This is a genomic window from Enterococcus phoeniculicola ATCC BAA-412 (assembly GCF_000407505.1).
Taxonomy (GTDB): domain Bacteria; phylum Bacillota; class Bacilli; order Lactobacillales; family Enterococcaceae; genus Enterococcus_K; species Enterococcus_K phoeniculicola.
On record NZ_ASWE01000001.1, the window covers coordinates 1,152,421 to 1,210,091 of the forward strand.

A 57,671-nucleotide genomic window follows, 5' to 3' on the forward strand; every position below is an offset into this window, starting at 1 on the left:
GTAAAGAAATTTTTCAAGTGGATAGATTGGTTGCCAAGCAATAAAGTGAAGAAAATAATTAGTCAGCCGCTCAAAACAACCTGGGTGGCAAAAAAGAAAGAAGGAATAGAAATGGAAATTGCTGAAATTCGTAATTTACTTGAGTCTATGGAACAAAAAATCACAAGCTTTAGGAGGTCTCTTTGACTTAGATCAGCTAGAAGAAGATATTGCAGAAGCTGAACATCAAATGGCTGAACCAGGTTTTTGGGATAATAGCGCGCAAGCCCAGAAAATAATTAATGAAAACAATGCAAACAAAGAAACCTTTGATCAATTTAATAAGCTCTCAGAAGAATGGGAAGAATTGTCGGTTATGGCAGAGATGCAACAAGAAGAGTTTGATCCTGATTTGCAAAAAGAGCTGGAACTTCGAATTAGCGAATTAGACGAGAAATTGTCAACTTATGAGTTAGCCATGCTTTTAGATGAACCTTATGACCGAAACAATGCTATTTTAGAGCTTCATCCAGGTGCTGGCGGAACAGAATCACAGGATTGGGGAAGCATGCTTCTTCGCATGTATACACGTTGGGCAGAACAGCACGGATATCAAGTTGAGACTCTTGATTATCAAGCAGGTGATGAAGCGGGAATAAAAAGTGTTACCTTGCTTATAAAAGGACACAATGCTTATGGCTATCTAAAATCAGAGAAGGGTGTACACAGACTCGTACGCATCTCTCCATTTGACTCCGCAAATCGTCGACATACTTCCTTTTGTTCTGTAGACGTGATGCCTGAATTAGATGACACGATTGAAATAGAGATAAATTCTGATGATTTAAAAATTGACACGTATCGTGCAAGTGGTGCTGGAGGACAGCATATTAATAAAACAGAATCAGCTGTACGTATCACACATATTCCCACAGGAACTGTGGTTGCAAGCCAAGCCCAACGTTCTCAGTTAAAAAATAGAGAACAGGCTATGGGAATGCTTAAAGCAAAACTTTATCAACTCGAAATTGAACGAAAAGAGCAAGAAGCAGCTGCTTTAAAAGGGGAGCAAATGGAAATCGGCTGGGGGTCACAAATTCGCTCCTATGTTTTCCATCCATATTCTATGGTCAAAGATCATCGAACGGACTATGAAACTGGGAATGTTCAAGCAGTAATGGATGGAGATTTAGATCATTTTATCGATGCCTATCTTAAAATGCGTTTAAATAAGAATGATATACGTTAGAATTTACTGAAATGAAATATAATTGTAAACTGTTGAAAGATAGTTGCAATGTTTACGTGTTATAATTACTTACGATTGAATTAAATAGATATGGAGAGATAGCCATGATTGAAATGAAGGATGTAATGAAAAAGTACCCGAATGGGACAACTGCCATCCGAAATATCTCGGTCAATATTGATCAAGGTGAATTTGTATACGTCGTGGGCCCTTCTGGTGCCGGAAAATCAACGTTTATCAAATTAATGTATCGTGAAGAAAAAGCAACAAAAGGAGTCTTAAATGTTGCTGGACACGATTTGCTAAACATAAAAAATCGCGAAGTCCCTTATCTGCGCCGCGATATCGGAATTGTCTTTCAGGATTATAAATTATTACCTAAAAAGACAGTTTACGAAAATGTTGCTTATGCTATGCAAGTGGTAGGAAGAAAACCTAGAGAAATTAAAAAACGTGTAATGGAAGTATTAGATCTTGTTGGTTTAAAACACAAAGTTCGCGTATTTCCAAGCGAATTATCTGGGGGAGAACAACAACGTGTTTCGATTGCACGATCAATCGTAAACACACCTAAAGTTCTCATTGCAGATGAGCCTACAGGAAATCTTGATCCTGATAATTCTTGGGAAATTATGAAATTATTGGATCGAATTAATGGCCAAGGAACCACCGTTGTCATGGCGACGCATAACAGTAACATCGTAAATACGATTCGTCACCGCGTGATTGCTATTGAAAATGGTCGAATTATTCGAGATCAAGCGGAAGGGGAATACGGATACGATGATTAGAACTTTTTTCCGCCATTTATTAGAGAGTATTAAAAGTTTAAAACGTAACGGTTGGATGACTGTGGCTTCCGTCAGTGCGGTAACCATCACATTGACATTAGTAGGAATCTTCTTAGCAGTTATCATGAATGCGACAAAGTTAGCAACTGATATTGAAAATAACGTAAATGTTTCTGTTTTTATTGACGTAGGAACAAAACAGGATGAAATTGATCAGCTTGAAGCAAAGCTTGTCAAATTGAAAAACGTTGAAAGTGTCAAATTTTCTAGTAAAGACGCTGAATTGAAAAAAATTCAAAGTGCTATGGGAGATGCATGGAACCTTTTTGAAGGAGACAGTAACCCGCTTTATGATACTTTTGTATTAAGCACGACAGATCCTTCTTATACGAAATCTGTTTCTGCAGAAGCTGCAAAGTTACCGACAGTTTTTAAAGCAGATTACGGTGGCGATTCATCAGATAAAATTATGAAAATTGCTAACGCTGTGAGAACCTGGGGATTAGGAGCTGCGGCATTACTTATCTTTGTTGCTATGTTCTTAATTTCTAACACTATTCGTATCACGATTCTTTCACGTAAACGTGAAATTCAAATTATGCGTTTAGTAGGAGCCAAAAACGGCTATATTCGTTGGCCATTCTTCTTGGAAGGTGGATGGATTGGACTAATCGGGGCAATCGTTCCCATCTTGATTTTAACATTTGGTTATCAAGCTGTTTATGGATTGACAAATCCGATGCTCCTGCGTTCTAATTATTCATTATTAAAACCAGAAGATTTTATCTGGCAAATTGATTTGCTTCTTGTTGGAATTGGTGTAATTATCGGTTCATTGGGGTCTGTAATTTCAATGCGTAGATTCCTCAAAGTTTAACAAAGTATTTAATAAAGAGTCAGGGACAGATGCGTTCCCTCTGTATCCGATTTTTATTAAAATTTTAAGAGGGTGGAGTATAACTTAATTAGTTATATCTCACCCTCTTTTTTTCTTTACTTCTAATTTCAACTTCGTTATGCTTGAAAAGGAGTATATTAAGGGGGTTGGGTTTGTGCAGTTTATTATGAGTAATGTTACTACCATTTTGATTATCGCAAATATCTTGCTTTCATTGGTCATTGTCTTTCGCGAACGAAGACAGACGGCTCAAACTTGGGCGTGGTTGATGGTATTGATGTTTATTCCCGTTTTAGGATTTATTCTTTATATTTTCTTTGGACGTGGAATTTCAAAAGATAAAATATTCGATTTGAAAATGCAAGCCAAGCTAGGAATGAATATTGAAATTGAGCAAGAAAGAGCAGCATTAATGCGTGGTCTATACCCGCATCCACCAACAGGAGAGGCGGATCCAAAGCAATTAATTTATATGCTAACTGTTTTTGAAAGCTCTTTATATACAACAAAAAATCGTCTAAAGCTTTATACAGATGGTCGCGAAAAGTTCAATGCACTTATAAAGGATATTCATCATGCACAAGATCATATTCATTTACAATATTACATTTATCGTAGTGATAGTTTAGGTATTGAAGTTCGAGATGCACTCATAGATGCCGCAAAGCGCGGGGTAAAAGTTCGCGTCCTTCTAGACGCATGGGGCTCTACTCAGGTATCACTAAGCTTTTTTGATGAGTTAAAAAAATTAGGTGGAGAGGTCGCATTCTTTTTCCCACTGTTTGTCCCATATCTAAACCCGCGAATTAACTATCGTAATCACAGAAAGATTGTGGTTATTGACGGAGAAATAGGCTATACCGGCGGATTCAACGTAGGAAATGAATACCTTGGTCTCGTTGAACGATTTGGCTATTGGCGAGATAATCATTTACGTATCCATGGAGAGGCGGTGTATGCCCTACAAAACAGATTTCTTATGGATTGGAATTCACAGCATACAAAAGAAGTCAGCTATGCCAAAAATTATTTTCCAACAATCGTTTCAGATGGTGACAAAGCGATGCAAATTGTTACTAGTGGTCCGGATTCAGAACATGAGCAAATTAAAATGACCTATTTAAAAATGATTTCAACAGCAAAAAAAGAAATTTTAATTCAAACACCGTATTATATTCCAGATGAATCAATTCATGAAGCATTAAAACTCGCATTATTGTCTGGTGTAAAGGTACACATTCAAATTCCTAATAAGCCTGATCACATGCTAGTTTATTGGGCGACGTATTCTTTTGCCGCGGAGCTACTTGATTATGGTGCTATTATCGAAACTTATGAAAATGGATTTATTCATGCAAAGACAATGATTATAGACGGAGGAATCGTTTCTGTTGGCTCAGCCAATATTGACGTTCGATCCTTCCGATTAGATTTTGAGGTAAATGCACTTATCTATGATGAACAACTCGCTGAAGAGATTCGCAAAGAATTTTACAATGATTCAAAGGTTTCTGCTTTACTAACTATAGAACGGTATGAGCATCGAGGTGTCATTATTAAATTTAAAGAAGGCATGGCACGTTTAATTTCGCCACTGCTCTAATAACTAGATAAAAAGAAATCCCAGTCTTCTTCGCAGAGGACTGGGTTATTTATTATAGAACGTAAATGTTTATTTATTTTTTTCTTTATGCAAAAAAATAAATAAAGCATTTCTGTAGATTATTATCTTATAAGAAAAAAAGAAAGTACATGGTCCTAGGACCATGTACTTTCAAAAGGGATGATCATTTCAGCAAACATATGGGGAATGTCGAAGAAATGATGAAACCGTCCAGAAACAATTCTATTCAGATACCTTTGGGGAATCTATGATTTTGGGGAAATCAATAGATAAGTAGCGACTAGAATGTTCTTTTATAGAGACGCATTTCAAGAATAGTATAGCACATACAAAACTTTCGAGATAGTATTTCCGTCAAAAAAAGCAACAAATTTTATATTTATTTGTTATTCATAATTGACTATTGATTTTCAATCTGTAAATATAATGGTAAACTATACTTGTTTTTATCTTTCTCAAAGGAGTTTATTCATGAAAAAAAATCGAATCATTTTTGCTTTGTTTGGATCACTGCTTTTATTATCAGGATGTGCCAAGTGGATTGACCGAGGAGAATCTGTCACTGCCGTGGGCTCTTCTGCCTTACAGCCCTTGGTAGAAACCGTCGCAGAGGACTTTCAAACAAATAATCCTGGAAAATTTATTAATGTACAGGGTGGAGGAAGTGGAACTGGACTTAGCCAAGTGCAGTCAGGAGCAGTTGAAATAGGAAACTCAGATTTATTTGCCGAAGAAAAAAATGGGATTGATGCAGATAAGCTCGTCGATCACAAAGTAGCAGTTGTTGGAATTGCCCCAATAGTAAATAAAAATATCGGCATCAAGAACATCTCTTTGGATGACTTGAGAAAAGTATTCTTAGGTGAGGTAACGAACTGGAAAGAGCTTGGAGGGGCAGATCAAGCAATCGTTATATTGAATCGTGCAGCAGGAAGCGGAACACGCAGCACCTTTGAAAAATGGGTGCTTGACGGAGAAACAGCGATTAAATCCCAAGAGCAAGATTCTAGTGGGATGGTCCGACAAATCGTTGCAGATACCCCGGGAGCCATCAGTTACACAGCTTTTTCATATATCAACGAGGATGTAGCCACTCTGACAGTTGATAATATTGCACCCACTGATGAGAATGTGACAACGAATGCTTGGAAGATTTGGGCATATGAGCATATGTACACCAAAGGAGAACCCGCTGACTTAACAAAAGAATTCTTAGACTATATTCTTTCAGAGGATATTCAAGAAAAAATAGTTGGAGAATTAGGTTATATCCCTGTTTCAAAAATGCAAGTAGAGCGTGATTGGCAAGGAAAGCTAGTTGAAAAATAAATCTTTACACAAAATTTACAAACTACACAAAACCTTTACATGAAGTTAAAACCAAATTGATGTTCTAACAGTAAACTAAGTAACGTATGCAACTATATCTCATAGTTGAACGTTTAGAGGGGGAACTAGCTTGGAAGATGTAAAAAAAGTGTTATTAACCAAATCAAAACGAGCTCGTATGGAGCAAAGAGGAAAACTCATAAGTTTTCTCTGTATTGCCTTAATTGTATTAGTCGTTATTTCAATCTTTTTCTTTGTTGCTAGTAAAGGATTAGCAACATTTTTCGTTGATAAAATCAATGTTTTTGATTTTTTATTCGGTTCAGACTGGAATCCTAGTCAGCTGGGTCCAGATGGAAAACCAATGGTTGGTGCTTTACCTATGATTGCAGGTTCATTTATTGTAACCTTCTTATCTGCTATTGTTGCAACACCTTTTGCCATTGGGGCAGCCGTCTTTATGACAGAAATATCGCCAAAAAATGGAACAAAGATTCTACAGCCAGTCATTGAACTGCTTGTGGGCATTCCATCAGTCGTTTATGGATTTATTGGTTTATCTGTTATCGTTCCTGCTGTTCGCTCATTTTTTGGCGGAACAGGCTTTGGTATTTTAGCAGGAACATTTGTCCTGTTTATTATGATTTTACCTACAGTCACAACCATGACAGTAGATGCATTAAAATCTGTACCTAGATATTATCGAGAAGCTTCTTTAGCTTTAGGAGCTACTCGCTGGCAAACAATTTATAAAGTTGTTTTGCGTGCAGCTGTTCCGGGAATTTTAACTGCGGTAGTCTTTGGTATGGCACGAGCATTTGGTGAAGCACTTGCCATTCAGATGGTTATCGGGAATGCAGCACTCATGCCTTCTAGTTTAACAACGCCTGCATCTACCCTGACTTCTATATTAACAATGGGGATTGGAAATACGATTATGGGAACCGTTGAAAACAACGTTCTATGGTCACTTGCACTTATCTTATTGTTAATGTCACTCTTCTTCAACATTGTGATTCGAATGATTGGTAAGAAAGGGGCGCTTAAATAATGGATGCAAAACGGTCAGACAAAATTGCTACTGGTGTACTCTATGCGGTATCAGGTATTATCGTATTAATTTTAGCCGCCTTGTTGCTGTATATATTAGTTCGCGGAGTTCCGCACATTTCCTGGTCTTTCTTGACAGAGCCCTCTAAAGCTTACCAAGTAGGCGGAGGAATTGGGATACAATTATTTAATTCCTTGTATCTGCTCTTAATTACGATGATTATCAGCTTCCCTATTTCTTTAGGCGCAGGAATTTATCTTTCTGAATATGCACCAAAAAATTGGGTGACAGATATTATTCGTACGTCAATTGAAATCCTAAGTTCGCTACCTTCTGTAGTTGTCGGACTGTTTGGTTTCTTAATCTTTGTTATTCAGTTTCAATATGGTTTTTCAATTATTTCGGGTGCACTTGCGTTGACACTCTTTAACTTGCCGCTTCTTACTAGAAACGTGGAAGAATCTTTACAAGCCGTTCATTATACACAACGTGAAGCAGGATTGGCTCTTGGATTATCTCGTTGGGAAACCGTGACAAAAGTAGTGGTTCCAGAAGCCTTACCTGGGATTTTGACAGGAGTCATCTTAAGTTCGGGTAGAATTTTCGGTGAAGCAGCTGCATTAATTTACACGGCAGGTCAAAGTGCTCCTGCATTAGATTTTACAAATTGGAATCCGTTAAGTGTATCTAGTCCAATCAGTATTTTCCGACAGGCTGAAACCCTAGCTGTTCATATTTGGAAAATCAATACAGAAGGAACAATGCCAGATGGTGCTGCGGTATCAGCGGGAGCTTCAGCCGTTTTAATTATCGCTGTTCTGCTTTTCAACTTTGGCGCACGTGCCATTGGGAAACGTCTGCACAAAAAGATGACCTCAGCTTAAGGAGACGATCGTATGAAAGAATATGACTTAAATGATACAAATATCATTTCAATACCTGACAAACAAAATATTGCGCTTTACACAAATGACTTACATGTGTGGTATGGCGATAATGAAGCGATAAAAGGTGTGGGAATGGAATTTGAAAAAAATAAAATTACTTCCCTTATCGGTCCTTCTGGCTGTGGAAAATCTACGTATCTTCGCTCACTAAACCGAATGAATGACGGAATTGCCAACACGAAGGTAACTGGGGAAATCATGTATAAAGACGTAAATATCAACTCAAAAGAAGTGGATGTTTACGAAATGAGAAAGCGTGTGGGCATGGTTTTTCAGCGTCCCAATCCATTTAGTAAATCTATTTATGAAAATATTACGTTTGCTCTGAAGCAACATGGAGAAAAAAATAAAAAGAAACTCGATGAATTAGTTGAGACCAGTTTAAAACAAGCCGCTCTTTGGGATCAGGTAAAAGATTCACTAGACAAAAGCGCACTTGCTTTATCCGGTGGACAACAGCAACGATTATGTATTGCTCGTGCAATTGCAATGAAGCCTGATATTTTACTTTTAGATGAGCCGGCAAGTGCTTTAGACCCAATCTCTACAGGGACCGTTGAAGAAACGCTCGTAAACTTAAAAGAAGATTATACAATCATTATCGTTACTCATAATATGCAACAGGCGGCTCGTATTAGTGATTACACTGCATTCTTCTATTTAGGGAAAGTCATAGAGTACGATGAGACCCGAAAAATCTTTACTCGTCCGAAAGTTCAAGCTACCGAAGATTATGTTTCTGGACATTTTGGATAAGCTTTTGCTTTGAGAACACAGGAATGCTAAAATGGAGGTTCACAGATGACAAACGAAATCATCGTATCAAAAGACTTACACCTGTATTATGGAAAGAAAGAAGCGCTTAAGGGAATTGATATGAGCATTGAAAAAGGGCAAATCACTGCAATGATTGGTCCTTCTGGTTGTGGAAAATCTACGTATCTTCGCTCATTAAATCGAATGAACGATCTGATTCCTGGTGTGACAATCACAGGAAGCGTAATGTACAAAGGAAAAGATATCTACAGTCCTAAAACAGATACTGTAGAGCTTCGAAAAGAAATCGGCATGGTGTTTCAGCAACCAAATCCATTCCCATTTTCGATTTATGAGAATGTCATTTATGGTCTGAAATTAAAAGGTGAAAAAGATAAACAAACGCTCGATCAAGTCGTGGAGGAAAGCCTAAAAGCTGCTTCTGTTTGGGATGATGTGAAGGATAAACTCCACAAAAGCGCACTTTCCCTATCTGGCGGACAGCAACAACGAGTGTGTATTGCACGTGTATTAGCTGTGAATCCAGAAATCATTTTACTTGATGAGCCTACGAGCGCCCTAGATCCAATTTCTACAGGAAAAATAGAAAGTATGCTGCTTGAGCTGCGAGAACGCTACACTATGATTATGGTGACGCATAATATGTCTCAAGCCTCTCGTATTTCTGACAAAACTGCCTTTTTCCTTGACGGCCATTTAATTGAATTCAATGATACAAAGAAAATCTTTTTACAACCAGAGAAAAAAGAAACAGAAGATTATATTTCTGGTAAATTCGGATAGGAGGGAAACGATGTTACGTACACAATTTGAAGAAGAACTTTTAAACCTTCATAATCAATTTTATGAGATGGGTATGATGGTCAGCAGTGCCGTTCATAAGTCTGTTCGTTCTTACATTAAACACGATAAGACATTAGCAAAAGAAGTGATTGATAACGATGTAGCAATCAATGATATGGAAGTACGTCTAGAAAAAAAGAGTTTTGAGATGATTGCCTTACAACAACCCGTAACAACAGATTTACGAATGATTATTACGGTCATGAAAGCAAGTTCTGACTTAGAAAGAATGGCTGACCATGCAGTTTCTATTGCAAAATCAACGATTCGTGTCAAAGGGGAAACCCGCATACCAGAAATTGAAAAAGAAATTTCTGATATGTCTGATTATGTAAAAAAAATGGTTGATAATGTTTTGGTTGCCTATGTAAAAACCGATGAAAAAGATGCTCGTACAATTGCAAATATGGATCAGCGAGTCAATGAATACTTTAATCAAATTTATAACAGCTCTATCAAAAATATGGAAAACCATCCTGAAACGGTTGTCAGTGGAACAGATTATCTCCACGTAGCAACCTACTTGGAACGTATTGCTGATTATGTAACAAATATCTGTGAGTGGATTGTTTACTTGGCAACTGGAAAAATTACTGAGTTAAACACAAACCATGATGAATAATCTATTTATATAGGTAAAGACTTGTTTTGGCAGATATTTTGTTTGCTAAAACAAGTCTTTTTTCTAAAAAAAGAAATCTTCAACCTGAGATAGAGAAAAAGTTACAACTAAAGTCCTATGACATTCTTCTCAAAAAAAGGCATAATAAGCATGTAAGGAAAACCTTGCAAAATAAATTTGCTCAAGGAGGCAATTTCCATGAAAGAAAGAGAACGTATTTTAGACTTAGTAAAAAAAGGTGTGCTCTCCACTGAGGAAGCATTGGATTTACTTGAAAGTATGGCAACTGCAAAAGACGAAAAACATATTGAACAGGCGGCGGACAAGGTGTCTTCCACAAATAAAGACCTGACAGACAAAGAAAAGCATTCTTCAGAAGAAGAAAATGATCAGGTTAGCGACCTGATTGATGCATTAGAAAATGGTCAAGAAGTAGAAGAGCCAACTCCAAATTTTAAAGATAAAGAAAATGAAGATAAAGAAAACCTTGAAAAAATTCTTGATGATTTAGCAACTGAAGCAAACAAAACATCCGTTGAGCTAGATGAAGTAAACGCAGAGATTCAAGGTGTTCGCACAGAAATTAAAGAAACACAAGAACAACTAATGCAATTGGATACCAAGGAAGAATTAGGAAACTTGACAGAGGAAGAGCTTTCTTCAAGAAGTGCACTACAAGAAGAACTTACTGGTTTAGAAGATTCTTTGGATGGGCTACTAGAAGAAAAATTAACTCTAGAAGCTGAACTTAAAAATATTCGCAAAAATCAATGGTCTGAAACAAAAGAATCTATTGGTTCAAAATTTGATATTCCAGATGATTGGAAAGATCAAGCAACTGACACGATTAATCAAGTTGGCGAAAAAATGGCAGAAGCAGGTTCACAATTAGGAAAATTCTTAAAACAGACTTTCCAAACCGTTTCTGAGTCAGTAAATGACAATATGGAATGGAAAGATGTCAGCTTGCGGGTTCCAGGGATTGCTACCACAAAATTTGACCATGAATTTTATTATGAAGCACCTCAAGCAAGCATTCTAGACGTAAAAGTTGCGAATGGGAATGTCCAATTCAAAACATGGGAGAAAGAAGATGTGAAAGTCGAAGCAAAAATCCGTCTTTATGGAAAAATGGATGCTGAGACACCATTTGCAGCATTTGAGCAACGAAGCCAAATTGAAGTAGATGATGACCGTATTTCATTCCAAATCCCAAATAAACGGATTCGTGCAGACCTTGTGTTCTACTTGCCAGCTCGCACCTATGACCATGTATCTATCAAGCTTTTAAACGGAAATATCACGATTGAAGTGCTTGATGCCAAAGATATTTACACAAAATCAACGAATGGAAATATTCTATTTAATCAAGTGAAAGCTACTATGCTTGAAATTGAAGGAGTGAACGGGAATATTGATGTTCGTTCAAGTGAAGTGCTTGACTCTATCATTGAAACAGTCAATGGGAATGTAACTATTGAAGATGCGCCACAAAACTTAGCAGTATCATTGGTAAATGGAGATGTTCGCGTAACAGCTAAAAATCTTGATTTACACAAAATTGAAGCTAGCTCAGTGAATGGAAATGTCAAAGTAGCTTTGCCGCTTGAACTAGGTGTAGATGGTTACGCAAAGACAAGTCTTGGTCGAATCAATAGTCGAATGACCGAATATGAAGTGGTTCGTGAAAAGAAAGAACGCACAAATCAAATGCTTCAATTCCGCCGTGTCTCTGATGAAGCAATGGCACAAGTAAGTTTATCTACGACAACTGGAAGTATCTACTTAAAAGATACTGATAAATAAGTTTCTGAACAGAGGTGGGTGCAGAAACGATTTCTGTACCCATCGTTATTGGAAAATAAGAAGAAAAAGTTCTATAATATAGACTCTAGTGAAAAATTTGAAGGGATAGAGGTGAATAACATTGAAAAAGAAATTAACAAAATCAAATAGGAATGTTGTCCTAACAGGTACATTAGCAGGTATTGCCGAATATCTTGGCATTGATCCAACAATTATCCGTGTTATCTATGTTGCATTGAGTATGTTCTTAATCGGGAGTCCCATAATTTTATATATTATCATGGCGTTAATCATCCCTTCAGGTCGTAAGCAAGCTCAAAGCTATGGACACGAAAATCCTTATTACCAAAGCAACAACTATCGAGATACAACAAATGCACCTCGAAAACAAGCAGATAAAATTGATGAGGACGACTGGAGTGATTTCTAATGACTTATTTCCAACGACTGGTTGTAAACACGTTGACATTTATCTCATTAGCAGTCTTATTTCCTAACATGATTCACGTAGAAGGAATTCCAACAGCGATTATTGCAAGCTTTGTACTTTCCCTACTGAACATGTTGGTAAAACCGGTTTTAACCATCTTATCTTTACCTTTTACATTGTTAACATTCGGATTATTTAGCTTTGTCGTCAATGCGATTATCTTAAAGCTAACCTCGTTTTTTGTCGGTGTGGAACAGTTTGGGTTTTCTTCCTTTGGAGCGGCCATTCTTGTTGCAGTCATCATGACTTTGGTAAATACCATCGTCAGTGAGCACACCATGTCAAAATATCAATGATGTATTAATAACCTGAGCTTGGATTTTTCCTAAATCCAGCTCAGGTTATTTCTTTCTAGTAACTTGTTCGTGATAATGATAAAATAAAACAGGAATACTATAAGAAATGAGGTACTGTGATGACAGAGATTGTCAAAGTTAGTCAGCTAGTTGATAAGCTATCCCTTGAAGTTGTAACGGGGAGTGCAGCTAGCTTAGATCGTGATATTGTAACCGGTGATATTTCTCGACCTGGTTTAGAGTTAACTGGTTATTTTAATTATTATTCTCATGACCGTTTGCAATTGTTTGGAAGTAAAGAAACTTCCTTTGCAGAACGGATGACTCCTGAAGAACGGTTAATGGTTATGAGACGGATGTGTAGTCCAGATACGCCTGCCTTCATTATTTCTAGAGGTTTGGCTGCTACTAAGGAAATGATTCAAGCAGCTGAGGAACATGATATTGCCGTTCTTCGATCACCAATCTCTACTTCACGTTTGTTAGGAGAGATTTCAAGCTATCTAGATGGGCGTCTAGCACCTCGCACAAGTGTTCATGGTGTTTTAGTCGATGTTTATGGTCTAGGCGTTCTTATCCAAGGAGACAGCGGTATAGGGAAAAGTGAAACCGCTTTGGAACTAATTAAACGAGGACACCGCTTAATTGCTGATGATCGTGTAGACGTATACCAGCAAGATGAGTTGACAGTAGTAGGAGAGCCTCCGAAAATTTTGCAGCATCTGATCGAAATTCGCGGAATTGGTATTATTGACGTGATGAATTTATTTGGCGCGAGTGCTGTACGTGGTTCTACTCAGGTTCAGCTAACTGTCTATTTAGAGTCTTGGGAAAAAGACAAAAAATATGACCGCTTAGGCTCTGATGATACCACTGTAGAAATTGCAGAAGTACAGGTGCCTCAAATAAAGATTCCAGTAAAAACAGGACGAAACGTAGCGATTATCATTGAAGTTGCTGCGATGAATTTCCGTGCCAAAACGATGGGCTATGATGCAACAAAAACATTTGAAGAACGACTAACGAAACTAATTGAAGAAAATTCAGGAAATTAAGGAGTTTTAGTATGCTAGCACAAATCGACCGTGTTGCGTTCGACCTCTTAGGGTTTCCAATCTATTGGTATGCATTATTAATTGTTTCAGGTATTGCAATTGCCATGTGGTTAAGTAGCCGAGAAGCCGTTCGTGTGGGATTAAAAAAAGACGATGTAACCGACTTTATGCTCTGGGGATTACCCATTGCCATTATTGGTGCACGTTTATACTTTGTTTTATTTGATTTACAACCTTATTTAGAGGACCCCATTCAGATTTTCAATATCCGTTCTGGCGGATTAGCAATCTATGGCGGACTAATTGCCGGTGGGTTAACTCTCTACTTTTTTACCAAATATCATTTTATCTCTCTATGGACATTTCTTGATATTGCTGCACCAAGTGTGATTCTTGCCCAAGCAATTGGACGATGGGGAAACTTTATGAATCATGAAGCCTTCGGTGGAAAAACAACAGAAGCTTTCCTAAACAGTTTGCATTTACCTCAATTTATTATTGAGAATATGTATATTGATGGCGCCTTTCGTCAACCAACGTTTCTCTATGAATCCACTTGGAATATTTTAGGATTCATTTTACTTATCCTGTTGAGAAAGAAGAGTCATTTATTAAAACAAGGGGAAGTCTTTCTTGGTTATATCATCTGGTATAGCTTCGGTAGATTCTTTATTGAAGGAATGAGAACGGACAGTCTGTATCTTTTTGCAAATATCCGTGTCTCTCAAGCATTGTCTGCTGTATTATTTATAGGTGCGCTATTGCTTGTTGTTTGGCGTCGGAAAAAAGATACGCAACTAAAAGATTACGATCGTACACTTGGAGACAATCAATATGTACTTTAAATGAAATGATTAGCCAGATATGGTAAACTAGCAAGGGAAACAACGAAAAGGGGGAGCAATATTGAAACAAACAATCGCTGTATTAGGCCCAGGCTCTTGGGGAACTGCTTTAGCGCAGGTTCTTGCTGAGAATGGTCACGATGTTCGCATTTGGGGGAATAATGAAGCTCAAATTAATGAAATTAACACGTACCATACAAATCGTCATTATTTGCCAGATATTAAAATTCATGCATCTATTCGCGGAGAAAATGAGTTAGCTACAGCTATCGACGGGGCAGATGCCATACTTTTTGTCGTTCCAACAAAAGCAATCCGTGTAGTTGCACAGGAATTTGTAGAAAAAGTGAAAAATAAGCCATTAATTATTCATGCAAGTAAAGGACTTGAACAAGGAACACACAAGCGGATTTCCGAGGTATTATGTGAAGAGATTCCTTCCGACAAAAGACAAGGTGTGGTTGTCCTTTCAGGACCTAGTCATGCAGAAGAGGTCGCCGTTCATGACATTACGACGATTACTGCTGCAAGTGAAGATATAAATGAAGCAACCTATGTTCAAAACTTATTTATGAATGAGTATTTTAGAATTTACACAAATACAGATATCATTGGAGTAGAAATGGGCGCTGCACTAAAAAATATTATTGCCATTGGTGCTGGTGCTATCCACGGATTAGGCTTTGGTGACGATGCTAAGGCAGCCATTATGACTCGTGGGCTTGCTGAAATCAGTCGTTTGGGTGTCGCTATGGGTGCAGATCCACTCACCTTTATCGGGCTGAGTGGAGTAGGTGATTTAATTGTTACATGTACAAGTGTTCATTCACGAAACTGGCGTGCAGGAAACCTGTTAGGAAAAGGGCATAATTTACAAGAAGTGCTTGATAACATGGGTATGATTGTTGAGGGCGTCTCTACGACGAAAGCAGCGATTGAGCTTGCCCATCAAGTAAAGGTAGAAATGCCTATTACTGAAACTATTTATAGTGTTCTTTATGAAGGAAAAGATATCCAAACCGCAGCTAAAGAGATTATGCTGCGAGATGGAAAAGTGGAAAACGAATTTTCACCAAATTAGAACAATTTAATAAACTAGGAGGCAACAACCATGAAAGTCAAAAAAGCCGTCATTCCAGCAGCAGGACTAGGAACTCGTTTCTTACCCGCCACTAAAGCAATGGCAAAAGAAATGTTACCTATTGTTGATAAACCAACTATTCAATTTATCGTAGAGGAAGCATTAAAATCAGGAATCGAAGATATTTTAATCGTAACTGGAAAAGCCAAACGCCCAATTGAAGACCACTTTGATTCAAATGTTGAATTAGAAACAAACCTACGAGAAAAAGGAAAAACAGAACTACTTAAACTAGTCGAAGAAACAACTGACGTGAATCTTCATTTTATCCGTCAATCTCATCCAAAAGGGCTAGGACATGCAGTCTTACAAGCGCGTGCATTCGTAGGCAACGAGCCCTTTGTCGTAATGCTAGGGGATGATTTAATGGAAGATACGATTCCATTAACCAAACAGCTTATCAATGACTATGAACGAACACATGCTTCTACACTTGCTGTTATGCGCGTCCCACATGAAGATACCTCAAAATATGGAATCATCAACCCTGGTGAAGAAGTAGAAAAAGGATTATTTAATGTGAAAAACTTTGTTGAGAAACCAAAACCAGAAGAAGCACCAAGTGATTTAGCGATTATCGGTCGTTATTTACTTACGCCGGAAATTTTTGACGTTCTTGAAAATCAAGAACCTGGTGCTGGAAATGAAATTCAACTAACAGATGCCATTGATACATTAAATAAAACCCAACGTGTGTTTGCCCAAGAATTTACAGGAAAACGTTACGATGTGGGTGATAAATTCGGCTTCATGAAGACTAGCATCGAATATGGATTAACTCATCCTGAAGTGAAAGAAAACCTAAAACAATATATTATTGACTTAGGCGCTGAGCTCGCAGGGGAACAAAAAAAAGTAGAAAAAACCGCAAAAAAAGAAGAAGAATAGCCAGTAGAGTACTCTCTTTCTAAGCGATTATTTGCTCAAATAGAAAAATGGATGAAATCAGTTGGGTAACCCACTGATTTCATCCGTTTTTTTGATAAGCAAAAAAAGCTTCCTATCAGAATAAATTTGAAATCTAACAGAGATATACGAGCGATTCTATTCCAATAAGCCGAAATTGCATTTCTGCATCGAAAAACAATCTTTGATGGTACCAATCGTCTGTGTGAGTTCCTTAGTGTTGCTATAAATCACGGAAGTTTTACTTCCTATAATGCACAGTACCATGCTGAACTCTTCTGTACCGATTTCCTTTTTTAGTCAAATGATTCTACTATTTCCAAGAGACTTGTTTTCTTGTACAATGGAGCTAGAAATTTCTTCAAGAAAAATGCGTTTTTATTTGTGCAAAAAATGGGGAAATGCTATGCTAGATATAAGTTTTAAATGGCGAAAGGAGTGTTGAAATGTCAGGTGGAGAAATCGCAGGTTTATTAGCTGCACTTGCACTTATTGTGCTGGTAGTCTTTTTAGTCCCTGTATTATTACAATTATCAAAAACATTGAAAAATGTAGATAATGTCGTTTCAGAAGTAAAAACAACCGTTAATGTGGTAACAAATGACGTAGATGTCTTATCTCGTCAAGTAGAGGGACTACTTGTAAAAAGTAACGAACTCTTAAATGATGTCAATGGGAAGGTTGCGACGATTGACCCATTGTTTACTGCGGTCGCAGATCTAAGCGAAAGTGTTTCTGATTTAAACAGTTCAAGCAAAAATCTATTATCAAAAGTGACCTCTGTTGGAAAAACAACCGCTAAAGCGGGTGTTGCCACCAAAGTAGGTGGAACAGCAATTAAATTTTTCCGACATAACAAATCTTCAGAAAAAAAATAAAGAGTGGAGGAAATAGAATATGGCAAAAAATGGTGGATTTTTATTAGGTGCAATCATTGGTGGGACAGCCGCAGCTGTCGCAGCTTTATTGTTAGCTCCAAAATCAGGAAAAGAATTACGTGGGGAATTGTCAGCACAGGCAGATGACTTTTTAGATAAAGCATCTGATTACACAGATTATGCAAAAGACAAGTCATCTGAGCTTGGCTCTATCGCACGAGAAAAAGCGGCAACACTTTCTCAACAAGCAGGAGATTTAGCTGGAACTATCAAAGAAAAAACAACGACTTCTTTTGATGATGCACAGGATATTTCTGATTCTATGATTCAAAAATTGAAACAACAATCTTCTGATTTAACAGATCGATTTAAAAAAACAGCAGCAGATTTAAAAGAGGATACAGAAGAACTATCTGACTTGGCAACAGAAACAACAGAGGATATCGTTATTGATGTAAAAGATACTGTAGGTGACGCCCAAGATACTGTAAAAGAAGCAGTCGAAGAAGCAAAACCTGTAGTAGAAGAAAGTAAAGAAACGGCTAAAGAAGCAATTGAAGACGGAAAAGAACAAGCAAAAGCAGCTGTTAAAGACATTACAAGCGATTCAAAAGAATAATTAAAAAGAGGGTAAGTATTCAGCTCAAACGCGTTTCACGCAGATGAGTGGCTTCTCCGCCGTCTATTAAGAGTTTAAGGGGGCGTGACATAAGTTAGTTAGTTACGTCCTCGATAAAAACAAAATGCACGCGAAAATAAAAATATTTTCGCGTGCATTTTGTTTTTTTAGTATAATTGGTTGGTTTAATTACTTATTTTTGCCAGCTTCATCATATTGATTGCCGTAATCAGTAAACCTGATTGCTTTCTTACATTATCTAACCCTCGAACTGTGAATCGAGTGAAGCCTAAACAAGCCTTCATAAATCCGAAGACTGTTTCTACATCAATCTTCCTGCGACTATAAACCTTTCCGGTTTCAGGGGTAGAAAGAAGCTCATTTTGTTTGGCTTTATGATATTCCCAAGCAGGGTTTACTGTAATTTTTCTAATATACCCCTTCGGTGTTAGAGCTTCAGGAATCACTTCTTGATTTAGATCGATTTTTTCTGCTTGATATTCTTTAAACTCTCGAATAAATCCATCTTTATCGGTTCTTTTGCGATAGGCATGAAAATTAAATCGCACACCTTTAGGATCGATATAGTAATCTTCCTGTTCATTGTAAGTCCAGTTCATTATTTTTTGCTCATCGGTTTTCCACTTTTTACTTTTCTCTTTTAAAAAGGTCCCGTAGGGAATAAGCGCGGTATGTTGAGGGAGTTCATCTTCTAGATATCGATAATTACTTTCAGAGCCATACCCTGCGTCTGCGACAATATATCGATGTGATTGGTTAATCACATTCATTTTTTCAAGTAATGGTTGTAAGGTTCTAGTGTCAGTTGGGTTTTGAAAAACATCATATCCTAAAACAAATTGATTACAAGTAGCGATTTGTAAATTGTAGGCTGGCTTTAATTGACCATTCATCATATGATCTTCTTTCACGCGCATGAAAGTAGCGTCATGATCGGTCTTTGAGTAACTATTTCTGGCACCATAAATAGAAAACTGATCTTGGTGTTCAATCAGCTTCTCTCGTTTTTCAGTTAATTTGCGTACTTGACTTTTTAGCGTTCGGCGCTGTTTTTTTGCGGGATTAGGTGAAATTCGTTTCGTTGACTGGACTTTTTTTTCAATTTCTTCCAATCTCAGTTCCATTCGTGTCAACAGCTCATCTACCATGTCTAGTGTAAGGGAAGTCCCTTCGGGAATCTCTTTTACTGCATAAGCTTCTTTTAATTCCGTCATCAATAAAAGGAGTTTTTCACGATTCATCTGATCAAAACGGATCGTGTTTTTCTTCCAGACAAAGCTGTATTTATTCGCATCGGCTAGAATTTTCGTGCCATCGATAAACAACGCATCATCAATCAGATTGCGCGCGCGAAGATACTCGGTCAGATGTGTTAATCCTTTATTCGTCAATTCCTGCACATCATTGGACACGCAGAAACGGGCAATCGTTCGATAAGAAGGTACACGTTCTTGAGTCAACCAACGGGCATATAAATTTTCTTCAGCCAATCGCTCAATCTTGCGACTGGTGAAGGTTTCTCTCGTATAGGCAAACAGAACTAGCTTCATCATGGCACCTAGATCATACTCTCTAGGGCGTCCAAAAAGATACGGCTCATTGATTTGAAGAGATTCCACTAATTCATTGATGAAAACAGCGACGTGATTTTCTTTGGGAGAAAATGAAGTTGATAAGTCCAAAGTGAGTTGATTCATGTTATAATAGGTATGCATATTTTTAGTCCTTTCAGGATTAAATGTTTGAAGCACAGGGTGCCACCTGTGCTTCTTTTATTTTAACTAAAAAAGCGCATGAAATGAACGGTTTTTCGTCATTTCATGCACTTTTCTGTTAGGGACTTATGTCACAGCCCCATTTTTTTCTTACAGTTATTCAGTTTCTTTAGTTAATTATCTGTAATTCTTTTGGTGTTTTCGTAAATGGTACGCAGCCGTCTTCTGTTACATAGACGCAGTCTTCAATTCGAACGCCTACTTTTTCTGGAATATAGATTCCAGGTTCTAAAGAGAAGCACATACCTTTTTCAATGACTAAATCATTGCCTTCAACAAGAGAAGGGTATTCATGAACAGTTGTACCAATGCCATGACCTAGACGATGATTGAAGTATTCGCCGTATCCATAACTCTCAATAACCTCACGAGCAATCTTATCTAGCTCACTTGCTTTTACACCGGGTTTAACAGCTTCTTGCGCTTTTAGTTGTGCTTCAAGCACGATAGCATAGATTTTTTCTTGAAATTCCGTTGGCTCATTGAAGGAAACTGTCCTTGTTGCATCACTACAATAACCGTTCCAAATAACCCCTAAATCAAACAAAACAAGTTCATTTTTAGAAACGGCTGTTTTTCCTGGAGTCCCATGAGGGCTAGCGGCATTTTCCCCGGCTAAGACTAATGTGTCAAAGGACATATTCATCACGCCTTGACGTTTCAGCTGATACTCAATTTCAGCAACAAGTTCTTGCTCAGTCACGCCTTCTTTAATCGTTTTAAACCCAATTTCAAATGCAACATCTGCCCAAGAACCAGCTTCCATCAGCTTATTTTTTTCTGCTTCTGTTTTGATTAATTGCAGACGTTGAATAATAGGCGTTAAATCTGTTGAAAAGTCTGTACCTGGAAATGCTGTTGCTAACGCATCAAACCGATCAATGGTTAGATTTGCTTTTTCAAGGCTAAGGGAAGCGGGCACACCATAGCGGCTAGTAATTTCATTAGCAATTATTCCCCAAGGATTTTGGCTATCTAGATAGCCGATTACATCATAGCTCCAAGAACTATTTTGTGCATCTTCTACTTCAAGTGCAGGTGTAAAAAGAAAGGGCTCTTTATCAACTGAAACAAATAGAGCAAGCACCCGTTCATGAGGCTCACTTTCATACCCTGCAAAATAAGCAATATGACCTGGGTCACTGATATAGGCTAAATCTGTATGATTTTCTTTCATCCAATTCTTTAATTCTGTCAATTTAGTGGTATTCATTCTTTGTCCTTCTCTCTAATAGATTTCACACCTCCTATTGTACCACTATTCGAATAATCAGACTATTTGAAATGAATACAAAATTTTCATGAAAACGGAAGTAAAACGGTTGCAATATATTTAGGAATCTGCTATTCTAGTTTAGAAATGTAAATAGCATTTTCAGAAAATGGAATATAAAAAATGAATAGGAGAATTTTCATGGAAAAACAAACAATTACAATCTATGATGTTGCTCGCGAAGCAAATGTTTCTATGGCAACTGTTTCCCGTGTTGTGAATGGCAACCCAAATGTAAAGCCTGCAACTCGTAAAAAAGTATTAGAAGTGATTGATCGTTTAGACTATCGTCCAAACGCAGTTGCTCGAGGATTAGCAAGTAAAAAAACAACAACAGTTGGTGTATTGATCCCTGACGTAAGCAATATGTTCTTCGCTTCATTAGCTCGAGGTATTGATGATGTTGCAACAATGTACAAATATAATATCATCTTAGCAAATTCTGATGGAAACGACCAAAAAGAAGTCAATGTACTGAACAACTTGTTAGCTAAACAAGTAGATGGAGTCATCTTCATGGGCCATCACATTACTGACGAAATCCGCGGAGAATTTTCACGTTCAAAAACTCCCGTTGTTTTAGCTGGCTCAATTGATCCAGATGAACAAGTAGGCAGCGTAAACATTGACTATGCAAGTGCAACAAAAGATGCAACAGATTTGTTAGCAAAAAATGGAAACAAAAAAATTGCTTTTGTCAGCGGTGCGTTAATTGATCCAATCAACGGTCAAAGTCGTATGAAAGGATACAAAGAAGCACTCTCTGAAAATGGTTTATCTTATAACGAAGGTCTTGTATTTGAATCAGCCTATAACTTTAAAGATGGTTTAGCTTTAACAGATCGTATTCGCAACAGTGGAGCAACAGCTGCTTACGTTACGGACGATGAATTAGCTATTGGTATTTTAGACGGTATGTTAGATGCAGGAGTTAAGGTTCCTGAAGAATTTGAAATCATCACAAGTAACAATTCATTGTTAACCGATGTTTCTCGTCCTCGTCTATCAAGCGTGACACAGCCTTTGTATGATATTGGTGCAGTGGCAATGCGTCTATTAACAAAAATGATGAACAAAGAAGAAGTAGAAGAAAAAACAATTATTCTACCTTATGGCATTGATAAAAAAGGATCTACAAAATAAAATAAAAAAATCAGCGGATTTCCGCTGATTTTTTTGTGTCTTACTTTTAAAAACAACACCATTAACAAAGATTTTTTTAATCGACATAGAAGTAATAGTATTCGTCATCTTCATAGGCAAAATTATCATACGAATACACATCCTCTAATTGTTCTCCGACTTTTTTCCCTCTTCTTTATCCTCTGAATCTTTCTCATTTGTTTTCTCTTTGTCTTTATCTTTATCTGAGCTAGTTGATTTTTCTTTCTCTTTTTTCTCCCGATCAGCTTTTTCCTTTTCTTCTGATTTTTTCTGCTCTGCTGCAATTTTATTCAGATAGTTTCTCCAGTAATCAGAATAATTTTCTTCTGTACCGCCAATACCAAATTGGTAAGTGCTATCTGCCGGACCATTTTTTGCCCAAAGAGAGGTGACTTCTTTTCCTGGAGACTGGAGCTTGTAATTTTGATAAGCGACCGTGGCAGGTAACTCTCCTGTGAAATCAGAAACTTTTATTTGTTTTACTTCATTTGATAATTGGAATCGGTCATTTGTACCAAAGACATCTCCATTTGTTTGATGGACCTTATTAATCACATATGCAAGATAATTTGCAGAACGATCACCACTGCCATCATTCATCGGAATATTGGCTTCTCCGTGTCCAGACCAGTTGCTAATCGTTACTTTTGGTGTAGAAACAACTAACCATGAATCAGCATAATTATCTGTACTACCTGTTTTTCCAACCCAATCAGCGTTTCCTAAATTCCAGTCAAGTCCACTAATAACAGATTTAAACGGAGAAGTAATTTGGGCATCAATTACGCTTCTCATAAGATCATTCATAATAGATGCTGTAGCAGGAGAGAAGACCTCAACAGGGTTTGCTTCATGCTGATAAACGACATTGCCATCATTATCCTTAATTGACTCGATCAGATAGCCTTCTTGATACACACCACCATTTGCTAATGCCTGGTATCCATTTGTTTGATTCAATGTGGTAACATCGGTTGTTCCAAGTGGTGCTGCTTCAACACCCCAGTCATGCGAGGCAGGGTAATTCATTTTCTTTAAATAATTATCATAGGCAAATTGATCCGAGCCTGTTTTTTCAATTAAATTCTGATAAATATGGTAAGCAGGAATATTGTTGGACCATTCCAGTGACTCACGAACCGTTTGGAACGTTCTAGATCCTGTATTTGTTGCATTAGCTAATGTTGCACCGCCATCACGATACTTCATCGGATAATCAGCTACACGTGTTTCAGAACCCATCAAGCCTTGATCAATAGCTGGTCCATAAACTAAGACCGGTTTAATTGATGAACCAGCTTGTCGAACCGTATCAAACGCATGATTATTTTGATCAGTGTTATAGTCTCGACTTCCAATAAAACCTAAAATTTTTCCTGTTTTATTTTCCATCAGGACGCTTCCTGTCTCGATTCGAGAACCTGAACCATCGTCTAGCATGTAGCCATAATCACGAACTGCATCCTGCATTGAGTTGTAAATATTTTTATCGATAGTTGATTGAACAGTATATCCGCCATTCTCCAACTCTTTTTTTGCGCGGTTTTTATAAGCTACAAAAGTTGACTCATCTGCAAACTCTTCATCACTAAGACCATCTGCTTTTGCATTTTTTTCCGCAATAACATTTTGAGCTTCATCTAGCACTGAATAATAAAGAAACCCTTGATCATCTGCTTCAACCGCCTGTTTTTTCAGAAAATCTTTTGACAAATCATAGGCTTTTGCTTCTTCATATTCTTTTTTTGTAATTGCTTTTTCACGATACATACTAAACAAGACAAAATCTTTTCTTTCAAGTCCCAAAGAATAATCTTCCTTTAGATCACCTGTATTGGTATATGGACTATACGTAATCGGACTTTGAGGAAGCCCCGCAATAAATGCTGCCTGCGCTAAATTTACATCTTTTGCATCGACACCAAAAATTCCTTTTGCCGCTTCTTGTACGCCAGCAATATTCTGTCCTTTATTGTTTCGACCAAAAGGGGAGACATTCAAATAAGTTGTTACAATCTCATCTTTTGAAAAATATTTTTCAATTTGCATAGATAAAATGATTTCATTTGCTTTTCGTTTAAATGTTGTTTCATCTGATAAAATTTGCTGTTTAACTAATTGTTGAGTCAATGTAGAGCCACCCGAAGACCCCATTCCCGTAGCTTCAGAGATGAGTGCACGAATGACGGCTTTTGGAACAAAGCCTTTATGCTCTTCAAAATATTCATCCTCTGTATTGATAATTGCTTCTTTTATCAAATCAGAAATATTTTCAGAGCTAACAGCCGTCCTCATTAAGTCTGAACGAATGGTTGCAATCTCACTATTATCAGCGTAAGCCAATTTGGATGTCTGAGTAATATCACCCAAATCACGTTTTAGTTCGTCTTTGGTAGGTATTGGTGTATCCTCAACCAGATATGCAAAATAGCCTGTGCCAATCCCTAGTGCAAGAGACCCTCCTAATATCAGTAAAACAACACCTACAATAAGTAAAGATTGAAGGACGCGTAAAAAAATATTAAATCCAAATAAAACCTTATTTTTACCTGTTTCTGAATTGTGTCTTCCATTATTTAATGGGGGCAATGATTTCACCTCAATTTTTGATTTATACCGTATAATTATAGCAAAGAAACAGTGATATGAATAGCTTAGTGGGAAAAAGTAGTCAGATTATCAAAAAAAACTTTATAAATAGGTAACCACTTCCCACGAACTTCTTTTCTTTATAGTCATTTTCAGTTAGAATTGATACGACGACTACATACATAAGGGCATTGGGGTGTCCGTTAAGTTCTTGTTCACCGCGTTAAAAATAAGCGTTTAGGACAAAACAGAAAGACGTTCTGTTTTTGTCTTTTTTTTTAGAAAGAAGGAAAAAATTATCAAAACAATTCTTTTAAATGCACTGGGTTTGTTTCTTATCATCCTCATTGGTTACGGATTAAAGCGGATAAATTTGCTTTCCAAGGCAGATGGTGGAACATTATCCACCATTATATTAAATGTTACGCTTCCGGCCGCAATTATTGTGAACCTTGCTGATTTACAAATACAGACGAATCTGCTTATTTTGCTGCTTGCTGGATTTTTATTAAATTGCTTAATGATTCTCATCGGAGCTGTAGCGTCCAAAAGAAAAAAAACTGTCGAACGAGAATTTTTCATGTATAGTGTATCAGGATATAACGTAGGAAACTTCACTTTGCCATTTCTACAAAGCTTTTTCCCTGTAGCAGTCCCACTGCTGGCTATGTTTGATATGGGAAATAGCATCATGCTTGCCGGTGGAAGCACCGTAGCCATTGACAAAATTGTCGGAGAAAAAGCACCAGTCACTATTTTAGGAATCGTAAAAAAGCTACTAAAATCCATTCCTTTTTCTGCTTATTTACTGATGCTCATTCTTCGTTCGGGAGAGGTTGTCTTGCCGACTTCTCTGATTGATATCCTAAAAGTAATGGCAGAGGCAAATACCTTTTTATCTATGTTTATGGTGGGGTTATATTTGGAGTTAAACTTACCTAGAAAAAGTTACTCTCTTGTGACAAAAACACTAGGAGTACGTTACGGATGTGGCTTGATTTTATTTGCGCTTTTTTACTTTTTACCCATCCCACATACGATGAAAATTGTTTTATGTCTGTTAAGCGTATCACCGATTCCAACTTTTTCAGTAATAAATAGTGTAAAAGCAGGCATGTCTGAAGAAATCGTCGGCTTTACTTCCTCCATCAGCTTTATTATCGGATTATTTTTCATGACCTTAGCCTTATTACTAATCGGGATTTAAAAATTTCAGACAGATTTCTTTAAAAAATGAAGAATATCTGTTACAAAGAAGAGAGTAAATGAAAAGGAGCAAAAAGTATGTTATTAGGATCTCACGTAAGTATGAGCGGAAAAAAAATGCTGCTAGGTTCAGCAGAAGAAGCAGCTAGCTATCAGGCAACTACGTTTATGATTTATACAGGAGCACCTCAAAATACACGTAGAAAACCAATTGAAGAAATGAATATTGAATCAGGACAACAATTTATGAAGGAACACAACCTATCAAACATTGTGGTCCATGCTCCATATATTATCAATTTAGGAAATACGATTAAACCAGAAAACTTTGGCTTTGCCACACAGTTTTTAAGAGAAGAAATTATTCGTGCGCAAGCACTAGGTGCAACTCAGATCACTTTGCATCCGGGCGCTCATGTTGGTGCAGGTGTTGATGCGGGGCTTAAGCAGATTATCAAAGGACTAAATGAAGTGTTGACAAAAGATCAAACTGCTCAAATTGCCTTGGAAACGATGGCTGGAAAAGGAACAGAATTAGGAAGATCTTTTGAAGAATTGGCTACAATTATTGAGGGAGTGACGTTAAACGAAAAACTTTCGGTCACATTTGATACTTGTCATACAAATGATGCTGGCTATAATGTGAAAGAAGACTTTGACGGTGTTTTAAATGAGTTTGATAAAATCATTGGATTAGATCGATTAAAAGTGCTTCATATCAATGATTCAAAAAATCCGCAAGGCTCTCATAAAGACCGACATGCAAATATTGGTTTTGGGACAATCGGCTTTGATGCCCTGAGTCAAATTGTTCATCATGATCAATTAACCACTCTGCCAAAAATATTGGAAACTCCGTATGTGGGTGCTGATAAAAAAACAGCAAAAGCTCCGTATGGATTTGAAATTGCGATGCTAAAATCAAAAATATTTGATCCGGAATTGCTAAATAAGATTGAAAATCAATAAAAAACGCCGTATTTCCAAAAAAGTTTGACTATTTTGGAAATACGGCTTTTCTTTTCCTTGTTTATCTAGTAAAATAATTTCTTGAGAGCAATTTGAGACGAAAGGAGAGATTTACATGTCAGTAGGAATAGTTGTACTTATCGCAGTTATCGCTTTGTTACTAGGCGCAGTCGGTGGATTTTTCATCGCGCGAAAATATATGCAAGACTATCTTAAGAAAAATCCTCCCGTTAATGAGGAAATGTTACGATCAATGATGGCGTCTATGGGGCAAAAACCCTCTGAAAAGAAAGTACGTCAGATGATGCAGCAAATGAAAAACCAAAGTAGTAAATAGGACATTCATTTTTTTGCAGGTACATCATATTATTGAAAAAAATTACGGGCTGAAATTTCTTTCGGCCTGTTTTTTTGTGTCTTATTTTAGGGATAATTGAAGGGTAAGAAGGGGTAGCTTCCTCTCAAAGCTGCTTAAAAATGAAGGAGGAGAAGTATGTCAATTTTTAGAAAATTAGGCTGGTTCTTTAAACAAGAAAAGAAGCATTATTTTTATGGAGTCACCGCACTTATTTTAGTTGCTTTCGTTCAGTTAGTTCCACCAAAAGTCATCGGTATTATTATTGATGAGATTGCAGACAAGCAAATTTCACTGCAAACCATTAGCTTTTGGATTGTGATTCTCATACTAGCTGCAATAGGTCAATATGTCTTTCGTTATATTTGGCGCATGCATATCTGGGGAAGTGCTGCACGATTGGAGAAAGATTTACGTCGCCAATTATTTGAGCACTTTACTCGTATGGATCATGTGTTCTATCAAAAATATAGAACGGGGGATTTAATGGCTCATGCAACGAATGATTTAAATGCCATTCAAAATGTTGCAGGAGCAGGGATTTTAACCTTTGCAGATTCCTTGATTACAGGGGGAGCGACAATTATTGCAATGATTTTGTTTGTAGATTGGCGTCTGACTTTGATTGCGCTCATTCCACTACCGCTATTAGCTGTGACCTCACGCATCTTAGGTTCTAAACTCCACGATGCATTTCGAGAAGCACAAGAAGCTTTTTCATCTATCAATGATAAAGCGCAAGAAAGCATCACAGGAATGAAAGTCATCAAAACCTTTGGACAAGAAAAAGAAGATTTAGCTGACTTTGCACAGAAGACGGACAATGCGATTGTAAAAAACCGTCGGGTCAATTATTTAGATGCACTTTTTGATCCATTTATCACACTGATTATTGGGATTTCTTATGTACTGACGATTATTGTCGGCGGAAATTTTATTATGAGTGGAAAAATTACAATTGGTCAGCTGGTTTCATTCATCAGCTATATAGGAATGCTTGTTTGGCCAATGTTTGCCATCGGTCGATTATTTAACGTATTAGAACGTGGGAATGCAAGTTATGACCGTGTAAATGAGCTACTTCATGAAAAAACACATATCGTTGAGCACTTTGATGCAATTCAAAAGCCAGCTAAAGGAACGCTGGAAATGAATCTTGAAGAGTTCACTTATCCAAAAGATGAATCACCCGCGCTACAAGGGATTCAGTTTTCTATTAATGAAGGCGATACGTTAGGAATTGTTGGAAAAACTGGTGCTGGAAAAACAACCATCTTAAAACTGCTTATGCGAGAGTACGATCAGTATACAGGGGTACTTACTTTTGGCGGACACGACATTAAAGACTACTCTTTGGACGCATTGATGAAGTCAATAGGCTATGTTCCGCAAGATCATTTTCTCTTTTCAATGACCATAAGAGACAATATTCGTTTTGCTAATCCAGACTTTACAGAAGAAGAAGTCAAAAAAGCAGCAGATATGGCATACATTGGAGAGGATATTGCCGGTTTTCCAGAAGGATACGATACCATGGTTGGCGAGCGCGGGGTCTCTTTATCCGGCGGACAAAAACAGCGTTTATCGATTGCACGTGCCTTGATTGTGAATCCTGAGCTGTTGATTTTAGACGATGCCTTATCTGCGGTTGATGCAAAAACAGAAGAGGCTATTCTTCAAAATTTGAAAGCAGCCAGAAGTCAAAAGACAACCATCATTTCAGCGCATCGATTAAGCAGTGTCATGCATGCAAAAGAAATCATCGTAATTGACGATGGTAGAATCGTAGAGCGGGGCACACACAGTTCGTTACTTAGCCAAGGTGGCTGGTATAAACGAATGTGGGATAAACAGCAATTAGAAGCAAAAATTGAAGGGAGTGAGGCATAATGGAAGAATATAAATCTGAATGGACAAAATCCATCCCTCTCAAAGAGCAAAAAACCATTATTCAGCGGCTATTAAAATTTGCCAAGCCATTTCAAACAACATTTATCGTGGCTATTTTATTTGCGCTGGTCCTATCGGTAATTAATGTTCTATTGCCTAGGATTATTCAAACCTTCATGGATAATTATTTAGCAAAACAGGCAGCTACCACACAAATTATTTTGTATTTTGCGGGACTTTACCTGTTTGGTGTCATTTTAAAAAGTATCATTTGGTTCTTTCAATGGTTTTTATACTCTATGGCTTCGCTAAAAACATATCAACATATTCGCGTGAAGCTATTTGAGAAGCTGCACACATTAGGGATGCGCTATTTCGATCAGACACCTGCAGGTTCAATCGTCTCTCGTGTGACCAACGATACTGAGACACTCTTTGAATTCTGGTACGTATTTTTGATGGTCTTAACAGGGATTTTTGCGGTTGTTTCATCTTTTATTGCAATGTTTCAAATCAATACAAAAATCGCTTTGTGGAACTTAATCTTTTTACCAGTTTTAGGTGTGGTCATATGGTACTATCAGAAATTCAGTTCTCGAATTTACCGAAGTATGCGTGAAAAATTAAGCCAGCTAAATACAAAACTAAATGAGTCAATTTCTGGTATGCAGATTATTCAGCAGTTTCGTCAGGAAAAACGTTTAGAAAGTGAATTTGAAACAATTAACGACGACTATTTAGAAACTCGTTATTCCATGATTAAAACAAATTCGATTTTATTAAGTCCGATTATTAGCTTCTTATACGCAATTGCCGTAGCCATGTCTTTAAGCTTATTTGGCTTTGATGCACTACATTCACCCATTGAAGTGGGGCTAATCTACGCATTCACAACATATGTACAGGGATTTTTCAACCCAATGTCTCAGATGATGGATTTCTTAAGTGTCTTCACAGATGGTATGGTTGCGGGAAGTCGTATTTTGAAAATTATGGACAATGAAGAATATACTCCTCAACAAAATCCTGATGCGGATGCAGAAATAATAGAAGGAAAAATTGAGTTCCGAAATGTCAGTTTCTCTTATGACGGGAAAAATAATGTATTAAATAATATTTCATTTATTGCACAACCTGGAGAGACCGTGGCACTTGTTGGTCACACTGGAAGTGGGAAAAGCTCCATCATCAATGTCCTCATGCGCTTTTATGAATTTTATGAAGGGCAGATATTGATTGACGACACAGATATTCGCGAATTTCCGATTGAAGAGCTTCGACGAAAAATGGGCTTAGTTTTACAAGATGCTTTTATGTTCTATGGGGATATTGCTGGAAATATTCGTATGTTAAACACCGAGATAACCGATCAGCAAATTAAAGAGGCTGCAAAATTTGTCCAGGCAGATACCTTTATACAAACCCTACCAAATGATTATCATGCAAAAGTAATCGAACGAGGGGCAAGCTATTCCAGTGGTCAACGGCAATTAATCTCATTTGCTCGAACCATTGTAACCAATCCAAAAATTTTAGTGTTGGATGAAGCAACAGCAAACATCGATACAGAAACAGAAGGGCTGATTCAAGAAGGTTTAGCGAATATGCGACAAGGGCGAACAACCATCGCCATTGCCCATCGACTATCGACCATTCGAGATGCGAATCTCATCTTAGTTTTGGATAAAGGACATATCGTTGAAAGAGGAACGCATGAAGTATTACTTAGTCACGACGGGCTTTATGCAGATATGTACAGATTACAAAATAGTGACGTATAGAGACTCTCAGGAAAAGGAGAAAAATCGAACTTGATTTTTCTCCTTTTTTCTTATCTAAGAGCTCACTCTTTTGTTTAGTAATAAAAAAGAAAGCGTTGACATACAAGGAGGTTTTGTTTATTATGGTCTTGTAAGCAATTTAACGGATGGTGATTGCCCCGAGCAAGCCAAACCTAATTAGTTCATTACAGGTAGCTTTCTGCCTTTGATGAAGTGATTAGGTTTTTCTTTTTTTTCAGATGTTACACACACTTTGGGAGGGAAAAAGATGGTAATTGAAAAAATATTAAACAACAATGTCGTTGTCACAAAAGATGAAAATCAATTAGAAGTTGTTGTTATGGGAAAGGGGCTTGCCTTCAATAAAAAACCTGGAGATTTTATTTCAAAAGATAAAGTTGATAAAGTTTTTTTGTTATCAGATCGAGGGATTTCACAAAAGTTTCAAGAGCTGGTTCATGATATTCCACTTGAATATCTGACTATTGCTGTTCAAATTATTGAATACGCTAAGCAAAAACTCAATAAAACATTGAATGAATCCATCTACTTATCACTCACTGACCACTTGTATACGGCAATTGAGCGCACAAAGAAAAATATTCAAATGCCAAACGTTCTGTTGTGGGATATCAAACGATTGTTTCCAGAAGAATTTTCTATTGGAAAAAGAACGGTTGAAAAGATAGCTATAGAGTACAATGTTCAGCTCTCCGAAGATGAAGCTGGATTTATTGCATTGCACATTGTAAATGCTCAGACAGAAAATCCAGAAATGGATGACATGTATGCATATACAAAAACGATGCAGGATATTTTAAATATTGTTCGCTATTATTATAAAACTGATTTCAATGAAGAATCCGTCTATTTCTATCGCTTCACTACACATCTACGGTTCTTTTTGTCCAGAGTAGTGAATCAAACACAGCACGAAGGAGACGTTGAAGAAGAGCTACTTTCTATTGTTCAAAAAAAATATGGAACTGCGATGACCTGTGTAGAAAAAATTCAAACATATTTAACGGAATTATTCGATTATACTATGTCCAGTGATGAAAAAATGTATTTAGCGATTCACATTGCTCGTTTAGCAGAAAAGAATCGATAAAATAATAACTAATAAAAAAAGGAGGGCCGGAAAGTTTTACTTAACCCTATAGTTTGCGATATCAGTAATGATGTGGCTTTTGGATAGTGACATTCAGTTGGCTAAACCTTCAATCAAACAAAATTGGAGGAAACAAAAATGGGAAAATATCATGATTTAGCAGAAAAAATTGTTGAAAATGTTGGTGGAAGAGAGAATATCAATAGCTTAACACACTGTATTACAAGATTACGGTTTAAATTGAAGGACGAAGCAAATGCAAAAGATGACATCTTAAAAAATATGGATGGCGTAGTTACTGTCATGAAGAGTGGAGGACAGTATCAAGTGGTTATTGGTAACCATGTTCCTGATGTCTATGCTGATGTTTTAGAGGTGGCACACCTTAGCGGTGATGCGGAAGAAACAGCCTCTGGAGGAAATTTATTTAACCGATTAATTGATATTCTTAGTGGGTGTTTTCAGCCATTCTTAGGTGCCTTGGCAGCAGCTGGTATGGTCAAAGGAGTGAATGCACTCTTTGTCTTTTTAAAGCTTTATGAAAATACTTCTGGCACGTACACGATGTTAAATGGTATAGGAGATGCAATTTTTTATTTCATGCCCGTTATTTTAGGCTATACTGCAGCAAAAAAATTCCGATTGAATCCGATGGTTGGAATTGTGATAGGGGCAGCTCTTTGCTATCCCTCTGTACAAGGCCCAGCTTTGCAAGGAGCCTATGAAGCGGTTGCGGGAGCAGGGGCGGCCGCTCCACATAGTTTACTAGGCTTGCCTGCTTATGATACCTTCTTGGGCATTCCTTGGGTTGGAGCAAGCTATACAAGTAGTGTTGTTCCGATTATTTTTATCATTGCATTTGCCGCTCAAATTCAAAAATTAGCGAAAAAGATTATACCTGCTGTTGTTCAAACCTTCCTAGTTCCGTTCTTTGTCTTACTGATTGCTTTACCAATCGGGTTTTTAATCATTGGTCCAATCATCAGTATTTTAACTGACTTACTCAGCTCAGGATTCCAATCACTGATGAGTTTCTCACCTGCATTATACGGTGTAATTCTAGGATTCTTCTGGCAAGTGCTCGTTATTTTCGGTCTTCACTGGAGTGTCGTTCCTTTAGCGATTATGCAAGTGACACAAGAAGGGGCTAGCCAAGTGTTGGTCGGTTCATTTGGTGCAAGCTTTGCACAAACTGCTGTTGTGTTAGCAATGTATTTCAAATTAAAAGACAAAAAATTAAAAGCCCTTTGTCCACCAGCAATTATCTCGGGTATTTTCGGAGTAACAGAACCAGCTATCTATGGGATTACTTTACCGAAAAAGAAACCATTTATCTTCTCAATGATTGGCGGGGCAGCTGCAGGACTTTATCTAATGATAAACGGAGTAACCACATATACGATGGGCGGTTTGGGTATCTTTGGCGTTGTAAACTTTATTGGTGACGGAGATGCAAGTGGAATGATTCAGTCATTTATTGCGATTGGCATTGCAGTTGTCATTGGATTTGTTTTGACCTTCTTCTTCTGGAAAGATGATACTGTTGAAGAAATAGATGCTCTTTCTGATTCAAAGATTAGTGTAAACAAAGAAGTGGTTGCTACGCCGATTCAAGGAACATTGGCTCCATTATCTACCTCAAAAGATGCAGCGTTTGCACAAGGGGCATTAGGCAAAGGAATTTTGATTCATCCAACAAAAGGAGAGGTCGTAGCTCCTTTTGACGGTACTGTGATGACCCTTTTTCCCACAAAACATGCAATTGGTTTAGTTTCAGATAATGGACTTGAACTATTAATCCATATTGGTTTAGATACCGTCCAATTAGATGGTTCGCATTTTGAAGCATTTGTTCAACAAAATGAACGAGTAAAGAAAGGACAGCTGCTTGTGCGATTTGATATTGAGGCGATTCAAAAAGCTGGTTTCAATGTAGAAACACCAATCATTGTCACAAATGCTTCAGACTACTTAGACATTCTAGAAACACAAAAGAAAACCATCGCTAACGGAGAAGAGCTTATCACCGCACTGGTGTAAACAGCGAGTATAAAAATACTTAATGGAGACTCTTTTTTAGGAGCGCGAAGTGAAAAATTATCTTCACGCTCCTTTTTTAAAATAAACTGAACACCTAGTTTGGAATCCATGAATCTAACGCATTCAACACATCTTGAGGATTTTTCTCTCGAATAATTTCTGATGTAGATCTTCGGTTATCTACTCTTTGAGAAACATTTAAGATGTGATTAAAGTTTTTCCTGTAATGTTCGCCAAAAACGCAGCTGTATAAGACATCTAATAGATAACAAATGGACGTGTTGATTGTAAAACTGCCAATTTTTGAATAAAGCCGCTCTCTTGTTGTCATACGCAAGGTACAGTTACTTTTTTCAGCTAATTGATTGGTTCCGATACTTGTAAGGGCAATCACCGGGATTTTTCGTTCTTGAAGGACTGTCAGCAATTCCAATAAATAGCTGTTTTCACCTGTATAGCTAATCAAAATTGCACAGCTAGATTCTGGTAGATTGTAGGCTTCGTACATGCCTTCTCCAAAGGTCGTGCTCACAGAGGTTGGTTTTCCTAAACGACTCATCTTTAAAGCAAATTCCTGTGAAATTAAGGTGTTGGCATTCCCGCCAAACAGCTTTACCGTATCTGCACGTAGTAAATATTGTTTAGCTTTTTGAAGCTCATCATGATGCAGCAAAGATAAGGTATCATCGATTGTCATTTTTTGAAGTGTACCAATTTTTGAAGCAATGGACATGACGCCGTCGCTTTGATCAAAGGGAAAGTTAGCATCAACTGTAGCAAAGTGGCTTGTTAAATAAGTAATCTCTTCTATATACGCTTCTTTCAATTCTTTCCAACCAGAGTAGCCTAATTTTTTTGCAATTCTGATAAGAGTCGAAGGATGTGTGTAGACTTGATTGGCGATTTCTTTAATCGTTTGATCTTGCCACCCCTCAGTATGCGACAATAGATAATCAATCACCTGTTGTTCTGAGCTGGAAAAGTGTGTCTGTTGCATTTTTTCTTGAATAAGCATAAAACCCCTCCTTATTTACACAAATTATAATATTTTTGTAAATAAAAAGATAGGATAGGAGAAGCTGGAGAAGGATTTTTTAGAAAAATAAACTTTTTTTGTAAATCGATTTTACAAAAAAGAAAGAAATTAAAGTAATTTTTGTGAATTCACGTGTAACTTTCGGGATTCACCTTGTAATAACTGTTTACAAGATGGAAAATAAAGATGTAAATAAAAATGAGAGATGGAGTGAAAATAGATGGGATTTAGAAAAGACTTTTTATGGGGCGGCGCAACAGCAGCAAACCAATGTGAAGGTGGCTATAAAGAAGGTGGCCGAGGGTTAGCTAATGTTGATTTAGCGCCAGTAGGTCCTGACCGTTTTGCAGTAATTGCTGGTGAAAAGAAAATGTTCCAATTTGACGATGAGCACTTCTACCCAGCAAAAGAAGCCATTGATATGTATCACCACTATAAAGAAGACATCGCGTTGTTTGGCGAAATGGGCTTTAAAACGTATCGCTTATCAATTGCATGGAGTCGAATCTTCCCATTAGGAGACGAAACTGAGCCAAATGAAGAAGGACTAAAATTCTATGAAGACTTGTTTAAAGAGTGTCACAAATACGGAATTGAACCTTTAGTGACCATTACTCATTTTGATTGTCCAATGCACTTAGTTGAAAAATATGGCGCATGGCGTAGTCGTGAAATGGTTGGATTTTATGAAAACCTTTGTCGTGCTATTTTCACTCGCTACAAAGGACTAGTAAAATATTGGTTAACCTTCAATGAGATTAATATGATTTTACATGCACCATTCATGGGTGCTGGTCTGTACTTTGAAGAAGGAGAAAACAAAGAACAGGTAAAATATCAAGCAGCGCATCATGAATTAATGGCTAGTGCATTAGCAACAAAAATCGCTCACGAAGTAGATCCTGAAAACCAAGTAGGCTGTATGCTTGCTGCTGGTTCAAATTATGCTTACACATGTAAACCAGAAGACGTATTTGCTTCTCGTAAAGCAGATCGTGAAAACTATTTCTTCATTGATGTACAATCTCGCGGAGAATATCCTGCATACGCGTTAAAAGAAATGGAACGAAACGGTATCAATGTTGTCATGGAAGAAGGAGACTTAGATTTCCTTAAAGAGCATACGGTTGATTTTATTTCATTTTCTTATTACTCCTCTCGAGTAGCGACAACAGATCCTAAATTATTAGAACAAACGGCTGGAAACATCTTTGCCTCAGTGAAAAATCCTTATTTGGATGCAAGTGAATGGGGCTGGCAAATTGATCCATTAGGATTGCGCATCACTATGAACGACTTGTATGATCGTTATCAAAAACCATTGTTTATTGTTGAAAATGGTTTAGGGGCAGTGGATACACCTGACGAGAATGGTTACGTCGCTGATGATTACAGAATCAGCTATTTAGCGGAGCACATCCAAGCAATGAGAGATGCAGTGGATGAGGATGGCGTTGATTTATTAGGCTACACTACGTGGGGCTGTATTGACTTAGTTTCCGCTGGTACTGGTGAAATGAAAAAACGTTACGGCTTCATTTATGTGGATCGAGACAATGATGGAAACGGCACATTAAAACGCAGCAAGAAAAAATCGTTTGACTGGTATAAAAAAGTCATTGCTTCAAACGGAGAAGACTTAACAAACGAATAATTTACACAATTACTTTAAGCTGAGATTTGGTATGTACTACTATCTCTCAGCTTTTCATTTTTACCATTTAGTCACAAGAAAGGATGAACAAAAATGAGCTTTCCAAGCAATTTTTTATGGGGCGGTGCCACTGCGGCGAATCAATATGAAGGCGGTTACTTATCAGGAGGAAAAGGACCGAGTACGCTAGATGCCATCACTGGCGGCAGCCATGATTCTCCAAGAATGATTACGTATCAAACAAAAGAAGGAACAATCGAGCGTGTCACAAGAAATCAGGCCCTACCAGAAGGGGCTATCGGGTACATTGATGAAGAAACTTACTATCCAAGTCACGTAGCAACAGACTTTTATCACCATTACAAAGAAGACATTGCTCTTTTTGCAGAAATGGGCTTTAAATGTTTCCGCCTTTCTATTTCGTGGGCGAGAATCTGCCCAAAAGGAACAAAAGAAGTAAATGAAGAAGGGTTGGCTTTTTACGATCGTGTCTTTGATGAACTATTAGCTAACAATATTGAACCGGTGGTAACCATTAATCACTTTGATATTCCAATGTACCTTGCAGATACAGTAGATGGCTGGTCAGATCGTCAAACCATTGATAATTTTCTTTTCTTTTGTGAAACGATTTTTAAACGCTATAAAGAAAAAGTCACTTATTGGATGACTTTTAATGAAATCAACTTTTTAAGAAGCTGGACACAGATTGGTATTCACCAAAATGACTCGCAAACAAAATATCAGGCAGCCCATCACTTGTTTGTAGCAAGTGCAAAAGCAGTACTTCTTGGGAAAAAAATAAATCCCGATTTCCAAATTGGTATGATGGTTGCCTACATTCCTAGCTATCCACTTTCTTGTCGTCCAGAAGACGTCCTCGCTGCATTACAGTTTAACCGTGAACAAGAATTTTATATTGATGTACAAGTACGAGGTTATTATCCTGCTCATAAATTGAAACAATTTGAACGAGAAGGGATTACTATAAAGAAAGAAGCAGGAGATGATGAACTTCTTTCTGAAGGAACCGTTGATTACATCGGCTTCAGCTATTACATGTCAACCGTAGCTACTGCAACTCCCGAAAATGTTACGTATGTAGGCGGAAATCAGATGCCTGCTGTAAAAAATCCATATCTGGAAGAATCTGAATGGGGATGGGGAATTGATCCAGTGGGGCTAAGAATTTCTCTAAGTGCTTTATATGATCGCTACCATGTACCACTATTTATTGTTGAAAATGGATTTGGTGCAGTAGATATTGTAGAAGCGGATGGAACCATTCAAGATGATTATCGAATTGCCTATTTTCAAAAACACATACAAGCAATGAAAGAGGCGATTACATTGGATGGGGTTGATTTAATTGGTTATACCACGTGGGGCTGTATTGATTTAGTTTCTGCCGGCACAGGAGAAATGAAAAAACGTTATGGCTTTATCCATGTTGACATGGACGATAATGGACATGGCACACTAAAACGAACGAAAAAGAAGTCATTTGACTGGTATAAAAAAGTGATTGCTTCAAATGGAGAAGAATTAGGAAATGAATAGATGAAAAAAGCGTGCGGACTTCTAGGAGCTGTATTGACCCACAAAATCTACTTTCTGGAGGTCAATACACGTTTAAAAATCCGACACGCTTTTTTTATAGTGACGTTACCGATTCAGGCTCTTCCTTGTGGACAACTGCTTTGTTTTTCCAAACGCCTGATCGCCATCGAATAATCATAAAGACACTTCGAAGGCCTTCATCAATCGCATAGGCAATCCACACACCTACTAAGCCAAATTTAAAGAAAATTGCCAGTGAATATGAGAAGGGCAAGCTAATGACCCACAAAACAATTAGACTACAGATAAGAGGAAATTTCACATCACCACTTGCATTTAATGCTCCAACTAAAATCATGTTGATGGCACGCGCACACTCTAGGAAAATCTCCACAAAGAATACACCTTTAGCAATCGCAATAACTTCAGCATTCGTTGTAAAAATACCCATTAGAGGCTCAATAAAAATCCACGTAACGATACAAATACTTAATGAAGCGATGACGCCAATCTTCATTGTACGCATTCCGCGATTTGACGCACGAGTGAATTCACCAGCCCCCACATTTCGTCCAATCATAATCTGATTTCCCTGACTTAATGATGCCGCAATTAAATAGACAAACTGAGAGATCGCTGTTACGTAAGATTTTGCAATTAATACACTCGATCCCAGTGAAGCAACAATCATGGTGACAACCACCTGTGCACCTTGATAGGAAAGCGATTCTCCTGATGAAGGTAAGCCATAAGCCAAAATCTTTTTAACAAAATCAAAAGAAATGTTTTTCATGCGGACAGAAAAGATAGAAAAGCGAATATGTTTTTTCAATAATCCGCAGGCGATAAGAAGTCCCACGGCATTTCCAAATACGCTAGAAACTGCCAACCCATTTACTCCAAAATGGGGGAGACCAAATGGGCTGTATAAAGCAAAATAGTTTCCGATAACAGCTAAAATGCTTGCACACATAGGGACCAAAAGAGCCGGCTGTGTAAATCCGTGACTCCTCATTACAGCAATGATTGTAGCTGTAATAGCTGAAATAAATAAGCTACCCCCATAAATTCGCAAATACCCTTCGCCAATAGCAATTAACTCTTGATCCAAATTCATAAACTGCAGTAATGGACCTGCAAAAAAGAGAAACATCAAGCTGATAAGTAAACCTATCAACACTGAGCCAAAAAGTGCAGAGTTGATGACCGTGGGAATTTTTTCCTTTTGATTTGCTCCAATTAATTGGGCAATGATAATTTGTGTACCAACGGTTATAAATCCATAAATAAATACGGTCAAATTCAATAACTGGTTCGCCGCTCCAACTGCTGCGACGGCTGGCTCTGAATAATGTGAAATCATCCAAACATTGACATTTCCAATCACGACACGTAAAAACATTTCAATAAATATTGGCCAGCTTAGAAAAAACAGTTCCCGATCCGAAATCGTGAAAAGATTCTTTTTATTCAATTGTATGTGTTCCTCCACTTCTATATAATAGATATATCGTGATGATTTTACAGGAGGAGAAAAAAATGTCAATAGATTATCTTCTCGTTTTTACTGGACAATTTTAGTACTCGTTTGGCGTCGAGCAAGCAGAAGAGTAGACAAGAATTGGTTTCCCCTGTAAAGTAAATTTACTTTTAAAAATTATTGGAGGTATTCCTACTATGTATGATGTAATTATAATTGGTGCTGGGCCTGCTGGAATGACTGCAGCTCTTTATGCTTCTCGTTCCAATTTATCTGTCTTGATGATTGAACGTGGCGCACCTGGCGGACAAATGAACAATACCGCAGAAGTTGAGAACTATCCTGGATTTGAGTCTATTATGGGCCCTGAGCTCGCTTATAAAATGTATGATAGTGTTACAAAATTTGGTACGGAAAATGCTTACGGGATTGTACAGGATGTTCAAGACCATGGTGAGTATAAAGAAGTCATCTGTGAAGATGCAAGCTACAAAGGAAAAACTATCATTATAGCAACTGGTTGCGACCATCGAAAATTAGGTGTTAAAGGGGAAGAAGAATTTGCAGGTCGCGGAGTATCTTACTGTGCTGTCTGTGATGGTGCATTTTTCCGTAATCGCCGCTTAGTAGTGGTAGGCGGAGGAGATTCTGCTGTTGAAGAAGCCATCTACTTAACTCAATTTGCTTCTGAAGTTGTCATTGTTCATCGCCGTGACCAATTACGTGCTCAAAAAATTATCCAAGACCGTGCGTTTGCAAATGAAAAAATTTCTTTCATTTGGGATACAGTCGTTGAAGAAATCGTTGGAAATGAAATGGTCATGTCTGGCGTGAAATTACGCAACGTAAAAACAAATGAAGTAAGCGAAGCAGAAGCAAATGGAATCTTTATCTACGTTGGGCTTGACCCTCTAACGGAACCCTTCAAAAAAATCGGCTTAACAAATGAAGCTGGCTGGATTGAAACAGACGGAGATATGAAAACTGCCATTCCAGGAATCTATGCCATTGGAGATGTTCGTGAAAAAACACTTCGTCAAATTACTACAGCTGTCGGAGAAGGCGGTATTGCTGGACAACAAGTCTATAAATATTTAGAAGAATTAGAAACACCAGAAGCTGTAAATTAAGAGAACTACTTTTTTAACGATAGACTATTTTTGTGACTGCAAAAATAGTCTATTTCTTTTATTCTTTTTAATATTTTCTTATGCTAGAACTCTGTTACTCATTCAATCCTTTGTTCACCTACTTTGAATTCAACTATTTTCTTTGAGATTGCTTTCATCTAGAATTCATGAATGGTATACTTTAAAAAGAAATCATTATTTTAGAAAGAGGTGTCGTGTCATGTCTTGGGAACAAGTCTATGAACAATGGCTGAATGAAGCAAGCCTTGAAGAAAAATTAAAACAACAATTAACTACTTTAAAAGAAGATCCTGTACAACTAGAGGATGCTTTTTATGCACCACTTGAATTTGGTACTGCAGGAATGCGCGGTATCTTAGGCCCTGGTATTAATCGAATGAATATCTACACTATTCGTCAAGCAACAGAAGGATTAGCACGTTTCATGGATGCACAAGATGCACAGACCAAACGTCGCGGTGTAGCGATTGCCTATGATTCTCGTCATATGTCTCCTGAATTTGCAATGGAAGCCGCAAAAACATTAGCAAAGCATGCGATTCCATCCTTTGTTTTTGAAAGCCTACGTCCAACGCCGGAACTTTCTTTTGCTGTGCGTCACCTGCATGCATTTACAGGCATCATGATTACTGCCTCTCACAATCCAGCAGCTTATAATGGCTATAAAGTCTATGGAGAAGACGGAGGACAAATGCCACCTGCGGATGCAGATGCTTTAACTACTTATGTACGCGGAGTTGAAAATCCATTAGAAGTAGAAGTTTTATCAGAAGAAGAAGTCGAGCATAGCGGTTTGATTACAATCATTGGTGAAGAAGTAGATATCGCTTACCTGAAAGAAGTCAAAGCTGTAACCATTAATCCTTCTCTAGTAGAAGAAATGGGCAAGACATTAAAACTAATTTATACGCCACTTCATGGAACTGGAAAAATGCTGGGAGAAAAAGCCTTAAAACAAGCAGGCTTTGAACAGTTCAAACTAGTCCCTGAACAAGCAATCGCTGATCCTGATTTTACGACAGTAAAATCACCGAATCCTGAGGAACATTCTGCCTTTGAATATGCGATTCGTTTAGGTGAAAAAGAAAATGCTGATTTATTAATTGCGACAGACCCTGATGCAGACCGTTTAGGAGCAGCTGTTCGTTTGCCTGACGGAAATTATCAAGTTCTTTCTGGGAATCAGATTGGCGCCTTAATGATCCAGTATATTTTGGAAGCCCACAAACAAGCAGGAACACTTCCAGAAAATGCAGCGGTTTTGAAGTCAATCGTTTCAAGTGAATTGCCTACAGCTATTGCTGACAAATATGACACAACTATGATTAATGTACTCACTGGATTCAAATTTATAGCTGAAAAAATCCAACAATTTGAAGAAGATCACACTCATACGTTTATGTTTGGATTTGAAGAAAGCTATGGTTACCTTGTAAAATCATTTGTTCGTGACAAAGATGCCATTCAAGCACTTGTTTTGTTAGCTGAAGTGGCGGCTTTTTATAAGAAACAAGGAATGACACTTTACGATGCTCTTCAAGAGATGTTCAAAGAATATGGCTATTACGCTGAGAAGACAATCTCTGTAACCATGAGTGGGATTGAAGGCTCCGCAAAAATTGCTGCGTTAATGACAAAATTCCGAGAAGAAGCACCAAAAAAATTCGCAGGAATCAATGTGATTCAAACAGAAGACTTCAAACTGTTAACAAAAACAGACCGCAGCGGCAAATCAGAAGCATTAACGACTCCACCATCCAATGTTTTGAAGTATGTGCTTGAAGACGAGTCTTGGATTGCGGTGAGACCTTCTGGAACAGAACCAAAAATCAAGTTTTATATTGGCGTAAAAGGCAGTACTCAGGCACAAGCAGATGAGAAAATTGCCGCATACGAAAAAAGTATTACGAACATCACTGAAGGCTAGCTACAAGACGACATACTTGACGCCCGCTTAACACAGTAGAATAGAAAACCTCCGTTTCTTCAACAAACTGAGGTTTTTTATTTTCAAAAGAACAAATTAAACTCGTAGAAAATAATTTAAAAACCGAAAAAGAACGAATTTCTCGAATAATCAAGAAACTCTGTTATACTAGATTTTAGATTTTTAATGACTGCTTATCAGAGGAGGAAACGCGAATGAGAGAGAAGACTCAAAAAGATATTGAAAAAGTGAGTCAGCTATACAAAGTCTTAAGTGACCCGACACGTTTAAAAATTTTATTTTTTCTAAAAACAGGAGAAAAAAATGTCACCTCAATCAGTCAAGAAGTAGACATGGAACAATCTGCTGTTTCACACCAATTAAAATTATTAAGAGATAATCGTGTAGTAAAGTCTCGTCGAGAAGGAAAAACAATGCTTTATAGCTTAGATGATCACCACGTTTTAGATATCTTAGATCAAACATTTGAACATGTGCAGCATCATTGAAATATACTGGACTTTTTCCGTAATTCTTAGGAAAAGTCTAGTTTTTTTTTTGAATTTTGGTTATACTTATACGGTGAAGATTAGAACAAAATGAAAATATTCTAATGCGGATATTATTTTTTTGGAGGACGTATGAAAGAAAAATTGAAAATTGGTTTACTCGGTCTAGGAGTAGTTGGCTCGGGTGTTCCAGAAATACTGATTGCTCATCAAGAAAAAATTCGACAAGTAACAGGAATGGATATTGTAGTGGAGAAAGCCTTTGTACGTGACATAGAGGCAAAACGTGCTTTAGGAGATGCCTTCAATATTCAATTAACCACATCCATTAACGATATTTTAGACGACCCTGAAATTTCAATCGTTGTTGAATTAATGGGGAAAATTGAGCCTGCGAAAACCTACATCTCACAGGCATTAGAAAAGGGAAAACATGTAGTTACTGCAAATAAAGACCTCCTTGCCCAACATGGTGGAGAACTTGTTGCCCTTGCACAGAAAACCCATTGTGATCTCTACTACGAAGCAAGTGTTGCAGGGGGGATTCCCATCTTAAGAACTATTGCTAACAGTTTAGCTGCAGACGATATCACGAATGTACTTGGTATTGTGAATGGAACAACCAACTACATGTTAACTAAAATGGTCAATGATGCAAAAACCTATGAGGATGCGTTAAAAGAAGCACAAGCATTGGGATTTGCAGAATCAGATCCAACAAATGATGTGGATGGGATTGATGCCGCCTATAAAATGGTTATACTCAGTCAGTTTGCATTTGGAATGAATATCAGTATGGAACAAGTCTCTGTGAAAGGGATTCGGGGATTAGCGCTAGAAGATGTGGCTATGGCAAAACAACTTGGCTATGAAATCAAATTAATTGGGGCTTCTCAAAAAACTGGAGAAAGCATTCATGTCGAAGTTTCCCCAATGTTTGTTCCAAAAAAACATCCTCTAGCCTCCGTGAGTAATGAATACAATGCTGTCTTTATTGAAAGTTCAGGTGTAGGTGAATCGATGTATTATGGTCCTGGTGCCGGAGCAAAACCAACCGCGACAAGCGTTGTCAGTGATTTAATCACTATTGCAAAAAATATTCGTCTGAAGACAACCGGTCATATGTTCAATGCGTATCGGCATGAGACATTGTTGACATCAGATGAAGAGATATTTAGTAAATACTATCTTTCACTAGAAGTACCTGATGAAAAAGGACAGTTTTTGAAGCTTGCTGAGATTATGAATCAAGCAGACGTCAGCTTTGACCAAGTTGTTCAGCAAAAATCAGAGGGTGACACTGCTCGCGTCATTGTGATTACACATAGAACCAGCAAGAAAAAGCTAGATGCTGCTCTTGAAAAAATTAAGAAATCAACTGCATTTACTTTATTAAATACAATGAAAGTTTTGGGGGATTAATTATGTATGAAGGATTACTAAAACAATATAAGGACTATTTACCAATCACAGATAAAACACCAATGATTTCTTTAGCAGAAGGAAATACACCACTTATTCCTCTGCACAATTTATCTAAGGAATTAGGCATTACTTTATACGGAAAATACGAAGGATTAAATCCTACTGGCTCTTTTAAAGATCGTGGAATGGTTATGGCTGTGGCAAAAGCCGTGGAAGAAGGGGCAAAAGCAATTGTGTGTGCGTCTACTGGAAATACGAGTGCCGCAGCCGCAGCGTATGCAACAAGAGCAGGGGTAAAAGCCTATGTAGTTATTCCTGATGGAAAGATTGCTATGGGTAAGCTTGCACAAGCCATTGTCTACGGCGCAGATATCATTTCTATTCCTGGAAATTTCGATGAAGCCTTGAAGGCAGTGAGAGACATTGCAAAAACAGAGGCAGTCGCTCTTGTAAATTCTGTCAATCCTTATCGTCTTGAAGGACAAAAAACAGCAGCTTTTGAGATTTGTGAACAGTTGGGAGAAGCACCTGATGTCTTAGCGATTCCAGTTGGAAATGCGGGAAATATTTCTGCTTACTGGAAAGGGTTCAAAGAATGGCATGAGGTAAAAGGTACAGCACTTCCTAGAATGCATGGATTTGAAGCAGAGGGGGCCGCGGCAATTGTTCGCGGAGAAGTAGTCGAACAGCCTGAAACAGTCGCTACAGCCATTCGTATTGGAAATCCAGCAAGCTGGAAGCTGGCAGAAGCCGCTCGTGATGAATCTTCTGGATTTATTGACGCAGTAACGGATGAAGAAATACTTAATGCCTATCGAAAAGTAGCCGCACAAGATGGCGTATTTGTTGAACCAGGGTCTGCTGCATCATTAGCAGGGGTGATTCAACATGTTAAATCAGGGAAAATTAAACCAGGTGAAACTGTTGTCACTGTATTTACTGGAAATGGATTAAAAGACCCAGATACGGCAATCCATGCAACAGATGTTCAAATTTCAAAAATGAGTGATTTAGAAGAAATGCGTATGCATTTACGTGAAGGAGTCGCAAAGCTATGAAAATCAGAGTCCCTGCAACGAGCGCTAATTTAGGCCCAGGATTTGATTCTTGTGGAATTGCATTATCAGAATATCTTTTCATTGAGGTCCTAGAGGATAGTAAAAACTGGGTGATTCAGCACAACTTATCCAAGGAAATTCCTACAGATGAATCGAATTTACTCTTACAAACCGCTTTGAAATTAGCGCCTAACCTGACACCAAAAAAATTAAAAATGACGTCGGAAATTCCTTTAGCGCGTGGATTAGGAAGCAGTTCATCTGTAATTGTTGCAGGAATTGAGCTCGCTAATCGACTAGGAAATCTTCATCTTTCTTTAAAAGATAAGGTGCAAATTGCAACCGAACTAGAAGGACATCCTGATAATGTTGCACCAGCTATTTGTGGTGACTTTGTTGTTGCCAGCTTCCTGGATGGCGATGTCCGGTATGTCAAACACCACTTTCCAGATTGTGATGTACTCGCTTATGTACCAAATCATGAGCTCCTAACAACAGAAAGTCGCAGTGTTTTGCCAGAAACGATTCCTTATCGAGAAGCAGTGGAAGCAAGCGGGATTGCAAATGTAATGATTGCTGCCATTTTAAATGGCAATCTGCCACTTGCAGGCGTTATGATGGAAAAAGATAAGTGGCATGAAGCCTATCGAAAACATCTCGTTCCTCATTTAGCGGCGATTCGTGAAATCTGCCACGAAGAAGGGGCTTATGCCTCATTTCTCAGCGGTGCAGGCCCTACGATTTTAATCTTATCTCCTGAGGAAAAAACAGAGGCACTTTTCGCTCGCTTACAGGCATTAGATAAGCAAGCGAAAATAGACCTTCTACATATTGATACAGAAGGCGTGCAAGTATTTTAATTAAAACAACTGAAGAGTTTACGAAGGTGGGACTTAATTAGTTATGTCCCACCTTCACTCTTAAACTTTTTATACAGTTCCGTAATAACTGTGATCTTCCAGATTTAGAGCATTTAAGATAATTGAAGCAGTTTCTTCAATGGAGAGTGTCGCAACATTGATGACCTCACAGCCCAGTTTTTGGTATAAATCATTCGCAAAAACAAGCTCTGCTTTAATTTTTTCAATATCTGAGTAGGCTGTATCTGGATTCAACCCGTAAGATTTCATTCGTTCCTTCCGAATATTATTTAAAATATCCGGATCATTTGTCAGCCCAACAATTTTCTTTGGGTCAACTTCCCAAATTTGTTTAGGAATATGTGCTTGTGGAACAAGTGGAAGGTTTGCTACTTTTAAATTTTTATTTGCTAAAAATAGACTTAATGGTGTTTTCGATGTTCTTGAAACCCCCAATAAAACAACATCTGCCTCTAAAAATCCCCGTGGATCTTTTCCATCATCATATTTTACTGCAAACTCCATCGCTTTAATTCGTTTAAAGTAGTTTTTATTTAGATGATGTAAGGCTCCTGGCTCTCTTGAAGGAGCGACTCCAGACCGACGTTCGATTTCTCCTACCACCGGCGTAAGTACATCAAAGTTGAATAGTCCATTTTGTTCACAAAACTCATTAGCAACAGTCACCAACTCTTCATTAATCAATGTATGAAGAACCATCGCATTTTCTTCTTTTGCATCCTCCAATGCCTTCAAAAGCATCTCTTCGTCATTCACAAAGGTTCTGCGAAACAAATTGAACTCCACAGAAGGGTACTGCGCCATTGACGCTTGTGCGAGTTTAGACGCCGTTTCTCCTGCAGAATCAGAAATTACATAAAACGTTACAATATCCATTGATTCTTCTGTCATAATAAAAACCTCACTTGCAAAATTTGATAATTTATTATACCATAAATCCACAATTCAATTCGGAATCATTTTGATTTAGGAGGAAAGCATATGAATAATCAAACACTCATTCAACAATCACTCGATTGTTTAAAAGAAAATGGACTCAAATATACAAAAAAAAGAGAGGCACTCCTAACTTATCTTATCAAAAGAAATCGTTATGTCTCAGCAAGAGAAGTCCATGAATTTATGCAAGAAGATTTCCCAGGACTCAGTTACGATACTATCTACAGGAATCTTCACGATTTTTCTGAACTTGATTTATTAGAAGAAACAGATTTGAATGGAGAAATGAAGTTTCGTTTTCACTGCTGTCAAGGAAATGTCGGGCATCACCATCATTTTATTTGTACAGTTTGTGGAAAAACAAAAGAAATTCACATGTGCCCAATGAATTTTTTTGAGGAACAGCTTTCAGGATGTACGATTGAAGGTCACCGCTTTGAAATATTAGGTCGTTGTGAAGAATGTCAGTAATAAAAAGAACTTTTGTTTTCTTATACACTCAATCCTACCAAACAAAGAAGAATAAAAGGAAGGATATTTCTGCTTATTTTCAATTAACTATGGAAAAATCCAGTGTTTTCTTAAGTTAAACGGAATAATTGTCAAAACTTTACCGGAATAGCTTGACGGTCTCATGGGCATTCGATATAATATTTTAAGGACAGTCTTGTTTTTTGAGATATTAACTTTCAATAGCAAAAACGGTTACTTTTTAAGCTCGGAGGGAGGGAATTAACATGTCAAAAACAGTCGTTCGTAAAAACGAATCTCTTGACGATGCTCTTCGTCGCTTCAAACGTTCCGTGTCAAAAGCGGGTACACTACAAGAATCTCGTAAACGTGAATTCTACGAAAAACCAAGTGTAAAACGTAAGAAAAAATCTGAAGCAGCTAGAAAACGCAAAAAATTCTAGTTTTTCGATGAATGGGAGCTGGTAGTGTGTCACTACTAAGTACATTGAATGAAGATATGAAAACTGCGATGAAGGCGAAAGACAAAGAGACATTGCAAGTCGTTCGCATGTTGAAAGCAGCCATTCAAAATGAGCAGATCAAAATCGGCCGCGATTTGAACGGTGAAGAAGAGTTAACAGTGTTGTCTCGTGAAATGAAACAACGCCGTGATTCATTATCAGAGTTTGAAAAAGCGGAACGTGATGATTTAGCAGAAAAAGTCAAAAGTGAAATTATCATCGTTGAAAAATATATGCCTGAACAACTTTCTGAAGAAGAGATTCGTCAAATCGTTGCAGGAGCGATTGCAAAAACTGGTGCCACTTCTCCAAAGGAATTTGGAAAAGTTATGGGTGCAGTTATGCCCCAAGTAAAAGGCAAAGCAGACGGCAATCAAGTCAACGCTGTTGTAAAAGAACTTTTGCAAAACCATGAATAAAAATGGCTAAGAACCACAGACGAAAATCTGTGGTTCTTTTTTTCATTATCAAAAGGCTCGTTTAAATCATCTTTTTAGACATCTTCAAAGAAATTCTATAAAGATAACTCTGATTTACATCTCTGTCAGTATCTAGAACTTTCCGGTAAATGATTATCTGTATAAACGAGAAATCCTCTACTGTTTTTAATTTAGCCTGCTAGAAGATAGTTTTTGAAGTGCGCAAGGAGATTCATTTGACGGTAAGTGTGTTTCTTTCTAACCATGTTTTTCTCTTTACAAGGATTGTTTCTATCCACAAACAAACAGCTCATAATTCATTTTTTTCCAAATGAAAGTTGTATCTTGCTGTTCCATCAACCTGTCATTTTTTCTTTTACAGAGAATGTGGTATTATAAGTAAGAATATAAATCAAAGGAGATGACGCATTTTTGTCAGCAGAAGAGTCAACATCTTTGGAAATAAAACTTGGTGACACCGATGATATCAGCATGCTATTAGGTGCGCACGATAAACATATTAAATTTCTTGAAGACAATACAAAAACAGTTATTCACACACGTGGAGAAATGATTCAGATTATTGGCGACCCAGATGAAGCCAACTTAGTTGCACAGGTTATACGGATGCTTCAAGAGTTGATTAAACGAGGTATCCACATAAGTACACCAGACGTTGTTACAGCATTAAAGATGGCACGTAAAGGAACCTTGGATTACTTCGTAGATATGTATGAAGAGGAGATCGTAAAAGATCACAATGGAAAGCCTATTCGTGTAAAAAATACCGGTCAAAAAAATTATGTTGCTTCTGTGAAAAAACATGATGTCGTCTTTGGAATTGGACCTGCTGGAACTGGAAAAACCTTTTTGGCTGTTGTCATGGCAATTGCTGCATTAAAAAAAGGAGAGGTTCAAAAAATTATCCTAACACGTCCTGCAGTAGAAGCAGGGGAGAACCTTGGATTTTTACCTGGTGATTTAAAGGAAAAAGTGGACCCTTATTTGCGCCCAGTCTATGATGCACTCTATCAAATTTTTGGTACAGAGCATACAAATCGGTTGATGGAGCGTGGAGTGATTGAAATCGCGCCATTAGCCTATATGCGTGGTCGAACACTAGATGATGCATTTGTCATTCTAGATGAAGCACAAAATACAACCATTGCACAAATGAAAATGTTTCTGACTCGTTTAGGTTTTCAGTCAAAAATGATTGTCAATGGGGACAGCAGTCAAATCGACCTTCCCCGTGGGGTAATGAGTGGATTAATCCATGCAGAAAGAACATTAAAAAATATCAAACAAATCGATTTTGTTAATTTTGAAGCAAGTGATGTTGTCCGACATCCTGTCGTAGCAGAAATAATTCAGGCATATGAACAAGCAAGCTTACGTCAAGAACCCAAAGATTGATGTAAATTAGGAGGTAAATAAGTGTTTAATAAAACCGTTAGAAAAATACGAGAGAAGTTAGGACACTTCTTTTTGCCCAGCTTATTAATTCTCTTTGCCCTCTTTTTGTTTGCCATCACATTTAGCAGTGTAAAACAAAAAGCAGTTGACTACAAAGAAGGACAAGTTGCAACTGAAAGTATTCGTGCAAATAAGACGATTGAGAATACGGCTGAAACAGAGCAAAAACGAAAACTAGCCGCTGAGGCGGTGACCCCGGAATACAGTTATCAAGAAGATTTAGCCGCTCAACAACACGACCGTCTAACCAATTTATTTACACTCATTACAAAAGCAAATAAACAAATTGATGATGAGTATAAGGAAAAAGTGGACAAGGCAAAATCGGGAACTAATGTGCCAAAGCCAACCGCTGATGAACGGGTAGCAGCGTTAAAAAAAGAATTTGAAGAAGCAAATGATGAGGATGTTGCGTTGTTTCAAAAGCTGCCAAATCAATTCTATCAAACGATTATGATGATGACAGCTGATGAAATTGCCACAATCCAAACAGAAAGCTTAAAGCTTATCGATGAACAAATGGCAAAACAAATTCGTGAAAGTGATCTTGAGAACTTTCAACAAGAGGCAACCGACAAACTGCAGTATTTAAATATCACGGCAGCTCAACAACAAGATATTCGCTATCTAATTAATTTAGGAATTGTTGTCAATGATTTTCCAAATGAAAAACGGACAGAAGAACTTCGAGAAGCGGCACGACAAGCCATACAGCCTGTTATGATTTTTCAAGGAGAAATCATCGTTCGTGAAGGAAGCCAAATTGATGCAACAGCAATTGAAAAACTAAAATTATTAGGACTAACTAGTAAAAATACCTCTATTTTTCCTTTAGTGGCATTATTTCTAACGATTGTTCTTCAAGTATTAGTTTTACTATATTTCTCACATCAGTTTCAGGAAGAAGAGCAGCAGCTTAAATTTATTTTCTTTTATGTGACTGCGATGACTATAAGCGTCGTCTTCATGAAATTTTTCCAAATGTTTCAAACAGAACAGCTCATGTACATTGCATTATTCTTCCCGGCAGCATTTACGCCGCTTGTACTAAGCTATTTTCTAAACAGACGAACAGGAGTTATGTCGGCACTTTTTCAAGTAGTCTTCGCTCTATTTGTCTTTTACAATTCGATTGGTACTAACTTTTTGGTAATCACACTAATCACCTATCTGTTTGCCGGTCTGATGGCAACAGTTGTGAAACATCAAAGAATTTCTGAACAAGGATTCTCTGCAGTTATGTGGGTGGTTATTTTCCCTGTATTAATGAATATTATCCTGGTTATCTATCAAGGAATGAGCTTTGGTGATGGAAAGACCTGGACCGCTTTAATTTGCGGGCTTGCAGGATGCCTACTTTCTTTCTTGTTAACAATGGGACTTCATCCATATATTGAGTTAATGATTACAGATGACAGTATGATTGTTTTAAATGAATTAAGTAATCCAAATCATCCTCTATTGAAGCAGCTATTGGAAGAAGCACCTGGAACCTATCATCATAGTATGATGGTCGCCAATCTGAGTGCCAATGCCGTGGCCGAAATCGGGGGACGCTCTTTACTCACTCGAGTTGCCTGCTATTACCACGATATTGGAAAGATTAAGCATGCAAACTTTTTTGTTGAAAATCTGCCAGCTGGCGCCGAAAATCCGCATAACTTTTTGCTTCCAGAAGACAGTAAACAAATTATTTTTGGTCATGTAATTGATGGAGCAAAAATACTAGAAGAATACGGTATGCCGGAAATGGTGATTGATATTTGTAGACAGCACCATGGGACAACACTGATGCGTTACTTCTACGTAAAAGCAAAAGAACGAAACCCAGAAATCACAGAAGATCAATTCCGTTATCCTGGACCTCGTCCACAAACTCGCGAAGCTGGGATTGTCAATATTGCAGATAGCTGTGAAGCAGCTGTACGTGCAATGGATCATCCAACAAATGAAAAAATCGAAAAGTTTGTTCATGATTTAATTGAAAGTCGCATTCTAGATGGACAATTAGATGATACAGGCTTAACTTTGAAAGAAATTCGTAAAATTGAAAAATCATTGATTAATGGATTAAGCAGTACCTTCCATTCACGAATCAAATACCCAAAAATGAAATCCGAAGCGGAAAAGATGAAAGAAGAACAAGAAAGAAGAGATGCCTAATGGATATTACCTTTATAGATGAAACCGAGAAAGTTTCTGAGGATAAAATAAAAGAGATTGATGATTTGCTCCAATTTGCAGCCGATCATCTTTCCCTTCCAAAAGACACAGAAATGTCTGTTACCTTTATGGATAATGCTGCCATCCAACTGATTAATCGTGACTATCGTGGAAAAGATGCACCCACAGATGTCATTAGCTTCGCTTTAGAAGAAGAAGGAGAAGATGAAATCCCTGTAATATTTGAAGAGGACATGCAGTTACCCAGAAACCTAGGTGACATTATGATTTCTACTGAACGTGCAGCAGAACAAGCAGCAGAATATGGTCATACCTATGACCGTGAATTAGGTTTTCTTGCTGTACATGGCTTCTTACACATCAATGGTTATGACCACATGACCCCAGAAGATGAAAAAGAGATGTTTGGCTTACAGAAAGAGATACTTGATGCGTATGGCCTCAAAAGATAAGCAGGGAATTGAAAAAAACAAACATTTCGTCCGTTCTGTAGAATTTGCTTTTCAAGGAATAAAAACCGTCTTCCAAGAAGAACGAAATATGCGAAAACATGTCTTGTTCGGTAGCCTTGCTATACTGGCGGGCTTCATTTTTCAGCTCTCTCAAATTGAATGGTTATGGCTTTTGTTAGCTGTCTTTTTAGTTTTAGTTGTGGAAATTATCAATACAATCTTTGAAAATGTTGTCGACATGGTTACAGAGTTTCATTTTCATCCTATCGGAAAGAAAGTTAAGGATATGGCCGCAGGAGCCGTTTTACTAACCGCTTTATTCGCCTCATTAATTGGCGCAATTTTATTTCTACCAAAAATTTATCAACTTATTTTTCGTTAAACAAACAAGGGGGTAGCTATGACTACACATAAATCAGGATTCGTCGCAATTGTAGGCAGACCGAACGTTGGAAAATCCACTTTACTTAATCGTATCGTTGGACAAAAAATCGCCATCATGAGCGACAAAGCACAAACAACAAGAAATAAAATTCAAGGAGTCTATACGACAGCTGACACACAAATGGTGTTTATTGATACACCAGGGATTCACAAACCCAAACATCGCTTAGGAGACTTTATGGTTGAGGCTGCATACAGTGCATTACGTGAAGTAGACGCTGTATTATTTATGATTAGCGCAGATGAAAAAAGAGGGCGTGGAGACGACTTCATTATTGAACGTTTGAAAAATGTTTCTTCACCTGTTTTTTTAGTTATTAATAAAATTGATAAGGTACATCCAGATAAGTTATTAGGTATTATCGAGGACTATACTTCCCAAATGGACTTTGCGGAGATTGTCCCCATTTCAGCGGTTGAAGGAAATAACGTAGAACACTTAATGGAGACTCTAATCACTCAAATGCCTGAAGGTCCTCAATATTTCCCAGACGATCAAGTCACCGATCATCCCGAGTATTTTATCGTTTCTGAGCTGATTCGTGAGAAGGTTCTGCAGCTTACTCGTGACGAAGTGCCTCATTCTGTTGCTGTAGTCATTGATTCAATGAAAAGAGATGAAAATGATAAAGTTCGCATTTTAGCAACAATTATTGTTGAAAGAGACAGCCAAAAGGGAATTGTTATCGGAAAAGGGGGCAAAATGTTGAAACAAATTGGAACAAAAGCCCGCTTGGACATTGAACATCTATTGGGAGATAAAGTCTTTTTAGAAGTTTGGGTAAAAGTCCAAAAAAATTGGCGCGACAAACAAACTTACTTACAAGACTATGGCTATAGAAAAGACGAGTACTAATTTTTAATACAAAGGAGTAGGCTGATACGCAAATCACTCGATTGTGTCTCAGTCTTTCTTTTCCATTTAATGAAAGGAGATTGGTTAGATGAGCAATCTTGTTGAATCAAAAGGAATCATTCTTTTTAGTAAAAACCACAAAGAAAAAGATAAGCTCGTGAAAATTTTTACTCAGTCAGCAGGAAAAATGATGTTTTTCGTTAAAGGAGCTCATCGGCAAAATAACCCGCTAACTCCTGCGCTGCTGCCTTTCACAGAGGCTGTTTATATTGGGGATTTTCGTGAAGAAGGATTATCTTTTTTGAATAATGCAAAGGATATTCAAGGATTTCGAAAAATTCAAGAGGATATTTTCCTTAGTGGATATGGTACATACCTCCTCAATCTGGCAGATGCAGCGATTGATGATCGAGTCTATGATCCACATCTCTATCACTTTTTACACCAAGCATTATCGCTAATGAATACAGAAGTCGATGCAGAAATCATTACTAATATTTTTGAAGTACAGTTACTACAACGGTTTGGTGTTTCTCCTACATGGAGTCATTGCGTTCTTTGTGGACAGACACAGGGAAAATTTGATTATTCTTCAAAATATAATGGCGTTCTTTGTCAAAATCACTGGTCAGCTGATGAGCATCGGTATCATGCTGATCCAAGGGCAGTCCACTTTGCACGGCTATTTTCTGCTATCTCTTATGATAAATTACAAGAAGTGAACGTAAAGTCTGAAACAAAAGATCAAATACGACTTTTTATTGATGCTCTTTATGAAGAGTATGTCGGTATCCATCTGAAAAGTAAAAAATTCATTGATCAAATGAAAAGCTGGGAAGGTATGTTGACAAAAAAAGAAGAGTAAATTCCGTTATCGAGTACTGAATAGATTAGAAAATAAAATTTTATTCTACAATAAACTAGTATATAAAAATTGGAAAAAATCAGACAATTATCTAGCTGCTCTCCAAGCCATAATAGCTTGCTCGGTATTAAGAAAACGGAGAAGACCGTCAAATCAACAGCTGTCCAACTGAAAGTTTTAAAAAACTTTTAAAAAATTATATAAAAACTCTCTAAAGCCCTGTGACGAATCTTGATAAAGTCTAACTTTTAGGAATCGTTTCAGAGTTTTAGAGCTTTTTTGTCTTTCTTTCGGAGATAGTAAACTATGCTATTGAATTCATCAAAGCGAGGCTATGCATGAAAATTCGTGCGACAAAAAAGCAACTTTTTTACATAAGGAACAATTAAGAATCTGGACAAAAACAGAGGACTCTTACTGTTTCCAGAGCCTAAACCATAAATATAATTGTTATCCTACAGACGCTCATTCCATCAACGATGTAATCGCCGAAATTCTAATGGGGTATATGAGCTCTCTTTCTTAAATGAGGCGACAAAATGACTAGCATCTTTAAACCCCACCAGATAGGCAATTTGCTGAATCTCAAGCTCTTGTCTGTTGATTAGTAGCTCCTTGGCCTTATTTAATCGATATCTCAGGATAAACGTATAAGTAGAAATTCCTAAAAAACGCTGAAAGAGTCGAGATAAGTACTGTGGACTGACAAATACTTGTTCCGCCAGACGTTCCACCGTTAACGCTTCTTTATAGTTTGTTTCAATTTCTTCAATTACAGGCTGAATATAGGTGAGATACAGCTCATGTTTTTGATTCGTATGCTTATCTTGAAATCGACTGAGCTGCATTAAAAATTGATAGCAAGAAATAGAAAGCTCTATTGAATCAATTGCAGGATTTGTAATTTGCTGTTGAATCTGATCTTCTACCCATTGAAAAAAAGAGAAGTAGGGCTGTTCTTCTGCTAGAAGATACGGGCTCTTTCCAACAAGCTGACCAATTTCATTGGCTAAGCTCCCGTTAAATGTCGCAAACGAGGTAATCCATATGGAAGAGCGATGAGAAAAATATTGATGAGGAACAAATGGAGCAATGAGAATTCCTTGTCCTTGTTTTAATACAATTTTTTTTCCTTCAAGAAAAATCTCTCCGACACCTGATTCCGTCTGCAGCCAATGGTAATAAGGATAACCTGTTGGGCGACTCACTGTAGGCTGCTCCCAATGTGAACCAATACTGTCAACTGAAAACGGATTCTCTTGATAAGCTAAGTTGTAGTATACAGGCATCAAAAATCACATCCTTTTGTTTCGTTTTCTTATATTCAATAGTTTAACATATTATACTTAACAATTGAAATCGCTTCTATAATGAACGTAATCAATCATAAAGGAGCTGTCATGATGACAAAAAAAGTGTTCGATCGTATTTTATTTGGAGGAGACTATAATCCGAATCAGTGGCCAAAAGAAGTTTGGCAAGAAGATATGCGTATTTTCAAAGATGCAAATATTAACAGTGCAACCGTTAATGTCTTTTCATGGGCAAAAATTCAACCCTCTGAAACCGAATATTATTTTGATGAATTAGATGAAATTATTGAGATGCTGACAAAGGAAAACTATGACATTGTTTTGGCAACATCGACTGCAGCCTTGCCTGCATGGATGTTTAAAAAATATCCAGAAGTTGCACGTACTGATTTTGAAGGGCGTCATCACAAGTTTGGTCATCGTCATAATGCTTGTCCAAACAGCCTTGTCTATCAAAAATATGCAGAGAAATTAGCTAGGAAATTAGCAGAACGCTATGGTGCAAATCCAAGAGTAACTTGTTGGCATATTAATAATGAATATGGTGGCGAATGCTTTTGCGAAAATTGTGAAAAAGCCTTCCGTGTTTGGGTGAAGGATCGTTATAAAACGATTGAAGCATTAAATAAGGCATGGAATTTGGAATTCTGGGGACATACAATTTATGAATGGGATGAAATTGTTTTGCCTAATGCGCTAGGTGAAGCAATTGATTATGACAACACCGCCTTTGCAGGAATCTCAATAG

At 37.5% G+C, this 57,671-nt stretch carries 51 protein-coding genes and 1 pseudogene (1 of these 52 running past the window's edge); 45 read left to right on the top strand and 7 right to left on the bottom strand.

Going from position 1 to position 57,671, the window contains the following annotated elements:
* Positions 1-111: 111 nt before the first annotated feature.
* The 19 genes from prfB (at position 112) to I589_RS05385 (ending at position 18,146) form a co-directional block, all read left to right on the top strand.
* Positions 112-1,228, top strand: a protein-coding gene (gene prfB / locus I589_RS05295) for a peptide chain release factor 2 (RefSeq protein WP_139242906.1) whose coding sequence is annotated in 2 segments (ribosomal slippage) — positions 112-183 and positions 185-1,228 — 1,116 coding nt in all. Because the reading frame shifts where the segments join, the coding sequence is not laid out codon by codon here.
* Positions 1,229-1,332: 104 nt separating this feature from the next.
* Complete coding sequence (gene ftsE / locus I589_RS05300; RefSeq protein ID WP_010769149.1) at positions 1,333-2,019, top strand: cell division ATP-binding protein FtsE; 687 nt, start codon at positions 1,333-1,335, stop codon at positions 2,017-2,019.
* Positions 2,012-2,896 (top strand): permease-like cell division protein FtsX, encoded by an 885-nt coding sequence (gene ftsX, locus I589_RS05305; protein ID WP_010769148.1) that lies wholly within the window; start codon positions 2,012-2,014, stop codon positions 2,894-2,896. The genes ftsE and ftsX overlap by 8 nt, the downstream gene beginning before the upstream one ends.
* Before the next feature lie 187 nt (positions 2,897-3,083).
* Complete coding sequence (gene cls, locus I589_RS05310) at positions 3,084-4,520, top strand: cardiolipin synthase (RefSeq protein ID WP_034684702.1); 1,437 nt, start codon at positions 3,084-3,086, stop codon at positions 4,518-4,520.
* A gap of 492 nt (positions 4,521-5,012) precedes the next feature.
* Positions 5,013-5,870 carry a phosphate ABC transporter substrate-binding protein PstS family protein gene (locus tag I589_RS05315; protein WP_010769146.1) on the top strand — a complete coding sequence of 286 codons (858 nt, stop codon included), beginning with the start codon at positions 5,013-5,015 and terminating at the stop codon, positions 5,868-5,870.
* A gap of 130 nt (positions 5,871-6,000) precedes the next feature.
* Positions 6,001-6,921 (top strand): phosphate ABC transporter permease subunit PstC, encoded by a 921-nt coding sequence (gene pstC, locus I589_RS05320; RefSeq protein WP_010769145.1) that lies wholly within the window; start codon positions 6,001-6,003, stop codon positions 6,919-6,921.
* Complete coding sequence (gene pstA / locus I589_RS05325; protein ID WP_010769144.1) at positions 6,921-7,805, top strand: phosphate ABC transporter permease PstA; 885 nt, start codon at positions 6,921-6,923, stop codon at positions 7,803-7,805. Before pstC ends, pstA begins: the two co-directional genes overlap by 1 nt.
* A gap of 12 nt (positions 7,806-7,817) precedes the next feature.
* Positions 7,818-8,624 (top strand): phosphate ABC transporter ATP-binding protein PstB, encoded by an 807-nt coding sequence (pstB, locus tag I589_RS05330; protein ID WP_010769143.1) that lies wholly within the window; start codon positions 7,818-7,820, stop codon positions 8,622-8,624.
* A 45-nt stretch (positions 8,625-8,669) separates the two neighbouring features.
* Positions 8,670-9,428: a phosphate ABC transporter ATP-binding protein PstB gene (gene pstB, locus I589_RS05335; protein ID WP_010769142.1), complete on the top strand. Its 759-nt coding sequence runs from the start codon at positions 8,670-8,672 to the stop codon at positions 9,426-9,428.
* A gap of 10 nt (positions 9,429-9,438) precedes the next feature.
* Positions 9,439-10,110 carry a phosphate signaling complex protein PhoU gene (gene phoU / locus I589_RS05340; protein WP_010769141.1) on the top strand — a complete coding sequence of 224 codons (672 nt, stop codon included), beginning with the start codon at positions 9,439-9,441 and terminating at the stop codon, positions 10,108-10,110.
* A 198-nt stretch (positions 10,111-10,308) separates the two neighbouring features.
* Positions 10,309-11,916: a daptomycin-sensing surface protein LiaX gene (liaX, locus tag I589_RS05345; protein ID WP_010769140.1), complete on the top strand. Its 1,608-nt coding sequence runs from the start codon at positions 10,309-10,311 to the stop codon at positions 11,914-11,916.
* A 121-nt stretch (positions 11,917-12,037) separates the two neighbouring features.
* Positions 12,038-12,346: a PspC domain-containing protein gene (locus I589_RS05350; protein ID WP_010769139.1), complete on the top strand. Its 309-nt coding sequence runs from the start codon at positions 12,038-12,040 to the stop codon at positions 12,344-12,346.
* Positions 12,346-12,702: a phage holin family protein gene (locus I589_RS05355; RefSeq protein ID WP_010769138.1), complete on the top strand. Its 357-nt coding sequence runs from the start codon at positions 12,346-12,348 to the stop codon at positions 12,700-12,702. Before I589_RS05350 ends, I589_RS05355 begins: the two co-directional genes overlap by 1 nt.
* A gap of 119 nt (positions 12,703-12,821) precedes the next feature.
* Entirely contained in the window at positions 12,822-13,757 is a 936-nt protein-coding gene (gene hprK, locus I589_RS05360; protein ID WP_010769137.1) for an HPr(Ser) kinase/phosphatase, read from the top strand.
* Between the two features lie 11 nt (positions 13,758-13,768).
* On the top strand, positions 13,769-14,602 hold the full coding sequence (gene lgt, locus I589_RS05365) for a prolipoprotein diacylglyceryl transferase (RefSeq protein ID WP_010769136.1): 834 nt from the start codon (positions 13,769-13,771) through the stop codon (positions 14,600-14,602).
* A gap of 61 nt (positions 14,603-14,663) precedes the next feature.
* Entirely contained in the window at positions 14,664-15,683 is a 1,020-nt protein-coding gene (locus tag I589_RS05370; protein WP_010769135.1) for an NAD(P)H-dependent glycerol-3-phosphate dehydrogenase, read from the top strand.
* Between the two features lie 30 nt (positions 15,684-15,713).
* Positions 15,714-16,631 (top strand): UTP--glucose-1-phosphate uridylyltransferase GalU, encoded by a 918-nt coding sequence (gene galU, locus I589_RS05375; RefSeq protein WP_010769134.1) that lies wholly within the window; start codon positions 15,714-15,716, stop codon positions 16,629-16,631.
* Between the two features lie 464 nt (positions 16,632-17,095).
* A complete protein-coding gene (locus I589_RS05380; RefSeq protein WP_010769133.1) occupies positions 17,096-17,527 on the top strand; it encodes a DUF948 domain-containing protein in 432 nt (143 codons plus the stop codon).
* A 19-nt stretch (positions 17,528-17,546) separates the two neighbouring features.
* On the top strand, positions 17,547-18,146 hold the full coding sequence (locus I589_RS05385) for a YtxH domain-containing protein (RefSeq protein ID WP_010769132.1): 600 nt from the start codon (positions 17,547-17,549) through the stop codon (positions 18,144-18,146).
* 194 nt (positions 18,147-18,340) lie between these two features.
* Here the strand turns inward: I589_RS05385 and I589_RS05390 are convergent.
* A pseudogene (locus I589_RS05390) lies at positions 18,341-19,882 on the bottom strand (IS1182 family transposase); the annotation flags it as partial.
* Between the two features lie 169 nt (positions 19,883-20,051).
* Complete coding sequence (locus I589_RS05395; protein ID WP_010769131.1) at positions 20,052-21,155, bottom strand: aminopeptidase P family protein; 1,104 nt, start codon at positions 21,153-21,155, stop codon at positions 20,052-20,054.
* A 201-nt stretch (positions 21,156-21,356) separates the two neighbouring features.
* On the opposite strand from I589_RS05395, the gene ccpA reads away from it, so the two are divergent.
* Complete coding sequence (gene ccpA / locus I589_RS05400) at positions 21,357-22,358, top strand: catabolite control protein A (RefSeq protein WP_010769130.1); 1,002 nt, start codon at positions 21,357-21,359, stop codon at positions 22,356-22,358.
* 144 nt (positions 22,359-22,502) lie between these two features.
* Here the strand turns inward: ccpA and I589_RS05405 are convergent, their stop codons facing one another.
* Positions 22,503-24,983 carry a transglycosylase domain-containing protein gene (locus tag I589_RS05405; protein WP_425387024.1) on the bottom strand — a complete coding sequence of 827 codons (2,481 nt, stop codon included), beginning with the start codon at positions 24,981-24,983 and terminating at the stop codon, positions 22,503-22,505.
* 283 nt (positions 24,984-25,266) lie between these two features.
* Here I589_RS05405 and I589_RS05410 point away from each other — a divergent pair, with 283 nt between their 5' ends.
* The 7 genes from I589_RS05410 to I589_RS05440 all read left to right on the top strand — a co-directional run bounded on the left by I589_RS05410 (position 25,267) and on the right by I589_RS05440 (position 34,320).
* The gene (locus I589_RS05410; protein WP_034684414.1) at positions 25,267-26,175 is read left to right on the top strand and encodes an AEC family transporter; all 909 of its coding nucleotides are present in this window, start codon (positions 25,267-25,269) and stop codon (positions 26,173-26,175) included.
* Positions 26,176-26,252: 77 nt separating this feature from the next.
* Positions 26,253-27,143: a deoxyribonuclease IV gene (locus tag I589_RS05415; protein WP_010769127.1), complete on the top strand. Its 891-nt coding sequence runs from the start codon at positions 26,253-26,255 to the stop codon at positions 27,141-27,143.
* A gap of 115 nt (positions 27,144-27,258) precedes the next feature.
* Positions 27,259-27,480 (top strand): YneF family protein, encoded by a 222-nt coding sequence (locus I589_RS05420; RefSeq protein ID WP_010769126.1) that lies wholly within the window; start codon positions 27,259-27,261, stop codon positions 27,478-27,480.
* 156 nt (positions 27,481-27,636) lie between these two features.
* The gene (locus I589_RS05425; protein ID WP_010769125.1) at positions 27,637-29,388 is read left to right on the top strand and encodes an ABC transporter ATP-binding protein; all 1,752 of its coding nucleotides are present in this window, start codon (positions 27,637-27,639) and stop codon (positions 29,386-29,388) included.
* Complete coding sequence (locus tag I589_RS05430; RefSeq protein ID WP_010769124.1) at positions 29,388-31,169, top strand: ABC transporter ATP-binding protein; 1,782 nt, start codon at positions 29,388-29,390, stop codon at positions 31,167-31,169. The genes I589_RS05425 and I589_RS05430 overlap by 1 nt, the downstream gene beginning before the upstream one ends.
* Before the next feature lie 268 nt (positions 31,170-31,437).
* Complete coding sequence (licT, locus tag I589_RS05435; protein WP_010769123.1) at positions 31,438-32,280, top strand: BglG family transcription antiterminator LicT; 843 nt, start codon at positions 31,438-31,440, stop codon at positions 32,278-32,280.
* Positions 32,281-32,418: 138 nt separating this feature from the next.
* Complete coding sequence (locus I589_RS05440; protein WP_010769122.1) at positions 32,419-34,320, top strand: beta-glucoside-specific PTS transporter subunit IIABC; 1,902 nt, start codon at positions 32,419-32,421, stop codon at positions 34,318-34,320.
* Between the two features lie 94 nt (positions 34,321-34,414).
* Here I589_RS05440 and I589_RS05445 read toward each other — a convergent pair whose 3' ends face one another.
* A complete protein-coding gene (locus tag I589_RS05445) occupies positions 34,415-35,335 on the bottom strand; it encodes a MurR/RpiR family transcriptional regulator (RefSeq protein ID WP_010769121.1) in 921 nt (306 codons plus the stop codon).
* 241 nt (positions 35,336-35,576) lie between these two features.
* On the opposite strand from I589_RS05445, the gene I589_RS05450 reads away from it, so the two are divergent.
* Together I589_RS05450 and I589_RS05455 are read left to right on the top strand one after the other, a co-directional pair.
* Complete coding sequence (locus I589_RS05450; RefSeq protein WP_010769120.1) at positions 35,577-37,010, top strand: 6-phospho-beta-glucosidase; 1,434 nt, start codon at positions 35,577-35,579, stop codon at positions 37,008-37,010.
* A 93-nt stretch (positions 37,011-37,103) separates the two neighbouring features.
* Positions 37,104-38,570 (top strand): glycoside hydrolase family 1 protein, encoded by a 1,467-nt coding sequence (locus I589_RS05455; RefSeq protein WP_010769119.1) that lies wholly within the window; start codon positions 37,104-37,106, stop codon positions 38,568-38,570.
* Positions 38,571-38,664: 94 nt separating this feature from the next.
* Here the strand turns inward: I589_RS05455 and I589_RS05460 are convergent, their stop codons facing one another.
* On the bottom strand, positions 38,665-40,044 hold the full coding sequence (locus I589_RS05460; protein WP_010769118.1) for an MATE family efflux transporter: 1,380 nt from the start codon (positions 40,042-40,044) through the stop codon (positions 38,665-38,667).
* Between the two features lie 203 nt (positions 40,045-40,247).
* On the opposite strand from I589_RS05460, the gene trxB reads away from it, so the two are divergent.
* The 6 genes from trxB to thrB all read left to right on the top strand — a co-directional run bounded on the left by trxB (position 40,248) and on the right by thrB (position 46,980).
* On the top strand, positions 40,248-41,180 hold the full coding sequence (gene trxB / locus I589_RS05465) for a thioredoxin-disulfide reductase (protein ID WP_010769117.1): 933 nt from the start codon (positions 40,248-40,250) through the stop codon (positions 41,178-41,180).
* Positions 41,181-41,400: 220 nt separating this feature from the next.
* Positions 41,401-43,128 carry a phospho-sugar mutase gene (locus I589_RS05470; RefSeq protein ID WP_010769116.1) on the top strand — a complete coding sequence of 576 codons (1,728 nt, stop codon included), beginning with the start codon at positions 41,401-41,403 and terminating at the stop codon, positions 43,126-43,128.
* A gap of 215 nt (positions 43,129-43,343) precedes the next feature.
* The gene (locus I589_RS05475; RefSeq protein WP_010769115.1) at positions 43,344-43,637 is read left to right on the top strand and encodes an ArsR/SmtB family transcription factor; all 294 of its coding nucleotides are present in this window, start codon (positions 43,344-43,346) and stop codon (positions 43,635-43,637) included.
* A gap of 132 nt (positions 43,638-43,769) precedes the next feature.
* Positions 43,770-45,059, top strand: a complete 1,290-nt coding sequence (locus I589_RS05480) for a homoserine dehydrogenase (protein WP_010769114.1) — start codon at positions 43,770-43,772, stop codon at positions 45,057-45,059.
* Between the two features lie 2 nt (positions 45,060-45,061).
* Positions 45,062-46,120: a threonine synthase gene (gene thrC, locus I589_RS05485; protein ID WP_010769113.1), complete on the top strand. Its 1,059-nt coding sequence runs from the start codon at positions 45,062-45,064 to the stop codon at positions 46,118-46,120.
* Entirely contained in the window at positions 46,117-46,980 is an 864-nt protein-coding gene (gene thrB, locus I589_RS05490; protein WP_010769112.1) for a homoserine kinase, read from the top strand. The genes thrC and thrB overlap by 4 nt, the downstream gene beginning before the upstream one ends.
* Before the next feature lie 69 nt (positions 46,981-47,049).
* On the opposite strand, the gene I589_RS05495 is transcribed toward thrB, so the two are convergent.
* Complete coding sequence (locus I589_RS05495; protein WP_010769111.1) at positions 47,050-47,892, bottom strand: pyruvate, water dikinase regulatory protein; 843 nt, start codon at positions 47,890-47,892, stop codon at positions 47,050-47,052.
* A 90-nt stretch (positions 47,893-47,982) separates the two neighbouring features.
* Between I589_RS05495 and I589_RS05500 the strand changes: the two genes are divergently transcribed.
* The 9 genes from I589_RS05500 (at position 47,983) to recO (ending at position 55,610) form a co-directional block, all read left to right on the top strand.
* Entirely contained in the window at positions 47,983-48,411 is a 429-nt protein-coding gene (locus I589_RS05500; protein WP_010769110.1) for a Fur family transcriptional regulator, read from the top strand.
* Between the two features lie 266 nt (positions 48,412-48,677).
* The gene (gene rpsU, locus I589_RS05505) at positions 48,678-48,854 is read left to right on the top strand and encodes a 30S ribosomal protein S21 (RefSeq protein ID WP_002356740.1); all 177 of its coding nucleotides are present in this window, start codon (positions 48,678-48,680) and stop codon (positions 48,852-48,854) included.
* 26 nt (positions 48,855-48,880) lie between these two features.
* Positions 48,881-49,333, top strand: a complete 453-nt coding sequence (locus I589_RS05510; RefSeq protein ID WP_010769109.1) for a GatB/YqeY domain-containing protein — start codon at positions 48,881-48,883, stop codon at positions 49,331-49,333.
* Positions 49,334-49,825: 492 nt separating this feature from the next.
* Positions 49,826-50,749 (top strand): PhoH family protein, encoded by a 924-nt coding sequence (locus I589_RS05515; protein WP_051100941.1) that lies wholly within the window; start codon positions 49,826-49,828, stop codon positions 50,747-50,749.
* 21 nt (positions 50,750-50,770) lie between these two features.
* Complete coding sequence (locus I589_RS05520) at positions 50,771-52,972, top strand: HD family phosphohydrolase (protein WP_010769107.1); 2,202 nt, start codon at positions 50,771-50,773, stop codon at positions 52,970-52,972.
* The gene (gene ybeY, locus I589_RS05525) at positions 52,972-53,445 is read left to right on the top strand and encodes an rRNA maturation RNase YbeY (RefSeq protein WP_010769106.1); all 474 of its coding nucleotides are present in this window, start codon (positions 52,972-52,974) and stop codon (positions 53,443-53,445) included. Before I589_RS05520 ends, ybeY begins: the two co-directional genes overlap by 1 nt.
* Positions 53,429-53,827, top strand: a complete 399-nt coding sequence (locus I589_RS05530; protein WP_174298990.1) for a diacylglycerol kinase family protein — start codon at positions 53,429-53,431, stop codon at positions 53,825-53,827. The genes ybeY and I589_RS05530 overlap by 17 nt, the downstream gene beginning before the upstream one ends.
* Before the next feature lie 18 nt (positions 53,828-53,845).
* Positions 53,846-54,745: a GTPase Era gene (era, locus tag I589_RS05535; protein ID WP_010769104.1), complete on the top strand. Its 900-nt coding sequence runs from the start codon at positions 53,846-53,848 to the stop codon at positions 54,743-54,745.
* A gap of 88 nt (positions 54,746-54,833) precedes the next feature.
* Complete coding sequence (gene recO, locus I589_RS05540) at positions 54,834-55,610, top strand: DNA repair protein RecO (protein WP_010769103.1); 777 nt, start codon at positions 54,834-54,836, stop codon at positions 55,608-55,610.
* Between the two features lie 473 nt (positions 55,611-56,083).
* Here recO and I589_RS05545 read toward each other — a convergent pair whose 3' ends face one another.
* Positions 56,084-56,899 carry an AraC family transcriptional regulator gene (locus I589_RS05545; protein WP_010769102.1) on the bottom strand — a complete coding sequence of 272 codons (816 nt, stop codon included), beginning with the start codon at positions 56,897-56,899 and terminating at the stop codon, positions 56,084-56,086.
* A 114-nt stretch (positions 56,900-57,013) separates the two neighbouring features.
* On the opposite strand from I589_RS05545, the gene I589_RS05550 reads away from it, so the two are divergent.
* A protein-coding gene (locus I589_RS05550) for a beta-galactosidase (protein WP_010769101.1) crosses the window boundary here: on the top strand, positions 57,014-57,671 show its start. The gene runs 1,349 nt beyond the window's last position; 658 of the gene's 2,007 nt are visible here — the first part of the coding sequence; its start codon is at positions 57,014-57,016; the stop codon falls past the right edge of the window.

Coding starts and splice junctions, on each gene's coding strand:
- ftsE (WP_010769149.1), top strand. CDS start 1,333: ATGATTGAAATGAAGGATGTAATGAAAAAGTACCCGAATGGGACAACT.
- ftsX (WP_010769148.1), top strand. CDS start 2,012: ATGATTAGAACTTTTTTCCGCCATTTATTAGAGAGTATTAAAAGTTTA.
- cls (WP_034684702.1), top strand. CDS start 3,084: ATGAGTAATGTTACTACCATTTTGATTATCGCAAATATCTTGCTTTCA.
- I589_RS05315 (WP_010769146.1), top strand. CDS start 5,013: ATGAAAAAAAATCGAATCATTTTTGCTTTGTTTGGATCACTGCTTTTA.
- pstA (WP_010769144.1), top strand. CDS start 6,921: ATGGATGCAAAACGGTCAGACAAAATTGCTACTGGTGTACTCTATGCG.
- pstB (WP_010769143.1), top strand. CDS start 7,818: ATGAAAGAATATGACTTAAATGATACAAATATCATTTCAATACCTGAC.
- pstB (WP_010769142.1), top strand. CDS start 8,670: ATGACAAACGAAATCATCGTATCAAAAGACTTACACCTGTATTATGGA.
- phoU (WP_010769141.1), top strand. CDS start 9,439: ATGTTACGTACACAATTTGAAGAAGAACTTTTAAACCTTCATAATCAA.
- liaX (WP_010769140.1), top strand. CDS start 10,309: ATGAAAGAAAGAGAACGTATTTTAGACTTAGTAAAAAAAGGTGTGCTC.
- I589_RS05355 (WP_010769138.1), top strand. CDS start 12,346: ATGACTTATTTCCAACGACTGGTTGTAAACACGTTGACATTTATCTCA.
- hprK (WP_010769137.1), top strand. CDS start 12,822: ATGACAGAGATTGTCAAAGTTAGTCAGCTAGTTGATAAGCTATCCCTT.
- lgt (WP_010769136.1), top strand. CDS start 13,769: ATGCTAGCACAAATCGACCGTGTTGCGTTCGACCTCTTAGGGTTTCCA.
- galU (WP_010769134.1), top strand. CDS start 15,714: ATGAAAGTCAAAAAAGCCGTCATTCCAGCAGCAGGACTAGGAACTCGT.
- I589_RS05380 (WP_010769133.1), top strand. CDS start 17,096: ATGTCAGGTGGAGAAATCGCAGGTTTATTAGCTGCACTTGCACTTATT.
- I589_RS05385 (WP_010769132.1), top strand. CDS start 17,547: ATGGCAAAAAATGGTGGATTTTTATTAGGTGCAATCATTGGTGGGACA.
- I589_RS05395 (WP_010769131.1), bottom strand. CDS start 21,155: ATGAATACCACTAAATTGACAGAATTAAAGAATTGGATGAAAGAAAAT.
- ccpA (WP_010769130.1), top strand. CDS start 21,357: ATGGAAAAACAAACAATTACAATCTATGATGTTGCTCGCGAAGCAAAT.
- I589_RS05415 (WP_010769127.1), top strand. CDS start 26,253: ATGTTATTAGGATCTCACGTAAGTATGAGCGGAAAAAAAATGCTGCTA.
- I589_RS05420 (WP_010769126.1), top strand. CDS start 27,259: ATGTCAGTAGGAATAGTTGTACTTATCGCAGTTATCGCTTTGTTACTA.
- I589_RS05425 (WP_010769125.1), top strand. CDS start 27,637: ATGTCAATTTTTAGAAAATTAGGCTGGTTCTTTAAACAAGAAAAGAAG.
- I589_RS05430 (WP_010769124.1), top strand. CDS start 29,388: ATGGAAGAATATAAATCTGAATGGACAAAATCCATCCCTCTCAAAGAG.
- licT (WP_010769123.1), top strand. CDS start 31,438: ATGGTAATTGAAAAAATATTAAACAACAATGTCGTTGTCACAAAAGAT.
- I589_RS05440 (WP_010769122.1), top strand. CDS start 32,419: ATGGGAAAATATCATGATTTAGCAGAAAAAATTGTTGAAAATGTTGGT.
- I589_RS05445 (WP_010769121.1), bottom strand. CDS start 35,335: ATGCTTATTCAAGAAAAAATGCAACAGACACACTTTTCCAGCTCAGAA.
- I589_RS05450 (WP_010769120.1), top strand. CDS start 35,577: ATGGGATTTAGAAAAGACTTTTTATGGGGCGGCGCAACAGCAGCAAAC.
- I589_RS05455 (WP_010769119.1), top strand. CDS start 37,104: ATGAGCTTTCCAAGCAATTTTTTATGGGGCGGTGCCACTGCGGCGAAT.
- trxB (WP_010769117.1), top strand. CDS start 40,248: ATGTATGATGTAATTATAATTGGTGCTGGGCCTGCTGGAATGACTGCA.
- I589_RS05470 (WP_010769116.1), top strand. CDS start 41,401: ATGTCTTGGGAACAAGTCTATGAACAATGGCTGAATGAAGCAAGCCTT.
- I589_RS05475 (WP_010769115.1), top strand. CDS start 43,344: ATGAGAGAGAAGACTCAAAAAGATATTGAAAAAGTGAGTCAGCTATAC.
- I589_RS05480 (WP_010769114.1), top strand. CDS start 43,770: ATGAAAGAAAAATTGAAAATTGGTTTACTCGGTCTAGGAGTAGTTGGC.
- thrC (WP_010769113.1), top strand. CDS start 45,062: ATGTATGAAGGATTACTAAAACAATATAAGGACTATTTACCAATCACA.
- thrB (WP_010769112.1), top strand. CDS start 46,117: ATGAAAATCAGAGTCCCTGCAACGAGCGCTAATTTAGGCCCAGGATTT.
- I589_RS05495 (WP_010769111.1), bottom strand. CDS start 47,892: ATGACAGAAGAATCAATGGATATTGTAACGTTTTATGTAATTTCTGAT.
- I589_RS05500 (WP_010769110.1), top strand. CDS start 47,983: ATGAATAATCAAACACTCATTCAACAATCACTCGATTGTTTAAAAGAA.
- rpsU (WP_002356740.1), top strand. CDS start 48,678: ATGTCAAAAACAGTCGTTCGTAAAAACGAATCTCTTGACGATGCTCTT.
- I589_RS05515 (WP_051100941.1), top strand. CDS start 49,826: ATGCTATTAGGTGCGCACGATAAACATATTAAATTTCTTGAAGACAAT.
- ybeY (WP_010769106.1), top strand. CDS start 52,972: ATGGATATTACCTTTATAGATGAAACCGAGAAAGTTTCTGAGGATAAA.
- I589_RS05530 (WP_174298990.1), top strand. CDS start 53,429: ATGGCCTCAAAAGATAAGCAGGGAATTGAAAAAAACAAACATTTCGTC.
- era (WP_010769104.1), top strand. CDS start 53,846: ATGACTACACATAAATCAGGATTCGTCGCAATTGTAGGCAGACCGAAC.
- recO (WP_010769103.1), top strand. CDS start 54,834: ATGAGCAATCTTGTTGAATCAAAAGGAATCATTCTTTTTAGTAAAAAC.
- I589_RS05545 (WP_010769102.1), bottom strand. CDS start 56,899: ATGCCTGTATACTACAACTTAGCTTATCAAGAGAATCCGTTTTCAGTT.